Raw genomic sequence first — 45,895 nt, forward strand, 5'->3', positions numbered from 1 at the left:
GGCAGGCGCGGATCCGCTCGGGCAGGCCCAGTTCGGTGAGTTGGGTCGTCTCTGTCATGAGGTGGGGGTTCCCAGCGGGGCGGACGTCAGTGCCGGGCGGGCAAGAACCCGGTCATCGGCGGGTGATGCTGCCGCCGCCGTGCGCGCGGCCGAGGGTGTGGAGGTGTTCCAGGGCGTCCAGGACGACGGTCCGGTCGTACCAGGCGAGCCACTCGCCGGTCTCCGCGGCCGCGACGGTGAGCGCCTTGAGCTGAGCGCGCGTCAACCCCTTGAGCGGGCGTTCGAAGTGGGCGGAGACCATGCCCACGCACAGTCCGGAGGACGTGGTCAGGGGCACGCTGTGGCAGGCGCGGCTGCCCGCGCGCAGGATCGCCGCGCGGGCGTCCTCGGCGAACACCGGGTCCGTCGCCACGTCCTGGACGGTGACCTGGGCGACGTCCCGCGCGGCCTTGGCGCAGGCGGTGCCGTCCTCACCGACGTGCGCGAAGAAGTCGACGAACTCCGCCGGGTGTCCCGTGTGCCGTTCGATGCGCAGTCCGCCCTCGGTGCGGTCGGCGATCTGGACGTTGCCCATGTCGGTGCCGACGACGCTGAGGACCTGGCTGAGGACGGAGGTCAGCACCTCGCTCCGGTTGCCGCGTCCGGTGCGGCGGTCGCGTGCCTCCGCGAAGCTGAGGGCCGGTTCCGCGTGCCGGGCCCGGCCGGGAAACCACAGCGCGTCGCGGGCACCCGGACGCGGTGCGCTGACCGCCGCGTCGGCGAGGGTGCGCAGTTTGACGTTGTACTGCTGCGAGGCCCGCTGGAGCAGCGCGAACGCGGTCTCGGCGTCCGGCAGGGCATAGCGCTCCCGCAGCATGCCCTGGGCCTGGGCGATCAGCGGCCGGCCCTCCGTCCGGCTGCGCAGCTGTCGTACCTCGGCGCGCAGCCGCGCCAGTTCCTCCCGCACCGCCTCGTCGTCGCCGTCCCGCTCCGACCAGGGTCTTGCACACATGGGCACCTTCCACTTGTCCCGCTCGAACGACAGCAGGGCTCGTCTGCCCGGCCCGGGCCGGAGTACGCCGGTCGGGTCTACCGTCTTCCTCATGCCTCTGACCTTCGACGACCTGCTGCGCCGGGCCGCCGCCCTGGCCCGCCCCGACCGCCGCGCGCTCCTCGGTATCGCGGGCGGGCCCGGCGCGGGGAAGACGACCCTGGCGGAGCGGCTGACCCGGGCGCTGAACGGCGACGGCGAGCCCTGGGTCGCCCATGTCCCCATGGACGGTTTCCATCTGGCGGACGTGGAGCTCGACCGCCTCGGCCGCCGGGACCGCAAGGGCGCGCCGGACACCTTCGACGCGGCGGGCTACGCGGCTCTGCTGGAGCGGTTGCGGGGCGACGAGGACGACGTGGTGTACGCGCCGGGCTTCGAACGGACCCTGGAGCAGCCGATCGCGGGGGCGATCCCGGTCCCGCCGTCCGCGCGGCTGGTCGTCACCGAGGGGAACTATCTGTTGGTGGGCGGCGAGCCCTGGTCACGTGTCCGTTCCCGTCTCGACGAGGTGTGGTTCTGCGATCTCGACGAGGCCGAGCGTGTCCGTCGTCTGGTGGCCCGGCACGAGGAGTTCGGCAAGGGGCATGACGAGGCGGTCGCCTGGGTTCTCCGTACGGACGAGCGCAACGCGGAGCTGGTGGCGACGACCAGGCCGTACGCGGACCTGGTGGTGCCGGCGTCGGCGATGCCCGTGGTGGAGACGGGAACGGGGGAAAGAGGGGCGTAGGAACGAGGGCGGGAATGAGGCAGCCCGACGTCGTCAGGAACGTCGGGCTGCCGGCTTGTGCGGCCCGCGGTCGGGCCGGAAGGCGGTCAGGGCCGGAGGGTCAGGGTCGGTTCGCCCCGTTCGTCGCCCGCCGGGTCACCGATCACGGCGGTGAACGCCTCCGTGCGGACCCTCAGCCCCTCCGCGACGCGGTCGAACGTGGGGTCGAAGACCTCGCCGGAGCCGCCGTGGCGGACGGCGAAGACATCGAGGTCGTCCGGCGTTCCCGGCGCGGGCGTGGCCTCGATGGCCGTGGAGGCCACCAGGTGGGACCAGCCCTCGTCGGGGTTCCCGTAGCCGCGGGGGTCGGCGGCGAGGGCGAAGGCGGCGCTTTCCTGGGTGGTGTCGGCTCGGGCGTCGAAGAACTCCGGGCCCTCGGCGGCCGGGTGGGTCAGCCACAGGTCGCCGGCGGAGGCCACGTCGGCGTCCGCGATGCGGCGCAGGCCCTCGGCATCCTCCGCCACGTACGGCAGTCCGGCGAGGAGGTACGGCGATCCGGGCAGGCGTTCGACGGCGACCGTGGTCCACAGTCGGGTGCCGTCGGTGACGTACAGGGACTGCACGTGCCGCAGGACGTGGTCGCGGGTGACGACGGGCTTGGTGACCAGCTTGGCGGCGAGGCCGTCGGCCCGGACGTCCCGGACGCGGGTCTCGCCCATGGGGCGGCAGAGCAGGAAGCCGTCGACGACCGGGCCGAAGCCGTGCTGGCGGTTGACGGCGGCGGCGAGGAAGTACGTCCCGCCGGCCTCGATCAGGGCGGGTGTCATCTTCGAGTCGAAGGCGACGGAGACCCGGCCGGCGCGCAGCTGGTGCCGGACCGGCCGCGTGGACGGGGTGCGGTGCCAGGGCGTGGTGTCCTGGATCTGCCAGACCAGCATCCACGCGAAGTGGCCGTCCACCCCGCCGTCGGGCTTGACCGCGTGTCGGCCCCAGCGGAGGTCGCCCCGGTAGCGGCCGAGGTCGGCGCCGACGCGGTGACCGAAGTAGCGCAGGCCGAGCACGGACTCGAAGCCGGAGTGCTGCTCGCTGTAGCGGGGGCCGCCGAGGTCGAAGCCGCCGACCGTCAGGCGCGCGTCGAGGTAGCGGGCGACCGTCTCCCCGTCCTCGGCGAAGATCTGCTCGCCGCTGACCCGGTGGGCCTGGGCGAGGAAGGACAGGGAGATCGGGCCGTAGTTGTTGTCCCAGGCACCGCCGTGCTCGGGCGGGAGGAGGGCGCCCCGGTCGCGTACCCGGTGGGCGCGGATCTCGTCGACGTACAGGGCGATCGCCTGCTCGCGGACCTGTCGGGCGTCCTCGGGCGGGAGGTGGCGGGCCAGCATCAGGCCGCCGACGACGCAGCCGATGGCCTGGTTGCCGGCCTCCTGCGGGTTGAAGAAGGTCGCCTCGGTGAGCCAGCGCCAGTAGCCGCGGCTCATCTCCCGCAGGGCGTCGGTCTGTTCGCCGGTGAGGAGGCCGTCGGCGAGGTCGAGCAGGTTGACGGCCTGGAGCAGCGCCCAGACCGTGCTCGGCCAGTCGCCGATGGGGTGGGCGCCGGGCGCGAGGGTGTAACGGGCGTACGGGAAGCCGGAGTCGCGTACCCGCAGGTTGGGGTAGCCGGGGTTGTCGTCCGTGTAGACGCGCTCGCGGAGGTGGAAGTCCGTGCTGCGGCCGACCGCCTCCGGCAGACGCGGGTCCTTGGTGCGCTGCCAGGCGAGGGCGAGCAGGGAGGTGATGCCGAGGGAGGTGTCACCGATGTCGTCGACGCAGTCGGGGTGTTCGAGGTTGCCCTCGGGTGTGAGGCGGGCGAGGGCCTGCTCGGTGACGTCGGCGAGCACGGCGTCGTACGCCTCCGGAGTGTCCGGCAGGTCGTGCAGCGAACCGAGTTGGCGTGGGAGGTGCACGGGGATCAATCCTTCATGCCTGGGGTGGCCATGACGTGGTGCGTCGGGTCAGACGACGGGTGCGGGCCGGCGTCCGCAGGGTCTGCGCGGCCCGCAGGGCACGAAGGTGGGTCAGCGCGGCGGCCGACGGCCCGCTCGCTGCCGTGCCGTGCCGAGTCCGGGGAACGGTGGGCCGCGACCAGGGTCTTCGCCCACCACGCCGGCCCACGGTGCGGCACGCCGGTGGGTTCCGCGTCGGGGTCGGCCGCCAAGGGGACGGCCGACCGGTCGGCGGCGCGGGCCGCCGACCGGACGAACTCGTGGTCGAGCGGGGCGGGCAAGGTCAGTCCTTCAGTCCGGCGTTGATGTCGGCGTTCATGACGTACTTCTGGAACACCAGGAAGACAACGATCAGCGGGACCATGGAAATCACCGAACCGCCGAGCAGCACCGACCAGTTGATGTTCTGCGCGCCGACGAGGCTCTGGATGCCGATCTGCACCGTGAACTTCTCCGGGTCGTTCAGCATCAGCAGCGGCCAGATGTAGTCGTTCCACCTCCACTGGAACGACAGGATGGCGAGCGTCAGCATGATCGGCCGGGAGAGCGGCACCATGATCCGCAGGAAGATCGACAGCTCTTTCGCGCCGTCGATGCGGGCGGCCTCGATGAGTTCGTCGGGGACCGTCAGGAAGAACTGGCGGAACATGAAGCAGCCGGTCGCGGTGAGCAGGGCCGGGAGGATGATGCCGGAGAGCGAGTTGTAGAAGCCGAGGTCGCGGACGACCAGGAACAGCGGGGCGAGCATGACCTCGGCAGGCAGCATCGTGGTGGCCAGGATGCAGAGGAAGAACGCCTTGAGCCACTTGTTGTCGTACTTGGCCAGCGCGTACCCGGTGCAGCAGCTGACTCCCACCGTGAGGATCGTCGCGATCACACACACGAGGGTCGTGTTGATGAAGTACTCGGAGAAGTTGGCGCTCGCCCACGCCTCCTTGTAACCCGACACCGTCGGGTCGTCGGGGAACACGGTCAGCGGAAGGGAGAACAGGTCTCCCGCCGGCTTGAGGGAGCTGAGGACGAACCACAGCACCGGCACCCCGTAGAGGGCCGCGAGGACCCACAGCAGTGTCGTCGGGGCCACCGCGCGCCGAAGCCCACCGGTGGCCGAGCCGCCGGACCGCTTCTTGCGGACAGGTCGTCGGGGCTCGGCGTCGACCTTGCGAGGCATGTCTGTGGTTGTCATCGGTTCTCCACCCGCCGGTTCACCATCATCTGGATGATCGCGACGGCCATCAGGATGAGCATGAGCACGAACGACGCGGCGCTCGCGTAGCCGATCTGGCCCGACTTGAACCCCGTCTGGTAGATGTACTGGACCAGCAGGTTGTTCGACGTTCCGGGTCCGCCGTTGTTGAGCGAGGCGAACACCGCGTATTCCTTCATCGCGTGGATCGTGTTGAGCAGGATGACGATGAAGGACGTGGGGGCGATGCTCGGCAGGGTGATGCTGAAGAACTGGCGCCACGGACCGGCGCCGTCGAGCGCGGCCGCCTCGTAGTACGACGTCGGGACGTTCTTGATCGCCGCGATGAACAGCAGCATGGAGAAGCCCGTCCAGGCCCAGGCGGCCGCCACCACGACCACGAGCAGGGACAGGTCCGCGTTGGACTGCCAGGGAACGGCGCTTCCGCCGACCTTCTCGATGAAGTAGTTGACCAGTCCGAAGTTCTCACCGAACAGCCACCGCCACAGGACACCCACGATGATGGGCGACAGCAGCCACGGGATGAAGAAGAAGATGCGGGCGACCGACGCGCCCTTGGCGTGCTTGCTCACCAGCACGTTGGCGATGAGCAGCGAGAGCACGAAGTTCAGCGGGACGAAGAGCACGGTGTACAGCAGCGTGCGGGTCGTCGCGGCGTAGAAGGTCGAGTCCCCGAGCAGCTTCTCGTAGTTGTCGAGTCCGACGAACTGGAACGCCCCCACGCCCGTGTAGTTCGTGAAGGAGTAGACGAGCCCGATCACCGCCGGCCAGACGAAGAACAGCGCGAAGAGCACGACGTTGCCCGAGATGAGGACGAGTGGTGCGAGGGTGTACTTGCTTCGTCTCCTGGGCGGGCTCACGGACACGTCCGAAGCGTCCGGGGCGCGTTTGGTCATCTTCCTGACTCCGTGCTGGTGGAATGGGTTCCTGGCGGCTCAGGTCATGAGCCCGGCATCACGTGGGTGGGGTCCGCGGGCCCGGGCGGCGGGGTGGGGACACCGCCGCCCGGGACTGCCGGCCTACGCTCAGCCGCCGACCTGCTGGTTGTAGCCGTCGACGATGTTCTGCAGGGCCTTGTCGGACGACTGCTCGCCGTTGATCGCCTTGCCGAGCTCCGCCTTGGTCGGGTCGTCGGCGAGGCTCTTGCCCTTCAGCACCCAAGCCGTCTGCGCGCTGTTGAAGTAGCCGGAGATGGGGTCGTAGAGCGGGATGGACTCGTTGTAGAGCTTGAACGCCGCCTGCGCCGCCTCGGACTTGAAGGGGTACTTCGGGTTCAGGCCGCTCTCGACCGGCAGGAAGCCGGACGTCTCGCACAGCGTCTTGTAGTGGTCGGGCTCGTACAGCCAGGACAGGAACTTCTTCGCGGCGGCGGCCGCGTCGGCGTTGTTGTTGAAGCCGACCGTCATGCCACCGCTGTTGACGTCACTGGCCTGCACCGGCTGGGCGGGGGTCGGGACGCTCGCCCACTCGAACTTGGTGATGCTCTCCGAGTAGGCGGCGACCTGCCACACGCCGGACCAGTAGGCGACGACGTCACCGCTCTGGAACATGGCGGACGGGTCGGCGCCGCTGGTCCACACCGACTTCGGCATGGTCTTGTCGTCGTTCCAGCCGACGAAGGTCTTCACGGCCTTCTTGGTCGCCGCGTCCACCGAGAACTTGCCGGAGTCGTCGGCGTGGACGTACTTGCCGCCCATCTCGTACACCATGGCGCGCAGCCGGGACGGCGACTGGTCGAAGGTCAGGGAGTACTTGGCGTCGGTCTTCTCCCGGACCTCGTTCGCCGCCTTGATGAACTCGTCCCAGGACCAGGTCTTGTCGGGCGAGGTCGGGTAGTCGACGCCGGCCTTCTCGAACAGCGACTTGTTGATGAACATGCCGGACGCGGTGACGTCCGAGGGGATGGACAGCACCTTCCCGGAGGAGTCCTTGGCGACGAAGTTGGCGTTGATCTTGTTCGTCTTGTTGTTGGCGATGTCGCTGAGGTCGATCAGCTTGTTCGACCAGATCGGGTCGAGTGCCGGCACGGCCGCCACGTCGGGCAGCGAGTTCGCCTGCGCGGAGTTGCGCAGCTTCGTCGCGTAGCCGTCGTAGGGGATGTTGACCAGCTTGACCTTGACGCCGGTTTCCTTCTCGTACTGCGCCACCATCTTCTTCCAGCCCGCGTCCTGCCCCGGAACCGTGGAGATCCAGAACGTCAGCGACTTGGAGGTACCGCCGGAGTCGGATTCCCCTCCACAGGCGGAGAGCAGCAGGGCGGCCGCCGAGACACCGGCAGCGAGGGGAACCAGGCGGCGCATACCGCCGCGGCCGAGTCGGCTTGAGCGCCGCACACCCACAGTGGTCATCTTCGATCCCTTTTTTTCGGTAGGGGACAGAGCACGGCGCGCCGACCGAGGCGGCACGGGTGCATTGTGCAGGAGGCTGCTTTCCGGGGGGCACGGCCTCGCCCGGCCGCGTCGTCCACGCGGGGCGGGATCCCCAGCCGTTCTGGCCGTCACCGCACGGGCACGCCCTCGTGCGGTGGCCGTACGTCGAGTACGGGCGGGAGGCTCGCCCCAAGCCGGCGTCCCGGCCGACTTAGAAAGCGCTTGTCCGGACATTGGCAGATGCCGGTGGAGTCCGTCAATGCTTCACCGCCGCACCTCCGGTCACGGTTTGGATTCCCCGGGCCACGGCCAGCCGACTGGCCCCCACGACGGTGCCGCTGTCGCCGAGCGCGCTGCTCACGACCTCGGTGGGCCAGCTCAGCCGGGCCAGTTCGGCCCGTACGCCGGGCAGCAGCAGGGGCTTGGAGCCCACGGCGCCGCCCAGCACGATCAGACCGGGGTCCAGGACCGCGGTGGCCGCGACGGCGAGTCTGCCCACGTCGGCGGCGTGCCGGCCGACCACGGCGCGGGCCGTGGCGTGCCCCGCGTCGGCCAGCGCGAACAGCCCGTCGACGGTGTCCGGGCAGGGGTCGTCCACGCCCCGCCAGGCGTCAGCCGCCCGCCGCAGCAGGGAGCCCGCCCCTATGTGCGCCTCCAGGCCCTCGTGGCGGGGTTCGCGGTCGGCGTCCCACGGGTAGGGCAGCCGGGCCACCTCACCGGCGGCCCCGTTCGCGCCGCGCAGCACCTGGCCGCCGATGACGACACCGAGACCGATGCCGACGCCGATCCGCAGATAGCCGAAGGTGTCCCGGCCGCGGGCGGCGCCCTCGTGCAGCTCGGCCAGGGCGGCGCAGTTCACGTTGTTCTCGACGTGGACGGGCACTCCGGGCGGGAGGGCCACGGTCAGGGCGTCGAAGATGGGGCCCGCCTTGGCGGTGGCGGGCCGTACGGACCTGCCCTCCCGGCCCTGGACGGTGACGTCGCCGACGGCGACGACGATGGCGCGCAGCGGCGCCCCGGGCGACAGCCGTGCCAGGGCCTCCGCGACGACGTCGACGGTGTCCGCCCGCAGCCCGGTGCCCTCGGCGAGCAGGGTGCCGTCCAGGGCGCACACCCGCACCCGGGTGACGCTGGGGCCGAGGTCGACGGCGAGGACCGCGCCGGCGGCGAGCCCGAGATCGTATACGGCCGCCGACCTGCCGGTTCCTCCGTTGAGGGTGCCGGAGCGCGCGGCGAGACCGGCCGCCTCCAGCTCGGCCACGGCGGTGGAGACGGTCGGCTTGGACAGACGCGCCCCCGTCGCCAGTTGGGGGCGGGTGGCGGTGCTCGACGCGGCCAGTACGGCGAAGACAGCGCGGGCGCTCTCGCTCAGTTGCATGCTCTCCCCAGTCGTACCGCGATCTTCCGTCCGCACGGTCGTGCGGGATCCGGCGTCATAACCCTTGACGCACCCTTATTCGTTAGTTAATTTCCTAACGAAGTCAAGCGGTACTCGCCTACCGCACCGCAGAGGCCCGTCCCGGGGCTTCCCTAGCACCCCCACAGACCCTGTGTGTCCAGGCACGGTTTCGCCCAGCCGTCGCTGCGCCCATCGCAACGCAACGACGAAAGAAGCCTCACGTGCAGGACTCCAGGCCCGTCGCGGTCGGTATCGACGTGGGCGGCACCAAGACCCATCTCCGTGCTGTCACGGGGACGGACCCGGTCGCCGACCACATCCGTCCCAGCCGTGGCTGGCGACCGCACGACCCGGCGTCCGCCGCCGCATGGCTGGCCGCGCTGGTCGGGGAGGTCCTGCCCGCGCACACCCCTCCGTCCGCCGTGGCCGTCGGCGCCCATGCCTGTGAGACGCCCCGGCAGTGCGAGGGCATACGTCTCGCCCTCCAGGAACGGCTTCAGGTGCCGTGTCTGGTGGTGGGCGACGCCGAGCTGCTGGTGCCCGCCGCCGGTTTCGACCAGGGCGTGGGGCTGGTCGCGGGCACCGGTTCCGTGGCCGTCGGCCGGTCCGCCGACGGCACGTCGGTGCAGGTCGGAGGCTGGGGCGCGGTCCTCGGCGACGAGGGCGGCGCCGCCGGACTGGTCCGGGAGGCGTGCCGTGCCGTCTGGGCCGCGCACGACCGCGGCGAGGCGCCCGACGCCCTCGCCGACCGGCTCGTCGCCGCCTTCGGAGTGAGCGAGGTCCCGGCTCTCGGCGGGGCCCTGGAGTCCGCCACGTCCCTGTCCGCCGACTGGGGCCGGCACGCGCCCGCCGTCTTCGAGGCCGCCGAGGAGGGCTCCGCTCTCGCCCACCGGGTGATCACCGAAGGGGGCCGCGCGCTCGCCTCGCTCGTGGCGCGACTCGCCGCCCGCGAAGTCCCCGTGGACGACGTGGTGGTGGCCGGCGGAACGATCCGCTCCCGGCCCGTCCTGTACGCGGCATTCGCCGAAGCGCTCCTCGACGCTGTACCGTCCGCGCGACCGCAGGTGCTCCAAGTACCGCCGGTCGAAGGGGCGTTGGCACTCTCACGAACTCTCCTCCGACCGGTCATGCGCTGATCACCGCCCGGTCGTCCACCGGACACCGACCGGTCATTCGTCAACTCCACGCTCAGCCCGCACACGATCAACCCACCGCGAAAGGAGCGGCGCTCGATGCCGTCATCTGCCGGGCACCACAGACTCAACCGCCGTGTCTTCCTCAGGAGCTCCCTCGGCGTCTCGGCCGGCCTCATCGCCGCTCCGACCCTCGCGACCATGTGGCAGGCCTCCGCCGCCGAGGACAAGGCCGCGACCGCGTTCACCCCGTTCGTGGACGACTACACCACCAACATCACGGCGAACCGGACCCCCGAGACCAACGCCGTGGTCCGCGCGCTCGGCGGCTTCGCCGAGATCTGGAAGACCGGCGACGCCTGGAACACCGGCACCCCGCTGCTCCCGGAGATCCTGCGCGCCAACATGCGCTACTGCGCCCGCCTGACCAACCGCCGCACCGAGGCGCAGGCCCGCGAGGCGTTCGTCTACGACCGGCAGCACCAGAGCTACGCGATGATCGGCGCGCTCGGCCCGCTGGCGGAGCTGTACCGCTCGGGCGCCAAGGCGGTCACCTCGATCACCGCCGCCCCCGACGGCATACCGGCCACCAAGATCAACGACGCCGTCCCCGCCGACGCGCCCGCCGGCTCCGCGCTGGGCGCCGGCTCGTACGACTCCGACCTCGGCCAGGTCGCCAAGCTGGTGGACACCGTGCGCGGCCCGTTCGCCTCCGGCAACCCCGCCAAGTTCACGTTCCAGTACCCGCGTCCGTGGCGGATGAACGAGGACAGCGAGGTCGTCGACACCGGGCGGAAGGACGAACTCGGTTTCCCCGTCTACGAGTCCGAGGTCGTCGTCGTGAAGCAGCTGCTGCGGCAGCGCGGCGAGAACGCCGCCGAGGACGGCGGTTTCCCCAGCGGCCACACCAACGCCTTCCACCTGGCGGCGCTGGCGTTCGCGTACGCGGTCCCGGAGCGGTTCCAGGAGATCGTGACCCGCGCCTTCGAGCTGAGCCACACGCGGATCATGTCCGGCATGCACTCCACGGTCGACGTCCTCGGCGGTCGGGTCATGGCCACCGCGCTGGCCGCCGCCGCGCTCGCCGACCCGAAGAACGCGGAGCTCAAGGCCGCCGCGCGCAAGCAGGCCGCCGAGTACTTCCAGGCGAGGACGGGCACCACCGCGGACACGCTGTACGCGTACGCGCACTCCGACGGGGACGACCCGTACGCCGACCGCGGGGCGAACCTGCGCACGGTCGAGCCGAAGCTGACGTACGTGCTCACCCGGCGCGGAAAGTCCCAGGACCTGACCGTGCCGAAGGGCGCCGAGGTCCTGCTGGAGACGCGTCTGCCCTACCTCGACGCGGCGCAGCGCCGCGAGGTGCTGCGCACGACCGCGCTGCCGTCGGGCTATGTGCTGCTGGACGGCTGGGAGCAGTGGGGCCGGCTCAACCTGTTCGCGGCGGCGGACGGGTACGGCGCCCTCGACACGGAGGTCACCGTCACGCTGGACGCCTCCCTCGGCGGCTTCCACGCGGCCGACACCTGGCGCAACGACCTCGACGGCTCGGGTCGCCTGGTCAAGAAGGGCAACGGCACGCTCACGCTGTCCGGCGCCAACCGGTACACGGGCGGCACGGTCGTGGAGGCCGGTGTCCTCGCGGCGGGCTCGAAGGAGGCGTTCGGCCGCGGTGACGTCCGGGTGAAGGGCGGCACGCTGGCCACCGGCGACCACACCGTGCGGGTGCGCGGCGGCTACGCGCAGGCCGGTGTCCTCGACGTGACGCTGGACCGGGGCGACGACGCGGCCCTCGTGGTCGACGGGCGGGCGGTCCTGGAGCGGGGCAGCGAGCTGGTGGTCCGCTTCGACGCGAAGCAGGCGCCGCGGTCCGGCAGCACGGTCGCGGTGATCGGGGCGCGGTCCCTGCAGGGCCGGTTCTCGAAGGTCTCCGTGGCCGTCGACGGCTGGACGGCCGAGCAGGTCTTCACGGCGCACGGGGTGTCGGTGCGCCTGCGGAAGAAGTAACTCCCGTAGGGGGTCGTGCTGTTGGGGGTGGCGTGAGCCGCCCCCAACAGCTGTTTCCGCCGGTCTACAGGCTCGGCGGCAGGGCCTGTTCGGCCCAGATGGTCTTGCCCGCGCCACTCGGGCGGCTGCCCCAGCGGTCGGTGAGCTGGGCGACCAGGAGCAGCCCGCGGCCCCCCTCGTCGAACTGGCGGGCCCGGCGCAGATGGGGTGAGGTGCTGCTGGCGTCGGAGACCTCGCAGATGAGGGTGCGGTCGCGGATCAGGCGCAGTTGGATGGGGGCGCCGCCGTAGCGGATGGCATTGGTGACGAGTTCGCTGACCACGAGTTCGGTGACGAAGGCGGCCTCCTCCAGGCCCCAGCGGGTGAGCTGGTCCGTGGCCAGTTTGCGCGCGTTGGCGACCAGCGCCGGGTCGTCGGTGAGGTTCCAGACGGCGACCTGTTCCGCGTCGAGGGCGCGGGTGCGGGCGAGCAGCAGGGCCACGTCGTCGCCGGGGGTGTCGGGCAGCAGTGCCTTGAGCACGGTGTCGCAGGCGCGCTCCAGGCTGTCCACCGGTCCTGCCAGCGCGGCGCAGAGGGCGGCGGTGCCCGTGTCGACGTCACGGTCCCTGGCCTCGACCAGGCCGTCGGTGTAGAGGGCGAGGACCGAGCCCTCGGGCAGCTCCAGCTCCCTGGCCTCGAACGGGAGACCCCCGACGCCGAGCATCGGCCCGGCCGCCACCTCGACGACCTGCACACTGCCGTCGGGCCGCACCACCACGGGCGGCACGTGCCCGGCCGAGGCGATCGAGCAGCTGCGGTCCACCGGGTCGTAGACCGCGTACAGACAGGTCGCGCCGATCTCCCCGTCCCCCGTGCCGTCGCCGGCCGCGAGGTGCTCGACCAGGTCGTCCAGGTGGGTGAGGAGCTCGTCGGGCGGCAGGTCGACGTCGGCGAGCGCCCAGACGGCCGTGCGCAGCCGGCCCATGGTGACGGAGGCGTGGATGCCGTGGCCCACGACGTCGCCGACGACCAGCGCGACCCGCGTCCCGGACAGCGGGATCACGTCGAACCAGTCGCCGCCCACCCCGGCCTGCGACAGCGCCGGCAGATAGCGGGAGGCGAACTCGACGGCCGCCTGTCCGGCGACCGTCTTGGGCAGCAGGCTGCGTTGCAGCGCCAACGCTGTCGTGCGTTCCCTGGTGTAGCGGCGGGCGTTGTCGACGCAGACGGCCGCCCGGCTGGCGAGCTCCTCGGCGAGCGACCTGTCGTCCTGGTCGAAGGCGTCGGGGTGCTCGGGGGTCAGGTTCCGGACGAGGACGGCGACCCCGAGGGTCGTGCCGCGCGCGACCAGCGGTACGGCCATCAGGGAGAGGTCGTGGTCCGCGGCCTCCTGGAGTTTGGCGGAGCGGGCGCCGTGCCCGGCGAACCAGGAGTCGAGGGAGTCGTCGCCGGTGCGGGTGAGCACGGGCTCGCCGGTGAGCAGGGCCCGGGCGGGTGGTGAGGAGGGCGGGTAGACGTCGGCGGCACCCAGGGCGATGGCCGCCTCCGGTACACCGGGCGTACCGGAGTGGTGGGCGGCCCGGTGCAGTCGCACACCGTCGGCCACGGGGCCCATCTCGGGTTCCTCGCCCTGCAGGACGGACTCCAGGAGGTCGACGCTGGCGAAGTCGGCGAGTCGGGGGACCACGAGTTCGGCGAGTTCCCGGGCGGTCCGGACGACGTCGAGCTTGGTGCCGATGGATCCCGCGGCCTCGTTCAGCAGGGCGAGGCGCTGGCGGGCGGCGAACTGCTCGCTGCTGTCGAACGCGGCGAGCGCGGTGCCGATCAGCTCTCCCGAGGGGTCCCGCACCGGCCACATCTCGGAGGTCCAGGCGTGCATGCGGCGACCGGAGGGCGAACGGGTCCAGCTCTCGTAACGGACCGGCCGTCCGGTCTCCACCACGATCTCCAGATGGCGCAGAAAGCCGCGGCTGTGTTCCGCGTCCTCCACGGTGTCGGAGAAGTACTGGTGCCTGAACTCCTCCTCGGGCTGCCCCATGACCTGGCACGCCCAGTCGTTCATCCGCAGATAGCGCTGCCCGGTGTCGAAGACCGACATCGACATCGACGCCTGTTTGAAGGCCAGCTCGCCGAGGCCCCGCTCGGTCCGGTCGGGTGACGCCTGGACGACGAACCGCCGCCGCTCGCCGTCCCCGCCCCGCACCGGGCAGAGCCGCATCGCGACCTTCTGCCGCCGCCCGTCCCGGTAGCGCAAGCTCACCACGGAGTCGCCGTACGTCAGCAGCGTGCGCCAGACCGCCGCCGCGTTCCCGTCCAACAGGTCGGCCGCGGACCTGCCGGTCACCTCCTCGGCGGTGTACCCGGTGAGGCGCCGGGCGCCCTCGCTCCACCCCGCGACGAGGCCGCGCGCGTCGACCACCGCCATCGCCTCACCGGCCGTGGCAGCCCGCGACGCGCCGGACGCCTTCGTCACCATATGGCCAGGATGGTCCGTTCAGGGCGGGGCAACAACCCGGCTGTGCCCGTGACGCACCGGGTCCGTGGCCCCGTCGTGCGCCTACAGAGGGGTGCGGGATTCGAGGTCCTTGCGCGTGTCGTTGCCGTAGACGCCCGTTTCGTCGCCCCGGATGCCGTACCAGAGCTGGAAGCGCGCCACCGCCTCCCTCAGTACGACGTCGTACTGCCCCGAGGTGGAGCCGTTGTCGTACACGTTCGGGATGCGGAGCAGCCGTTGCTGGAGTTCGGAGACCTCGGGGCCGCTGTCGCCCTCGCGGAGGGTGCCGGGGCCGTCGGGGTCGGCGCCGTCGTCCGGGGCGGGTGCCGAGGTCGCGGGGGCGGTCGGGGTCGGGGTCGCGGTCGCGGTCGGGGTGACGACGCGTGCCTCCTTCTCCGTGCCGCCGCCGGGCAGGAGCAGGGCGGCGCCGAAGCCCAGCAGGGCCGCCGCGCCGACGCCGACGATCACGGCGGCGCGCTTGAGGCCCGATCCGTCGCCGGGGGCCGGCCGCCGCCGCTGCCGACGGCGGTGTCCCTCCTCGTGCGGGACCGTCTCCGAGCCGAAGTCCTCGCCGACCATGACCGGGGGGAGTTCCTCGGTCTCGTACTCCGTCCGGGGCAGGATCCGCTCGGGAGCGGGCTTCGGCTCCGGTGCGGGCGTGGCCGGCGGGGGCGGTGCCGAAGGCGGTGGCGGTGGTGTCGGGACCGGTGCCGGGGTGGGAGGTACGGCGACGGTCTCGTACTCGTCCTCGGGGGCGCTCGACTCGGGGCCCGCGTCCCTGTACTGCTCGAACTCCCGCAGCAGCTCGGCCAGGGCCTCGGTCCTGCGCCTACGCATGACATAGGTCGGCTCGATCGTGGGACGCTTCGCCGTCCGGCCCGGTTCGGGCGGTTTCGACACGCTGTTCTCCTTCCGTGCACGCGGTCTCCCGCCATCCCCGAGAGGAGATACGGGCGGCCGGGCCGGGAGGTTCAGCGCGGCAGGCGGCTCCGGGGGGCGGTCGGGAGCACGGCGACGACCTCCCAGCCGGGACCGTGCTCGCGCGGCCGGGCCTGGAGACGGCCGCCGAGCGCGGTGACCCGTTCCGTGAGGCCGACCAGTCCGAAGCCGCCGCCCCGGGCCGCCTCCGGCAGCCGGGCGCCGCCGCGCCCGTCGTCGCGGACCACGACCTCCAGGCCACCGCGCCCGTGGCGGAGGTCGACGGTGATCTCGGTGGCGTCGGCGGCGTGTCGGCGGACGTTCGTCAGGGCCTCCTGCACCACGCGGAAGGCGGCGGCCTGCACCTCGTGCGGCAGGTCGTCGGGGACGGAGGGGTCGTGGCGCAGCACGGCGGAGCGCCCGTCGACACCGCCCACACCGTCGAAGCCGCGCACCAGTTCGTCGACGCCCGCCAGATCGCCCACCGGCCGCCGGTCGCCGGTCCCGGCCGCCTCCTCGTGGTCGCGCAGCACGCCGACCGTGCGGCGCATCGAGGCCAGTGCCTCGGTCGCGGCCCGCTCGATGCCCGCGAGGACGGGGTCGAGCCTCCCCCTGACGTCGTCCGGCGGGACCCCCGTCTCGTCTCGCTCGGGTTCGGTGGCGGCCATCATCCGGGCGACCTGGGTCTGCACCAGGATCCCGGTGACGTGGTGGGCGACGAAGTCGTGCAGGTCGGCGGCCATCGCGAGGCGTTCGGCCCGGCGGGTCTCGGTGACGATCTGGTTCCGCCGGTTGTCCAGGGTGCGCAGATAGGCGGCGACGCCGGCCGCGATCCCGCCGAGGAGCATCAGGACCATGACGGCGCCGACGCTGCCGCCGTCGCCCGGATCGAGGGCGAGGTAGGGCAGCGGAAGCAGGACCAGTGCGAGACCGTCGAGGAGCCCGCAGGCCAGCGCCCAGCCGGGTGGGCAGGCGCGGACGGCGACGACCAGCAGACACAGCAGCACGGCCGCCTGCCCCAGGCCGAAAGCACCCATCTCCCGGGCCATGACGAGGACCACCACGTTCGCCAGGGCGGCGAGAGCCGGTACACCGGCGCGGACCTGCGGGGTCAGCCAGGCCGGCCGGCGGTGTTCGGGCCACAGGAGCGCCGCGAGGCCGACGACCAGGGAGAGCAGGTGCAGCCACACGTAGGCGGCGCCGTTCACCGCCTGGAGGGGGAAGTCGGACGCGCAGGCCAGGCAGAGCGCCACGATGCCGCCCACGCGTACGCAGCTCGTTCTGGCGGGGCGCCCGGGCCGTCCGGTGGCGCCCTCCGTGGGTTCCTTGGTGTCGAGCACGAGGTTCACGCGGATCACAGTAGGCAGCGCCGGTGCTCCCGGTATCGGCCGTACGGCCGAGGAGGCCTGTCCGGCGGGGTGGGAAGCCTGGCCGTTCGGCCGAGGCGGGCGCCCCCGCCGCCGGGTGAGGTTGGGTGTCGCCACCCCACCCCGACTCTCCGCAGGGAGCACCTCATGGAACGCACGCCCCTCCTCATCGCCGGCGCCACCGTGGCGGCCGTCGCCGTCGGCGGCGGAGCCCTCACCTACGCGCTGAGCGGTACGGAGTCCACGACCGGACTCGACCGGTTCAACACCGTCACCGTGGACGGCCGGAAGGCGCTCAGCGGGAACATCGTCGCCGGCCGCACCGAGTCGAAGTACAGCCCGCTGCCCTGGATCGGCGGCGAGACCTCCGGGCTGACGTGCCCCGACCTCAAGGCGGTGGCCGGCACCGAGGTGACGTGCACCGGCAAGGACGGCGACGGCAAGGACCTCTCCGTCCCCGTCACGGTCGTCAAGGCCGACGCCTCCAGCGTCACCTGGAAGTTCGAGCGCCCCTAGTCCGACCGAAAGGACCCGTCACCGTCATGAGCACCGTCCTGGCCGGCAACGGCCTCGTCAAGAAGTACGGCCCCACCACCGCCCTGGCCGGCGTGGACGTCGCGGTCGCCGAGCGGGAGTCCCTCGCCATCATGGGCCCGTCCGGCTCAGGCAAGTCGACCCTCCTGCACACCCTCGCCGGCATCATCCGCCCCGACGACGGCCAGGTGCTGCTGCGCGGCGAACGCATCGACCACTGGGGCGAGAACAAGCTGAGCGCGCTGCGCCGCAAGCGGTTCGGGTTCGTCTTCCAGTTCGGCCAGTTGCTGCCCGAGCTGCCCGCCGAGGAGAACGTGGCCCTCCCGCTGATGCTGGAGGGCGTACCCCGGCGCCAGGCCGTCACGCGGGCCCGCCGCTGGTTCGCCCCGCTCGGCCTCTCGGGCTTGGAGAAGCGCCGCCCCGGTCAGCTCTCCGGTGGTCAGGCCCAGCGCGTCGCCATCGCCCGCGCCCTCGCCGTGGAGCCCGATGTCGTCTTCGCCGACGAGCCCACGGGCGCCCTCGACCAGGCCACCGGGGAGGAAGTCATCCGTCTGCTCACCTCGGTCACCCGCGATCAGGGCGCCTCCCTCGTCATGGTCACCCACGACGCCGAGGTGGCCGCCCACTGCGACCGCGTCTTCCAGGTGCGGGACGGCCGGATCGCCGGCCACAGCCAGTACACGGTCGCTTAGGCCGCCGCGGGGTGGGCGCGTGAGCGCCCTGGAGGGGCGCGGGGCTGTGTCGATCTGCGGCTCCGCCGCGTGGGCGCGACGAGCCACGAACAACCCGCACTCGCCCTCGAACCGATCCGACCGAGCTCTCCGGCGACCCGAACCCTCGCCCCGTTGCCCTTTCCCTCTGAATCCCCCGACCCCCCGGCCCCCCGCCCCCTCGAAGCCTCGACCCCTCGCCCCCCCCGAGCCCCCGGAGACGAAGAATGCGCTCCCCCGTCCTGCCCCTGACCTGGCACCTGGCCCGTTCCTCCGGAAGGCGCGGCCTGCAGAGCCACCTCCTCTCCGCCGCCGCGGCGGCCGCCGGCGCCCTCGTCCTGCTGACACTCCTCGCCTCCTACCTGGGCTCCGGCGTCCGGGCCGACCGCACGGCCTGGCGCACCCCCGACGCCGTATCGGCGAAGCGGGCCACCGCCGTGCAGACGCTGGGGACGACGTACGTGGACCACCGGCCGGTCACCGTCGTCTCCCTGGCCCAGCTGCCGAACCGGGCCGCGCCCCCTGCCCCGCCCGGCCTGGACCGCTTCCCCGCACCGGGGCGCACCTATCTGTCCCCGGCCCTGGCGGAGCTGATGCGCGAGCTGCCGGCGACGCGTCTGGCCGACCGCTTCCCGACCACGGCCGGCTACGGCACGATCAGCGCGGCCGGCCTCGCCTCCCCCGAGGAACTCGTGGCCGTCGTCGGCCGCGCCCCCACCGACCCCGCGATCACCCGGGCCGCCGAGGGCAGCGGCCTGGACCTCCTCGCCGCCCGCGCCCGCGTGGACGGCTTCGGCGGCACCAGGCCGAGCCTGTTCACCTCGTTCGACCAGCAGGCCGCGGTGCTCGGCGGCGCCCTCCTCGTCGTCCCGGTGATCGTGCTGGCCTCGGCCGCCGGACGCCTCGGTGCCGCCCGCCGTGAGCAGCGGCTCGCCGCCCTGCGGCTGGCCGGAGCGACACCCCGGCAGATCCTGGCGATGACGGGTGCGGAGTCGGCGGCGGTGGGTCTGGCCGGCGGTTTCCTCGGCGCGGTCGGGTACACCCTGCTGGTGCCGGTCCTCGCGCGGGTGCCGTACGGCATCGGCCCCTGGTACGCGGGCCAGTTGTGGGTCGGGGTGCCCGTGCTGCTCGCGGTGGTGGCGGCCGTGGCCGCGCTCACCTCCGTCAGCGCGGTGACGACGCTGCGCGGAGTGGCGCGTTCCCCGCTGGGTGTGGCCCAGCAGGCCGATCCGCGCCGGACGAGGCTGATCCGGCTGGTGCTGTTCGTCGCCGTCGGACTGTACGTGGTGGGCAGCGCGGGCGGCGGGATGAGCACGGGTGAGGCGATCGCGCTGATCGTCCTGGTGTACGGGGCGTTCTGGACCCTGGGCCCCTGGGTCGTCGACATGCTGGGCAGGCTGCTGAGCCGCTTCGCGCGCCGTCCGGCGACGCTGCTGGCCGCGCGTCGGCTCAGCGACGATCCGCGCGGCGCCTGGCGCACGGTCAGCGGTCTGGTCCTCGCGGGTCTGGTCGCCGGGTTCTTCTCCGTCGGGCAGGTCGGCCTCGTGGGCTACGACTACCGGGGCCAGGTCGCCGTACGCGCGGCACACGGAGATGTGGGTGAACTCGCCGTACGGGCGAGGGAGTTGCTCACCGAAGCGGGTGTGAAGGCGCGGGTGGAGACGGTCGACGCCGACACGTACGACGGGATCCTGATCGGCGAGGACGGCATCGTGGCCCATGTGCGCGGCGGTCAGGAACAGGTGGACACCGCGTCGACCGCGCTGTCCTCCCTCTCCCCCGGGAACCTGCCGTTGACCCAGGACTACGTCAACGCCGAGGGCGAGACGACGACCCGGCTCATCGGCGAGATGGGGCTCGCGGTGCTGGCCCTGGGCTTCCTCATCGCCGCCGCCTCCGCCGGACTCACCGCGGCGGCCACGGTCCTGGACCGGCGCCGGGTGTACGCGCTGCTGCGGCTGGCCGGTACGCCGCTGAAGGTGCTGAACCGGGCGCGGATCCGGGAGACCGCGCTGCCGCTGGTGGTCCTCGCGGGCGGTACGACGGCGACCGGGATCTACGGCGGGATCAGGGTGAACGAGACGTTCCACCTGGAGCCGGACGCGTCGGGGGCCCTGCGTCTCGCCCTCTGTGTCGCCCTCGGCACGGCCACCATGTTCGCGGCGCTCGCCGGGAGCCGGCCGCTGCTGCGGAAGGTGACGGCGGAGCGGGCCCAGGAAGCCGACTGAGGCGCCCCTCGGCCGCCCGCCTCCCCCTTGTCCTGTCTCCTTCGGGCATGATGCGGCCATGAACGACCGCAGCCCGATCCGGGTCCTGATCGCCGACGACCAGGACATGGTCCGCACCGGCTTCCGCTTCTTCCTCGACGCGCAGCCCGACATCACCGTGGTGGCCGAGGCCGCCGACGGCGAGACGGCCGTGCGACTCGCCCGTGAGCTGCGGCCGGACGTGTGTCTGCTGGACATCCGGATGCCGAGGCTGGACGGTCTGGAGGCGACCCGGCTGCTCGCCGGTCCGGGGGTGTCCGATCCGCTGCGGGTGGTCGTGGTGACCACGTTCGACCTCGACGAGTACGTCTACGGGGCGTTGCGCGGCGGTGCCTGCGGTTTCCTGCTGAAGGACTCGGGGCCGACGCTGCTGGCCGAGGCCGTACGGGCGGCGGCGGTGGGCGACTCGCTGGTGTCGCCGTCGGTGACGGTCCGGCTCCTCAAGCACGTGACGGCGGAGGGCGGGAAGGAGGCCGCGCCCGGCCCCGAAGTCCCGCGCCCCCAGGAGGCGTTGACCGACCGGGAGCTCGACGTCGTCCGGCTGGTCGCGCTGGGGCACACCAACGCGGAGATCGCCGCCTCAATGTTCGTGTCCCTGTCCACGGTGAAGACCCACCTCGGCAGCATCCAGCTCAAGCTCGCCGCCCGGAACCGGGTGGAGATCGCGGCGTGGGCGTGGCGCACGGGGCACGCCGGCGACGGCGGGTGAGGCTCAGTTCGTGAGGGTGATGCGGATGCCGATCGTGCCGTCGGCGCCCCGGCGCAGTCGGCTGCCGAGCAGGGTGAGGCGGCCGAGGACGCCGTACTTGCGGGCGATGAGCCGGCGGTAGGCGGCGGAGCCGGCCGCGTCGAGGATCTCCGCGTGGGCGGGGACGGAGTCGCCGGTGGGGTTGCCGCGCACGTCGCAGGGGCCGACGAGGACATCGGCGCGATTGCGGATGCGCTTGACCTTCCAGGAGTCGGCGACGGTCCAGATGCCGAGCGCGTCCTCGTCCCGCACCACCCACACCGGGGTCGGCACGGTGGTGCCGTTCTTGCGGTAGGTGGTCACCAGCAGGTACTTGCCCGCGCTGAGGGCGTCGAGCGTGGTTTCGTCGGCCATGACCGGAGTCTAGGCGCACGGCCGCCGGCGGAGCCCGTGGCGGCCGTGCCCCAGGAACGAACGGTGGAGCGGCGTCAGTCCAGCAGGCCGTCGTAGTCGGGCAGCTTGTAGGTGCGCTCGGCGTGGCCGCCGACGAGGTCGGTGGTGTTGTTGCCGACGTTGGCGATGATCGTGTAGCCGTCGGACTCGATGTCCGCGCGCGAGGCGGTCTTGTAGGCGGCGACCTCGCCGAAGAGGTCGGGCAGGTCGCGCACGTAGAGGCCGTCGACCGGGTAGCCGACGTTCTCCAGGTTCCATTCGGTGAGGGACTCGATGATGCCGGGGCGGGCGGTGACGAAGAAGACGTCGACCCCACGGGACTTGGCGTACTTGGCCAGTGCCAGGGAGGGCTTCAGGGCCGGGGTCGGCAGCTGGTACCAGGGCGTGTAGTGCGTCTCCAGCGTCGTGTTGTCGATGTCGAAGACGATGGCGAGCTTCTGCCCCGAGGTGTTCGCGGTGCGCTGCTGTATGTAGGGCGTGGCCGTGTCGATGACGGCCTTCACGTCCTTCTGCCAGGTCGCGTAGTCCACCTCGGCGGCCGCGGCGGCGGCTGTCGCGGCCGTGCTCGGCGCCGCGGCGGCCGGACCGGCCGCGGTCAGCGAAGCGCCCAGACCCAGTACGGCCACCGTGGCGACCGCGGTGACGCGGCGTCCCACACCGCTTGCTGTCATGTTCGTCCCCTTTTTCTCATGTCAAAGCGGCGAGGCCGTCGGAACCTTCGCCGCACTGGTCATGGTCATGCCGATCGGTGGCCGGGAGACTACCTAAGAGTTACTGATTAGTAGAGAGGGCCCGACGAACGTTGTTCGGTTGGGCGGTGCCCGGGGAGCCGGAGCGCGGGGGCCGTGAAGATCGCCGAACTGTCGGCAAACACCAACCGGCGGGTCTACATTGCCCGTTGGATGGAAGCCCCTTCACAGAAGATCCAGGAGTTGATGCCGTGACCGACAACCCGGCAGCCTCGGACTTCCCCTCCTCGTCGCTCAACCGTCGCATCGTCACCACGCGGCCGAGCGCGGCGCGGATCTGGAACTACTGGCTCGGCGGCAGGGACTATTACGAGGTCGACCGCAAGGCCGGGGACGAGATACGCCGACTGCATCCGAGCATCCACGACTACGCCCGCGCGGACCGGCGGTTCCTGCGCCGGGCTGTGCGCCATCTGGCCGCCGAGGTGGGGATCCGGCAGTTCCTGGACATCGGCGCGGGGCTGCCGACCGCGGAGAACACCCACGAGGTCGCCCAGCGTGTCATCCCGGACGCGCGGATCGTGTACGTCGACAACGACCCGCTGGTCCTGGTGCACGCCCGGGCCCTGCTGACGAGCGCGCCCGAGGGCCGTACGGACCACGTCGACGAGGACGTGCGCAATGTCGACGCGGTCCTCGAACACGCCGCGCGGACCCTGGACCTGGCCCAGCCGGTCGCGCTGATGCTGCTCGACGTGCTGGCCTTCGTCACCGACGAGGAGGACCCGCACGGCATCGTGCGCCGGCTGATGGCCGCGCTCCCTTCCGGCAGCCATCTGATGCTCTCGCACACCGTCACCGACCCGCGGTGGCCCGACGTGGACATCGCGGCGGCCTGGTGGAACGCGCACGGCACCCCGCGGTTGCACCAACGCACCCCCGAGACGGTCGCCCGCTTCTTCGACGGGCTGGATCTCCTCGAGCCGGGCGTCGTCTCGTGCACGCGCTGGCGCCCGGACCCCGCCGACACCGGCGACGGCGAGCCGGCGGAAGTGGCCATGTACTGCGGAGTGGGAGGCAAGCGCTGATGACGACCGGCCCGGTCCGGCTCCAGCTGGACGTCGCCGACTTCGACCTGGCACGTTTCCAGCCGTACGTCGACAAGTGCCGGACCTCCGGCATCCGCCTGACGACGCTCTCCGAACTCGGCGACACCCCGGAGCACCGCCGGGCGTTGTACGACCTCAACAAGGAGTGCTCGGCCGACATCCCCGAGCGCGGCGCCTTCTTCACGTACGACGAGTACCACCGGCTCCGCTTCGAGGTGCCCTCCTACGATCCGCGCGGGGTCGTGCTGGCCCTGGACGGCGACCGGTGGATCGGCATGGCGGCCACCTCGGACCGGCGCGGTTCCGGGTTCGTGTTCAACGAGATGACCGGGGTGCGGGCCGGCCATCGCGGCCGGGGCATCTCGGTGGCCATGAAGACCTTCGGCATCGGGTTCGCCGGGATCTGCGGGGTGAGCACCGTCCGAACGGTCCACCACCCGGCCAACAGCCGTGCGATCGCCATGAACCGGACGTTGGGATACGTCGACGGGGACTGGTGAACATGTGCCGGTCACCGCACGTATGAAAGGAGGGCGCTCAAGGACCGGACGCCCTGGCGGTGTTGACACCGTGTCGGACGGGGTTCGGGAGCCAGGCAATGAGGCACGCACGACGACGAGTCGTGAAGCGGGTGGCGCGGCTGACGGCCGCCGGTGGAGTGATCTGCGGAGCCCTGATGGTCACGCAGGCGGCGATGGCGACCGAACCCGCCGTCACCCCGCCCGCGACCCCGAGCGCGGTGCTGGCCGCGTCCGGCACCGGGAACGGTCTGCTGACCGAACTCGGCTCCGAGCGGACTGCGGGCACGTGGATCGCCGACGACGGCAGCCCGGTCGTCGCCGTCACCGACGAGAAGGCCGCCGCCGAGGTCAAGCGGGCGGGCGCCCGCCCGAAGATGGTCGAGTACAGCGGCGAGGACCTGAAGTCCGCCACGGAAGCGCTGCGTTCGGCACCCCGGGTGCCGGGCACCTCCTGGGCGATCGACCCCGCCTCCAACGAGGTGGTGGTGCGTGCCGACAGCACGGTCTCCAAGAAGGACTGGGCGAGCCTGACCGACCTCGCCGAGGAGATCGGCGGTTCCGTCCGGATGGAGCGCACCGAGGGCGCGTACACGATGCGGCTCAACGGCGCGCAGCCGATCTTCGGTACCGGCGGGCGCTGTTCGATCGGCTTCAACGTGACCGACGGCGAGAACGACTTCATGCTGACCGCCGGGCACTGCGGCCCCTCGGGTTCCGTCTGGTTCTCGGACGACCAGGGCCGGCAGGAGATCGGCCGGACGACCGAGACCAACTTCCCCGGCGCCGACTACTCGCTCGTCCAGTACCTCCAGGACGCGCCGAGCAACAAGACCAACATCGTCTCCGTCGGCGACGGCCGCGGTGTGCGCATCACCTCCGTCGGTGACGCGGCGGTCGGCCAGCGGGTCTTCCGCAGCGGCAGCACCAGCGGCTTCCGCAACGGCGAGGTGACCGGACTCGACGCCACGGTCAACTACCCCGAGGGCACGGTCTCCGGCCTCATCGAGACCACGGTCTGCGCCGAGCCGGGCGACAGCGGGGGCCCGCTCTTCTCGGAGGGAGTGGCGCTCGGGGTGACCTCGGGCGGCAACGGCGACTGCGAGGAGGGAGGTACGACGTTCTTCCAGCCGCTGTCCGACGCCCTCGACGACCTCGGCGTCCAGCTGAACGGTCTGCCGCCGTCCGCCGCCCGGCCGACCGCCGCGGCCGACGGCTCCGAGGACGACTCCCAGGGTGCCGCCGCCCCGGGCTCCGCCGAACCGGGTGCCGTGGAATCCGTCGAGGGTATCGAGGCCGCCTCCGACCTGCTCGACCGTCTCGCCGACCCGCGCAACGTCGGCCCCGGCCTGCTGGTCATCGCCGGCAGCATGGTCGCCCTCGCGGCGACTCGCTTCATCCGCACGGAACAGGACCGCCAGGCGTACCGCCGCCAGTACTCACAGAGCTGGAGCTAGAACCCTAGGGGACGGGCGCGCCCTGGGGGCGCGCCCCTACGAAGCGGCCGCCCACTCCAGGACGAGACGCTCGTACTCGCTCCGCTGCTCCCTGTTCAACGTCCCACCGCTCCGGAACCAGAGCGCCCGGATCTCCTCGTTGACCTCGGCGGCCGTTCGCGCCGGTCCTTCCGCTCTTTCCAGGACGACATCAGGGGTAGTGGACATGGTGTAAACCATATGTCCTCGAACGTGAAGTCGATGTGAGTAAAGGTGCCACTTCCGACATTACGGACCGTGAAGCTGATCACTCTGCGTTTACGGCTCCATCGTTCCGAGCACGAGGACCTGAATGGCCAGCACGGCCGCCCCCCGCGCCCAGTCGTGGAAGTCGGACACCTTCGTCTCCAGGGGCACGGGCGCGGCCAGCGGGTGCCGATGGGCCCGGACCGCCTCGTGCACGGCCTCTCTCGCCACCGCCATCAGCCCCACCCCTTCCCCCGCGAGCAGGATCTTCTGCGGCATCACGAAGTTCGCGATCTGGGCCACCAGGATCCCCAGCGCCCGCCCCGCCTCGCCGACGACCCGCGCGCACATCGGGTCCCCCTCGGCCGCGCCGGTCAGGATCTCCTCGTACGTCACCTCGCGTCCGGTCGCCGCCCGCACCTGGTAGCGGATGCTGGGGATGCTCAGCAGTGAGACGGCGCTGCCGCGCTCGCCGTCGGGGGTGAGCGGACCGGCGGGGTCCACGATCCAGTGGCGGCCGAAGCCCCGGTCCTCCTCGGCGTAGGGCACGCGTCTGCCGCCCAGGACCAGTCCGTAGCCGATGCCCGCGCCGATGGTGAGGACGACGAACCGGTCCAGTCCGCGCCCCGCGCCGAACCAGGTCTCGGCCTCGACGAGCGCGGCGACGTCGTTCTCGACGACCACCGGCAATCCGGTGCGCTCCTCGACGAGTTCGGCCAGCGGAACGTCGCGCCACGACAGGAAGGGCGACTCCCCGACGACCGCGCGACGCCGGACGAGTCCGCCGACCCCGATGCCGATGCCGGCGAGCGAGGGGTGCGTACGGGCGAGTTCGGCGGTCATCTCGGCGAGCAGCTCGGCGACCCGCTCCGGCTCGTGCGTGGGAAGCGGGCGGTCGTGGCGGGTGACGATCTCGCTCCGCAGCGTGGTGACCACGGCGTACACCATGTCGTCGGTGATCTTGAAGCCCACGAAGGTGCGGGACTCGGCGACGATGTCCAGCGGCTGCGAGGGCCGCCCCTGCCGGACCTCGGGGAGCGCCGCTCCCTCGGCGGTCTCGACCAGCAGCCCCGACTCGATCAGCGGTTTGGTCAGCCGGGTGAGGCTTCCGGCGGAAAGGCCGAGGCGCCGGGCGAGTTCCGTGCGCGAGAGCGGGCCGTGCACGAGCACCTCGATCGCCACCGCGCGTTCTCCGGGACTGAGCGGCAGCCAACTGGCAGCGAGTGCGGTCATGAGGGTCAGACTCCCACACCTTCTTTCTTTTGTCACGGAAACAACAAGTCCACTTCGAGCCCGCCAGAGCGCGCCTCAAAAGATTTTGACCCACCTCTTGACGCCGTAATTCTTCCGCGACAAAAGTAAATGGCCGGAGTCAGAGGCACCGCCGCCGATGAGGGAGCACCGATGACCATCGCCTCCAGCAGTCCACCGATCCACAGGCGGGGCGACGGCCTCCTCGCCGCCGTCTTCATCGCCCCGGCGATGCTCGGATTCCTGGTCTTCCTGCTCTGGCCGACCCTGCGCGGCATCTACCTGAGCTTCACCCGCTTCAACCTGCTCACCCCGGCGGAGTGGGTGGGCCTGGACAACTACGTCCGGATGGTCAACGACCCCATCTTCTGGGACTCGCTGGCCGTCACGGTCGAGTACGTGACCCTCAACATCGGCGTGCAGACGGTCGCCGCGCTCGCCATCGCCGTACTGCTCCAGCGGCTGACCCGATCCCCACTGCTGCGTGGCATCGTGCTCACGCCGTATCTGATGTCGAACGTGGTGGCGGGTCTGGTCTGGCTGTGGATCCTCGACACCCAGCTGGGCATCGGCAACGAGATCATCGGCGCCCTCGGCGCGGACCGCGTGCCGTTCCTCGCCGACGAGACCTGGGCGATCCCCACCATCGCCCTGATCAACGTGTGGCGGCACGTCGGCTACACCGCCCTGCTGCTGTTCGCCGGGCTCCAGGCCATCCCGAACGACGTGTACGAGGCGGCCAGGGTGGACGGCGCCGGCGAGTGGCGGATGTTCTGGCGGGTCACCATGCCGCTGCTGCGGCCGGTGCTGGCGGTGGTGCTGATCATGACCGTGATCGGCTCGTTCCAGGTGTTCGACACCGTGGCGGTGACCACGGCGGGCGGACCCGCGAACGCCACCAACGTCCTGCAGTACTACATCTACGGCTCCGCCTTCGGCCGCTTCCAGTTCGGCTACGCCTCGGCGATGTCCGTCGCCCTGCTGGTCGTGCTCAGCGCCATCACCGTCCTGCAGTACCGGCTCACCCGGGCCGGACAGAGCGATCTCGGCTGACGGAAGGGAGACACCCGCATGGCCACCATGACCACACCGGCGACACCCGCCGCGCCCCCGACGACGCGGCCGGACGTACGGCCCACGAAAAGCCGGCCCTCCCTCGGACGGGCCGCCGCCTGGACCGTGATGGGCCTGATCGTGCTCATCACCCTGCTGCCCTTCTACTGGATCCTGCGCACGGCGCTCTCCACCAACGCGGGGCTGAACGCGGACCCCGCGAACCCGCTGCCCGTCGACCTCACCACCAGCGGCTTCGAGCGGGCCCTCGGCCTGCAGTCCGCCGAGGAGGCGATAGCCCAGGGCGGGGCCGGAGGCGGACTCGACTTCTGGCGGTACCTGCTCAACTCGGTGATCGTGTCGACGCTGATCACCGGCTGTCAGATCCTCTTCTCCGCGATGGCCGCCTACGCCTTCGCACGGCTGCGCTGGCGTGGCCGTGACCAGGTGTTCGGGCTGTTCCTGGCCGGGCTGATGGTGCCGACCATCTTCACGCTGCTGCCGAACTTCGTGCTCATCAAGCAACTCCACCTGGTGGACAGCCTGTTGGGCATCGCCCTGCCGAGCCTGTTCATGACCCCGTTCGCGGTCTTCTTCCTGCGGCAGTTCTTCCTGAACATCCCGCACGAGGTCGAGGAGGCGGCGCTGCTGGACGGGGCCGGGAAGGTCAGGGTCTTCTTCCGGGTGATCCTGCCGATGGCGTCCACGCCGATCCTCACCCTGGCCGTGCTGACCTACATCACCTCCTGGAACGACTATTTCTGGCCGCTGATGGTCAGTTACAGCGACGACTCGCGGGTGCTGACGGTGGCCCTGGCGATCTTCCGGGCGCAGACCCCGGCGACCGGCGTGGACTGGTCGGGGCTCACGGCGGCGACGCTGATCGCCGCGCTGCCGATGCTGGTGCTCTTCGCCGCCTCAGCCCGCCGCATCGTCAGCTCCATCGGCTTCACCGGGATCAAGTGAACCGGGATCAAGTGAGGGAACCGACATGCGACTTCGTACGCTGACCGCGTGGGCCGGGGCGCTGACACTGTCCCTGGTGACCGGCTGCGCCCAGGGCGACGGCACGGGGGCGTCCTCGAACACGGTGACGTACTGGCTGTGGGACGCCAACCAGCTGCCCGCCTACCGGGCCTGCGCCGAGGGGTTCGAGAAGGAGAACCCCGGACTGAAGGTGCAGATCAGCCAGCTGGGGTGGAGCGACTACTGGACCAAGCTCACCGCCGGGTTCATCGCGGGCACCCAGCCGGACGTGTTCACCGACCACATCCAGAAGTTCGGCCAGTTCGCCGATCTGGAGGTGCTGGAACCGCTCGACGACCTGGGCATCGAGGACTCCGACTACCAGCCGGGCCTGGCCGCCAACTGGATCGGCCAGGACGGCCACCGCTACGGCTCCCCGAAGGACTGGGACACCGTCGCGCTCTTCTACAACAAGGAGTTGGCGAAGGACGCGGGCCTCACCGCCGACGAGCTGAACGACCTCTCCTGGAACCCCGAGGACGGCGGCACCTTCGAGAAGGCCGTCGCCCGCCTCACCGTCGACGGCAAGGGCAGGCGGGGCGACGAACCGGGCTTCGACAGACACGACGTCAAGGTCTACGGCCTGGCGAGCAACGGCGGCGGCTACGCCGACGGACAGACCCAGTGGAGCCCCTTCACCGGGTCGGCCGGGTGGAGCTACACGGACAAGCCCCGCTGGGGCACGGAGTACCGCTACGACAGCGAGACCTTCCAGTCCGTGATCTCGTGGTACTTCGGGCTGGCGGAGAAGGGCTACATGGTGCCGTTCGCCGACTACAACGTCCAGTCCAACCAGGCCAACACCCAGGTGGCGGCGGGCAAGGCGGCGGCCACCTTCGACGGCGCCTGGATGATCTCCACGTACGCCGGGTTCAAGGGTGTGGAGATCGGCTCGGCCCTCACCCCGGCCGGCCCCACCGGCAAGCGCGCCACCATGATGAACGGCCTCGCCGACTCCATCACCAAGGCGTCCAGGAACAAGGCGGGGGCCCGCAAGTGGGTGGCGTACCTGGCCTCCGACGCCTGCCAGAGCGTGGTCGGCCGGTACGGGGTCGTCTTCCCCGCCACGCAGGCCGGCACCGAGGCCGCCGTCGCGGCGTACGAGAAGAAGGGCCTCGACGTGTCGGCGTTCACCGAACCCGTGGCGGACAAGAAGAACTTCCGGACCTTCTCCTACCCGATCACCAACTACGCGGCCGACGTCACCGCGCTCATGCAGCCCGCGATGGAGGACATCTACGGCAACGGAGCGCCGGTGAGCGGCCTCGACGAGACCAACGACCAGATCAATCTGATCCTCGACCAGTGAAGGACACTCCGCACATGACGTTCTCCCTCGGCATCGTGGGCGCCGGCCAGTTCTCCGGCCAGTTCGCCACGCTGTTCCAGGCGCACCCCGGCGTCGGCGACGTCTACGTCACCGATCTGCTGCCCGAGCGGGCCGAAGCCCTCGTGGCCGCCCAGCAACTGGCCGGCACCTTCCCCTCGTACGAGGCGATGCTGGAGTCGAAGGCGGTCGACGCCGTCGCCGTCTTCACCCAGCGCTGGACGCACGGGCCGCTGGTGCTCCAGGGCCTGAACGCCGGCAAGCACGTCTACTCCGCGGTCCCCATGGCGATCACCGCCGACGAGATCGCGGCGATCATCGACGCGGTCCGGGCGACCGGGCTGACGTACATGATGGGTGAGACGAGCCAGTACAACCCGGCGACCGTGCACGCCCGGAACCAGATAGCCGAGGGCGCCTTCGGGCGGCTCTTCTACGCCGAGGGCGACTACGTCCACGACATGGATCTGGGATTCTACGAGGCCTACCAGTACAGCGGCGGCGAGGACTGGAAGCGCACCGCCAGCTATCCGCCGCTGCTGTACCCGACCCACTCGGTGGGCGGGGTGCTGGGCGCCTGGCAGACGCACGCGGTCAGCGTCTCCGCGATCGGTGTCGTCGACGGGCGCGGTGACGGCGTGTTCGACAAGGAGGTCAGCCAGTTCGGCAACGACTTCTCCAACGCGACCGCGCTGTTCGAGGTGGCGGGCGGGGGTTCGTTCCGTACGAACGAGTTCCGGCGGGTCGGCTACCCCTCGCAGATCCGGGAGTCGCGTTTCCGGTTCTTCGGCACGGACGCCAGCATGGAGCAGCTGGCCACGGTGGCGTTCTGGCAGGACAAGAAGGGAGTCGAGGACATCAGCGAACTCCTGGAGCCCAAGCCCACCCTGTCCCCGGACGATCCCTCGCTCCAGCACATCGCACCGGATCTGCGGGCCGCCTTCACCTCGGGCTCGGCACCGGTGCACGACCGGTCACGGCTGCCGCGGGAGTTCGACCATCTGCACAACGGGCACGAGGGCAGCCACCACTTCCTGGTGGACGACTTCGTGACCGCCGTCAACACCCGGACGCTGCCGTCGGTGAACGCCTGGGTGGCGGCCCGCTACACCCTGCCGGGGATCGTCGCGCACGAGTCCGCGCGGCAGGGTGGGGTACGGCTGGAGATCCCGGACTTCGGGGACGCCCCCGAGGCGTGACGCCCCCGGCGTGACGTTTCGGCACGGTCGTCGGGCCGGGCTCCTGGCTGCCCGTCAGGTGCCCGGCTTGCGGCCGTACACGAAGACGTCGTCGCCCTTCTTCAGCAGCGACCAGTACTTCTTGGCGTCGGTCTTGGTCATGTTGGTGCAGCCGTGGGAGCCCGGCGGGTTCCACATGCTGACGCCGACCGAGTGGAAGGCCTGGCCGCCGTCGAAGAACTGGGCGTAGGGCATGGGCACGTGGTAGATCGACGAGACGTGGTCGATGTTGCGCCAGTAGATCTTCTTCAGGCCGGTGCGGGTCTCGTAGCCGTCGCGGCCGGTGCGGACCGGGACGGGGCCGTAGACGAGCTTCTTGCCGTCCTGGATCCAGCTGAGCTGGAGCGTGAGGTCGACACAGGCGATGCGGCCCTTGTTCGTGGGGCACTTGCCGGCCTTGTTGGGGTTCTTGCCCACGGCCTTCTGCTTGTTCATGAGGTCCATCACGCCCCACGTGACGGCTCCCGCGTAGCCGGCGTTCGGGGTGATGCCGTGCTTGGTCTGGAAGGCCTTGATCGCCTTGCAGTCGCCGGCGGACTGCTTGCCGTCGACCGTCCGGCCGAGGAACTTCTCGACCTGCTTCTGGTACGGCCCCGTCGACGTCGTACAACTCGCCGCCTGCGCGGGCGCGGTGCCGAGCGCGAGCGTGAGCGGTGTCAGCAGTGCGGTGATCGTGAGCGCGACGGCGCCTCTTCTGCCTATGTCCCCCATGACGGGCCTTTCCCTTTCGAGTGTTTTGTAGGTCCTGCCTGCCTAGACAGGCGACCGGCGGCGGCGGTTGTGGGAGATCCCACGTCGAGACGAAACAGTTACACAGCCGGGAATTCGCAGATACAGTTACCCCCATGAGCAACAGCGAATCCATAACTCGCGTGGCGTTGAAGAAAATCACACCCGATGTCTCCGGAGCGATGGGCTCCCTGCACGGTGCCGCCGTTTCCGCGGCCCGGGACGCGAAGGTCGAGCCCGAGATCCTCGAGCTGATCAGAATTCGCGCCTCGCAGATCAACGGCTGCGCCTTCTGCCTGGACATGCACACCAAGGACGCCCGCGCGCAGGGCGAGACCGAGCAGCGGATCTACGCGCTCAGCGCCTGGCGCGAGACCCCGTTCTTCACCGACCGCGAGCGCGCCGCCCTGGCGTTGACCGAGGCCGTGACGCTGGTCCACGACGGTCAGGTGCCGGACGACGTGTACGCCGAGGCGGCCGAGGTGTTCGACGAGCAGCAGGTCGCGGCGCTGATCTGGGCGGCGACCGTGATCAACGCCTACAACCGGATCGCCATCGCCACGCGCATGGTTCCCGGGGCCTACCAGCCCGCCCAGAAGTAGCCCCGCAATCCCCGGGAAAATATTCCCGGGGATTCTTGGCAACAATTCGGCGAACGACTTTCAGCGCCGGGCCGAATTCCCTTCGGCCCGGCGCTTCTCCGCGCCCGTATATCGCTGTGAATTCAGTGGTCCGGCAGCGGCTGCATCAGCCCGTCCAGCCATCGCCGCCATTCCGGTGCGCGGACGGCCCGGCCGGGGGTCATCGGCCGGCCCGTCCAGGCGGCCACCGGGCGGATGCCGTGCAGGGCGTTGACGAGCCACACCTCGCGGCCGTCCAACTCCCCCAGGGAGCGTTCGCGGTGGGCGACCCGGACCCCGGTGCGGGCGGCGTGCTCCAGGACGAGGGCCACGGTGACGCCGGCGAGCAGCGGCAGCCGGGGCGGCGGCAGACAGAGGGTGTCGTCCTCCCACCACAGCAGGCTGTTGCTCGCGCCCTCCAGCACCAGGCCGGACGGTGCGATCAGCACGGCCTCGTCGGCGTCCGCCCCGGCCGCCCTTCTGCGCACCCGGGCCAGCGCGTCCAGGTCCGGCCCCTTGCGGCGGGGCACGGTGCGCGGGTCGGGCTGTCCCGCCGCCCACACCCGGATCTCGGCGGTGAGGGGCGGGGCGTGCCGGAGCAGCAGCCTCAACTCCAATGATCCGGCGACGAGTTCCACGCGGGGGAACCACTCCCCGGTGCGCGGCAGGGCTCGGGTCATGTCCTGCCAGAAGTCGACGACCCGCGCCAGGGGCGGCGCGCCGCACTCGCCGCAGGATCGCGCGAACCGTTCACGGTGCCGGTCGAAGCCGCGCACCCGTCCCTCGCGCAGCAGCCACGAGTCCGCTACGAGGAGGCGTCCGCCCTCGGTCCGGCCGGGGACGAGGCCGTGTTCGGGTGACCAGGTCAACAGACCTTCCGCGACGGCGGGTTGTGTCACTCGGTGCTCCTGTCGGTCTTTCGGTTCCATGTCCGCGGCCGGTACGGGTCCCGCCGTCGGCTCAGTACTTGCGGCCCGCGACGGCCGGGGCGCCGTGCCGGGGGCCGTAGGGGGCGTGCTCCAGCCAGGCGCCGCAGCGGGGCACCATCGGGGCGAGGGCGGCCGCCGCGCGCTGCTTGACCCGGACGATACGGCGCCGGGGCCGCAGATGGTCCAGGGCGGTGCCGGCGGCGGCGCTGTTGAACAGGCCCGCCGCGCGCCGGACGTCGGCGAAGGAGCCGACCGCGTCGGGGGTGCCCTCCGCGATCGCGCGGGCCGCGGCGACCGCGTCCGCGATGCCGCTGTTCATGCCGCGCGCCCCGAACGGCGGGAAGAGGTGCGCGGCCTCGCCGGCCAGCAGCACCCGGCGGTGCGGGTCGGTGAAGTCGGCGGCGACCTTGCGCAGGAAGCGGTAGGTGGACACCCACAGGATCCGCTCGTCGTAGCCGTCGCCGACGACCTCGGGCAGCCAGCGGCGTACGGCCTCCCGAGTGCCGTAGTCCTGCGTCGCGTCGTCGTCGCGGCACTGGAGGTCGAGTTGGAAGCCGCCGGTGAACGGCACCCGCATGACGCTGCGGCCGCCGAGTGCCGGGTGTTCGTAGTGGAAGACCCGTTCCAGGGGCAGTTCGGCGCCGGGCAGGTCGGCGACGTCCACGACGACGTGGAAGCCCTCCCCGTGGGTGCCCTCCAGCGGGATGCCCAGCGCGCGGCGTACCGCCGAGCGGGCGCCGTCGGCGGCGATCGCGTGGGGGCCCGTCCAGGTCCGGCCGTCCTCACCGGTGAGGGTCACCCCGTCCGGGTCGGTCCGTACGGCGGTGATCCGGGCGTCCCACACGAACTCCACCCCGGCGTCCCGGCAGGCGGCGAGCAGGAAGCGCTCGGTGTCGACCTGGCGGAGGCTGGTGAAGGGCGGGGTGCCGTTGGGCGGCGGGAAGGTGCGGGCGTAGACCTCGCGGCCCCGGTAGAGGGTGCGTTTGGTGTGCCAGGTCTGACCGTACGCGGCGATCTCGACCGCGAGCCCCGGATGGATCTCCTCCAGCAGCTGCAGGGTCTCGCGGTGCACGAACAGGGCGCGGCTGCCGGGGCGTTCACGACCCTCGGGGTCGGCTTCGAGGAGGGTGACGGGGAGGTCGTGGGCGCGCAGCGCGAGGGCGGCGGAGAGGCCCACGGGCCCCGCGCCCACGACGAGGACGGGGGCGGTGACGGGGGGCGTCATGCGCGGGCGCTCTCGGCGAGCATGCGGGTGACCTCGACGCGCTTGACCTTCCAGGTGGAGGTCATCGGCAGTTCGTCGAACCGCCACTGCCTCGGCTCCGCCATGGCGGGCAGATCGGCCGTGGCCTCGTGCCAGCGCCGCAGATCCAGGGGCCGTTCGCCGCGTACGCAGACCACGGGGACGGGTTCGCGGTCGGCGCCGGGGACGATGACGACCTCGCGCAGCTCCTCCAGGCGGGACATCAGCGTGTCCTCGACCTCCAGGTTGCTGTGCACGGAGTCGATCTGGTCGATCTCGCGGTCGATGAGGTAGAGGGCGCCCCAGCGGCTCTGGTAGCCCATGTCGCCCATCTGCCACCAGCCGCTGTCGAGTTGGCGCAGATAGCGCTCCCGGGCGCCGAGGTAGGTGAGGATGCGGCCGCGGGTGCGGGCCTCGATGCGGCCGGCGGTGCCGGGGGCGACCCGCCGTCCGGTGTCGTCGGCGACGCGGACGCGGGTGAAGCCGGGGATGCCGATGCCGACCCGGCGGCCGTCGGCGCGGGCGGCGCTCCTGCGGGTGAACCACTGGAAGGCGACCGGGCCCGTCTCGCTCTGCCCGTACAGCTGGATGAGCCAGGGCGAGCGCCGCCGCGAGGCGTCGAGGAGCCGCTGCACGGTCCGGGGGTGGATGGCGTCGAAGGTGGAGCCGTAGGAGCGGACGCGGGACAGCGGGGCACCGGGCGCGTCGGCCAACTCCTCCCACAGGACAAAGGTGTTGGGGTGGGTCTCGACGATGCCGGGGCGGTGGCGGGCCAGCAGCGGGCCGACGTTCGACGGTTCCGGGTCGATGATCAGAACCAGGGGGCTGCCGAAGTGCAGCAGGACGCCGAGGAGATGGTAGAAGCGCGAGTGCACGAACGACATGTGCAGCGCGGCGGTCTCGCCCCGGGTGGGCCAGCCCATCGCCTTCTGCGGGACGAGCCGGTTCCACATGGTGTTCGGGCAGTGCACGGCCAGCTTGGGCAGGCCGGTGGTGCCCGAACTGTGGGTGATCAGGGAGGCGTCGCGGGGGTGCAGACGGACCGCGGCCGGGGTCGGGGCGCCCGCGTACTTCTCCAGCGGTTCGGCGCCCGGGGCGTCGTCGACGCCGAGTGTGCGGCGGACGAGGCCGGGGAGGTCGACGTCCTTCAGGGAACCTTCGAGCTTGGCCCGGTCGGTGATCAGCCAGGGCTTGTGCAGGCGTTCGAGGAGCTGTCCGACCACCGGGCCCGCGAGGCCGGGCGAGAGCAGCACGGGGACGGCGCCGATCCGGGAGACCGCGCAGGTCAGCAGCACGATGTCGACGTTGTCGGTCTTGTGGACGACCACCTCCTCGGAGGGGCGCACGCCCGCTTCCCACAGGCGCCCGGAGAGTTCGTCGACGAGGTCGGCGAGGGCGGTGTAGGAGAGGTCGGTCCCGAGGTCGGGGTTGACGTCGAGGGGCCGGTCCAGCGTGACGAAGACGGGGCCGTGGCGTTCGGCGGCCTCCCGGAACATGGAGCCCAGGTAGAAGCCGCGGCCGGCTAGGGCGGGTTGCCGGTCGGTGTGGAGCCGCTCTCGCATGGCAGCGGGCCTTTCTGCGGGGATGAGGGTGTCGGCCATGGCTCACCACGCTCCTTGGCGGACGAGGTGGCGGCGGAGCTTGCCGGTCGCGGTGCGGGGCAGCGTGGGCACGAAGCTGACGCTGCGGGGGACCTTGAAGGCGGCGAGCCGGTCGCGGGCCATGCAGATCAGTTCGGCCTCCAGGCCCACCCCGATGGGCGGGACGGGGACGACGAAGGCCCGTAGTCTGCTGGCGCCGCGTTCGTCGGTGACGGCGGCGACGGCGACGTCCCGTACGCCGGGGTGGGTGCGCAGCAGCGCCTCCACCTCCAGCGGAGAGACGGTGATGCCGCCGACCATCTCCATGTCGTCGGCGCGGCCGAGGTGGCGGTAGGTGCCGTCGGGTTCGCGGACGGCCCGGTCCCGGGTGGCCAGCCAGCCGCCGACGAGGGTGCGTTCGGTCTCCTCGGGCCGGTTGAGGTAGCCGGGCGTCACCGTCGGTCCGCGCACCCAGAGTTCGCCCGCCTCGCCGTCCGGCACCGGTTTGCCGGCGCGGTCGCGGAGTTCCACCTCGAAGCCGGGGACGGGGCGGCCGACCGTACCGGGGTGGTTGTGGTCGAAGCTGTTGGCGCAGAAGGCGTGTCCGGCCTCGGTGGAGCCGATCTGTTCGAGGACGGGGGCTCCGAGCAGTTCGGTGACCTGCTTGCCGAGTCCGGCGGGCATGCCCTCGCCGGCCGACACCGCCGCACGCACCGAGGCGAAGCAGTCCCGGTGGCCGTCCGCCCGGTCGGTGACGAGGGCGGCGTACGCGGAGGGCACCGAGTACAGGAGGGTCACGCGGTGCCGGGCGACGAGTTCGTCGACCGCCGCGGGGGTGGGACGGCGGTCGGCGAGGACTGCGGAGGAGCCGGAGAAGAGCGGGAAGACGAGGGCGTTGCCGAAGCCGTAGGCGAAGTACAGCCGGGAGACGGAGAGGGTGACGTCGTCCGGGGTGATGCGCAGCAGTCGGCGGCCGATGAGGTCGTGGTACGTCTTGGGGTCGCCGTGGACGTGGACGACGCCCTTGGGGTGGCCGGTGGTTCCGGAGGTGTACTGGATGTAGAGGGGGGTGTGGGCGTCGACCGGGTGGGCGCGGGTGGTGGGAGCCGCCGTGGCGCTCAGGGCCGTCAGTTGGTCCGAGCCCAGGCGCCTGGCTTGCTTGGCCGTCTTCACAGTGCGGCTCGGCCGTGGCTGGTCGCGCCCACGCGGCGGAGTCGCAGATGTCACAGGCCCGCGCCCCAGACGGGGCGCGGGTATGCCGGCCGGGACGAACGTGTCCAGCCCCGGGCCCGTCACCCACAGGACCGCCTTCGTGTCCTCGGCCATGAACTGGAGTTCGGGCGGGGTGAGTTCGGGGTTGACCAGGACCGCGACCGCGCCGAGGCGGGCCAGGGCGAGGAAGGTGGTGACCCAGGTGACGGAGTCCGGGAGGGCGAGCAGGACGCGGTCGCCGGGGCGGACGCCGTGGTCGGTGAGGACGGTGGCGGTGCGGGCCGCGAGGTCGTGGATCTCACCGTGGGACCAGGCCCGGTGGCCCTGGTGGAAGGCCGGGCGGCCGGCCCAGCCGCGTCGCTCGACGAGGGCGGCGAGATGGGCCGCCAGGTTGCCGGGGGCGTCCGCGTCGGCGGGCAGCCGGGTGGGCCGGGCCGTCGTGGTGAACGTCGTCGTGATCGTCATCGCGTCGGCTCCTCGGTGACGGCCGGGGCGGAGGCGTGCTCCCGGTGGGCCCGCATCAGTGCCGCCGTCTTCAGCAGCATCTCGTCGTACTCGGCGGCCGGATCGGAGTCGAGGACGATCGCGCCGCCCGCGCCCAGATGCATACGGCCGCCCTGGAACACGGCGGTACGGATGACGATGTTGAGGTCCGCGCCGCCGCTGCACCCGAGGTAGCCGAGGGCTCCCGAGTACACGCCTCTCGCCTCGGTCTCCAGCGAGTCGATGATCTCCATGGTGCGCAGTTTGGGCGCCCCGGTCATCGAGCCGCCGGGGAAGCAGGCCCGGACGCAGTCGACCGCGTCGGTGCCCTCGCGCAGTCTGCCCTCGACGGTGGAGACCAGCTGGTGCACGGTGGCGTACGTCTCGGTGGCCATCAGGCGGGTGACCTTCACGGAGCCGGTCCGGGAGACCCGGCCGAGGTCGTTGCGGAGCAGGTCGACGATCATCAGGTTCTCGGCGCGGGTCTTGGCGTCGGCGGCGAGTTCGTCGCGGAGCCGGTCGTCCTCCTCGGGACCGGCGCCCCGGGGTGCGGTGCCCTTGATGGGCTTGGCCTCGGCGATGCCGTCGCGGGTGATCCGCAGGAACCGCTCGGGGGACGAGCCCGCGATGTCGAGGTCGCCGAACCTGAGGAAGGAGGCGTACGGGGCGGGGTTGGTGCGGCGCAGCACCCGGTAGAAGTCGTACGGGTCGTAGGGAGCGGGTAACCGGGCCGCGTTGGTCAGACAGACCTCGTAGCTGGTGCCCGCGTTCAGCTCCGCCTTGCAGGCCTCGATGTCGGCGAGGTAGGTGGCGCGGTCGCGGACCAGCCAGGGTTCGGCGGCGCGCGGGTAGGGCGCGGTGGCCGCCTTCAGGGGGACCGTGGCGTCCGAGCCGACGAAGGTCAGCTGGGCCAGTACGGTGTCGAGCCAGTCGCCTGCCTCGCGGGAGGCCGCCGGGGTGTCCTCGGAGAGGCAGACCGCGTAGGTGTGGCCCTCCTGGTGGTCGACGGCGATCAGCCGGTCGGCGAACAGCCAGGCCGCGTCCGGGGTGTCGGCCTTGTGCCGGTTCTCGGAGCCGGTGTCGGCCTTGAGTTCGTAGCCGAAGTAGCCGACGTAGCCGCCGGTGAAGTCGAAGGGCAGGCCCGTCGCGTCGACCTTGCGGCTCGCCAGTTGCCGCTTGAGGTAGTCGAAGACACTCGCCTGGACCCTGCGCATGGGCCGGCCCGTCCGTTCGATCTCGCAACTGCCGCTGTCGACGTCGTAGCGGACGAGCTCGGCGAGGGGGCCGCTGCCGTCACCGAAGAAGGAGAACCGCGACAGGCCCGGCTCGACGCGGGAGCTGTCCAGCCAGAAGGCGTGCGGCGCGTCGGCGTACATGCGGGTGAAGGCGGCCTCGGCGTCGACGGCGCCGGCGATGCGGCGGGTGTGCAGCCGGTAGGTGGGGCCGGGGGCCCGGCGGGGGCGGGGGATCGTGCCCGCGAGAGGGGCCGGTGCGGTGGGGCGCGGCCCGGTGACGGGGGCGACCGCCGTGTTCTTGGTACGGGGGCTGCCCGTGCGTTCCGCCGTGAGGTTGCGGAAGTTCACCAGCAGCCGGTGGCCGTGGTCGGTGAGGATCGACTCGGGGTGGAACTGGACGCCCCACAGTGGCCGTTCGCGGTGGCGCAGGCCCATGAGGACGCCGTCCTCGGACCAGGCGGTCGCCTCCAGGGTCGGCGGCAGCGGCTCGCGTACGGACAGCGAGTGGTAGCGGACGACCGTGAAGTTCTGCGGGAGGCCGTGGAACAGGTCGCGGCCGTCGTGCCGGACCGTGGACAGGTGCCCGTGGCGGGGCCACGGGGCGGGCTCGACGTCGGCGTGCTCCCCCGCCGCGATGCCCTGGTGGCCCAGGCAGACGCCCAGGACGGGGATCTCGGCGTCGGCGATCACCCGGGCGGCGATACCGAAGTCACGCGGTTCCGCGGGGTGGCCGGGTCCCGGCGACACCACCACGTTGTCGAACTCCCCCAGCTCCGGAATGTCGTCGGTGGAGGCGTCGTTGAGCACCACCACCGGCTCCTCGCCATTGACCTCGGCGATCAGCTGGAACAGGTTGTACGTGTACGAGTCGTAATTGTCGATGAGCAGGGTCTTCACCCGCCCACCCCCCTCTTCGTTCTCGGACCTAGGCGGTCCGTCGTTTGTGCCGGCCGCGCAACGCCTGCAACGGCGGGTACAGCCATTTCTTCAGGAATCTCTGGAGTCTCGGCATGAGAATCCAGGTGACGATGGCTGCCACGGTCAGACACAGCAGAAGTGTACGGAAAAGCGGATTCAGGTCGTTGAGATAGGGAAGTATTGCCTGGTTGAATAAGAAGACGGGCGGGAATACCGCACCGGAATTCACCAACCAGAGTTTCCATTTCGGGGGTGGCCCCGGAGGGCCGGCCGGTGTCGGGGCCCGGGCGCTCTGGGAGTCGAACCAGGCCTTGGAGCCCACGATGCTCCGACGGCCGGTCTCCTGCGCCAGTCCGTCGGCGCGGGCCGACCACTGTGCCCAGACCACGGAATTCTCCCAGGTCCGGGCTGATTCCTCGCTGTCGAAGCGGTAGACCACATGCCACTCACCCTCTCCGTCGACGAGTACGCCACCCCCCAGAAAACCCGGCTGCTGCGCACTCGTACGCAGCGCGGCCCACCCCCAGGAGTGGAAGTCGGCCTCGCGCCCCGGCACCACCTGGTACGCGACGGTGACGGTAACGGGATTCCTGCTCACGGTGTCGAATACGTGAAGACCGTCGGCGCCGTTCAAGCCTCAACGAACTTTTTCGACGGGTGTCCGGATCGTGCACGTATGACGACCTTTCAGATACCTTGACGCTTTCTATCGCAGGGTAACGCCGAGGTAACTTCCGGTAATTCCTGGAAGCGCTTGCCGACACGGTCGGAATAGGAGCACCATTCGCCGAAGGCTGCGCAGAATTACGCACATTGCGAAGGAGATCCGTGCCGTCCCGGTGCCCCTCGCGCGTCCACTCGTGAACAGGGCCAGTTCTCCACGAGTGGACCGGGACCGCGGCCCGCTCCCCGCCCTACGCTGCCGATCATGGACTCCGTACTCGCCGGCGACCTCTCCCGGCTCCCCGAACTGCTGCAGGCCGCCCGTGACTTCGCCGCCGAGGAGATGGCGGGCCTCGCGGACCGTCCCGTCGCCCGGCCGGGCGGGCGGCACGGGCCCGTACCGCTCCCCGCCCGGGGCGTCGGCGCGCAAGGGGCCCTGACGGAGTTCGCCGAGCGCTGGGCCGACGGATTCTCCGGATCGGCCGGGCCCCGGTACCTCGGCTTCGTCACCGGTGGGGCCACCCCGGCGGCCGTCACCGGAGACTGGCTGACGAGTGCCTACGACCAGAACGTCTCCGGTGGCCAGGACTCGTCCGCGAGCGCCCTGGAACGGCAGACCCTGCAGTGGCTGCGGGAGTTGTTCGGGCTGGACGCGGAGTACGGCGGCGCCTTCGTGACGGGTGCGACCGTCTCCAACACCGTGGGGCTCGCCGTCGCCCGCGAGTGGCTCGGCGAACGACTGGGCGTGGACGTGTCCCGGGAGGGTGTCGCCGCCCTCGGCCCGGTCGACGTGCTGTCCGGCAGCCCGCACTCCAGCATCACCAAGGCGCTCTCCGTGCTCGGTGTCGGCCGCGACCGGCTGCGCACCGTCCCCCTGCTGCCCGGGGGCCGTGAGGCCGTGGACGTGGCGGCCCTCGACGCCGCCCTGGCGGCACTGGACGGGCGGCCGGCGATCGTCGTGGCCAACGCCGGGACCGTCAACTCGGTCGACTTCGACGATCTGCGCGCCATCGCCGCGCTCAGGGAACGCCACGACTTCTGGCTCCACGTGGACGCCGCGTTCGGTGGCTTCGCCGCGCTGTCGCCGTCGTACGCACATCTCGTCGACGGTCTCGACACCGCCGACTCGATCTGCGTGGACCTCCACAAGTGGCTGAACGTGCCCTACGACGCCGCCGTCCAGTTCACCCGCCGCCGGGACCTCCAAATACGCGTCTTCCGCAACGACTCCCCGTACCTCGGCCTGCCCACCGGCGACCCCGACTTCCTGCACCTCACACCGGAGAACTCCCGTCGGCTGCGCGCCCTGCCGGCCTGGTTCTCCCTCATGGCGTACGGCCGGGCGGGGCACCGCGAGATCGTCGAACGCAACGTCGCGCTGGCCCGCGCCCTCGGCGAACGCCTCGCACAGGCACCGGGGTTGAGCCTCGTCGCACCGGTCCGGCTGAACGTCGTCTGCTTCACCCTCGCCGAACGGCCCACCCGGGAACGGGTCCAGGCCCTGGCCCACGCGATCGCCGCCTCCGGCGAGACCTTCGTGACCCCGACCGTCCTCGCCGGCACACACGCGCTACGGGCCGCGTTCAGCAACTGGCGCACGACGACGACGGACACCGAACGGGTCCTCGACGCGATCCTCGCGGCGACGAGGACGGTGAACGCCTCCTAGGTGTCCTGACCCCGCTCCTCGTCCCGCCACGCCCGCGCCGCACGGGCGAACGCGGTGTTGACGGCGAGCAGGCCGCCGTCCACGCGCAGGGTGGTGCCGGTGATCCAGGCCGCGTCGCGGGAGGCGAGGAAGGCCACGGCCGCCGCGATGTCGGCCGGCTCGCCGACGCGGCCCAGGGGGTAGATCTCGCCGAGGTCGTCCAGGTGCGCCTCGCGGCCCGCCCAACCGGGGGTGCGGACGGTGCCGGGGGCCACCAGGTTGACGCGGACGCCACGGGGCGCGGCATCGCCGGCGAGGGTACGGGTGAGGGAGCCGAGGCCGGCCTTCGCAGCGCTGTAGGCGTGGTTGCCGAAGCCCTGGAGGCCGTTGACGGAGCCGATGTTGACGATGGCGCCGCGCCCCGAGGCCACCAGGTGCGGCAGTGCGGCGCGGGAGCACCGGAACGCGCCGGTCAGGGTGAGGTCGAGGTCGCGGGCCCAGGTCTCGTCCGGGGTGTCCTCGAAGAGCGGCGCGTCCGGGGTGCAGCCGAAGGCGTTGTTGACCAGGACGTCGAGCGAACCGAGGGCCGTCACCGCGTGCGCGACGGCCGCCTCGACGGACTCCCGGTCCCCGACATCGCACCGGAACGCCTCGGCGGCCAGCCCGCGCTCCCGAAACTCCGTCACGGTCCGCTCGGCCGCCGCCGCGTTCACGTCGGTGACGAGTACCCTCGCCCCCTCCTCGGCCAGCCGCCGGGCCGTCGCCGCTCCGATCCCGCGCGCCGCGCCCGTGATGAGAACCCCGTGCCCCTCGAAGCGTCCCGTCGCATGCATACGGCAGAACGTACTCCGCGCCACCGGTCGCCGGGACGGATGCGACGCGATCTTCGTCCCGGTTACAGTCTGATCATGTCAACGTTTATCCAGCAACTCCCGGCCCTGCTGGGCGTGGTGATCGGCGCGCTCGGCTCGTACCTGGTGGTGATGCGGGGCGAGCAGGTGCGGTTCCGGCAGGAGCGGGCGACCCGTTGGGAGGAGCGACGGCTCACGGTGTACGCCGACTGGGCGCGGGCCCTGAAGCAGTCCATCACCCTGACCTACCGGGTCGCCTCCCATCTCGGCAACGACCCGCACCCCCACCCGCTCTCGCCGGAGGAGGCCGCGCCCCTCATGGCGGAGGCGACGGTCGCCCGGGATCCCTCCGGGGAGGCCCTGCTGCTCCTCGGCAGCCCCGAGGTGGTGGACAAGGCCCGCGCCTGGGTCGTCACGGTGATGAGGATGGAGGAGTTCCTGCGCGCCGGGACCCGTGATCCCCGGGCCTGGCAGGAGTTGTTGGAGCGGCAGCGCGGCGGGAGGGATGCCTATTACGTGGCCGTGCGGGAGGATCTGGCGCTCCCGCCCGGCCACTCGGCACGCTGGCAGCTGCAGGCCCCGCCGCCCCCGCCCGGTGACGGCGGCCGCCCGGGCCCCGGTGAGGGCGGTCAGCGGTAGCCGGTCGTGTCCGCCGGCTTGCCCGCGTCCTGGACCTCGACGATGTAGCGCCAGGCGTCCGGGCGGCTGCCGTCGAGGTCGGTGAAGCCGTAGGTCCGGGCGAGGGAACCGCTGGAGTGGGACTGCCCGTTGAAGCGGGCGACCTCCGGGTCGGCGGCGAGCGCGGCGACGGCCCGCCCGACGAAGCGGGGAGTCTCGGAGATGGCGAAGTGGGGGAAGCGTTCGAGGGCGTCCCGCCAGTTCTCCTCGGTGACCCCGAAGTGGTCGAGCATCATCTCCGAACGGAGCCAACCGGGAGTGAGGGCCACGGCGGTGGCGCCGCGCGGGCCCAGCTCGTGCCCGAGCGCGAACGCCATGCGCAGGACGGAGGACTTGGCGAGGTCGTAGAAGAAGGAGACGCGGTAGTTGGCGCCGTTGTACTCGGCCGTGCCGTCCGTCATCTCCACGACCAGGCCGCCCGGCTTGCGCAGGAGCAGCGGCAGGGCGAGGTGGTTGGTGATGGCATGGGTCTCGACGGCGAGGCGCAGCAGTCGCAGCCCGTTGTCGAGATCGTGCTCCCAGACCGGGCTGTCCCATGCGAAGAGCTTCTCGCCGCCCCAGACGTCGTTGACGAGGACGTCCAGTCGGCCCTGTTCCTCGGCGATCCGGTCGACGAGGGTCCGGACCTGTGCCGGTTCGAGATGGTCGGTGGGTACGGCGATGCCGTGGCCGCCCGCCTCGGTGACCAGGTCGGCGGTGTCCTCCAGGGTCTCCGGGCGGTCGTACTCGGAGCGCCGCTCGCGCGTGGAGCGCCCTGTCACATAGACCGTCGCTCCGGCCGCCCCCAGTTCGACGGCGATCCCCCGGCCCGCTCCGCGCGTCGCTCCCGCGACCAGTGCGACCTTGCCGTCCAGCGGCTTCGACATGTCCGACCTCCGTTGCGTACGAGTGCCACCTTGGCCGACACCGGGGGTGCCGGCGTCCTCGACACGAGGGTGTCGTCGAAGCCGGACATCTTCTGTCGGGTTTTCTGGGCGATGTCCGGGAGCGGGGGTCGCCCACCCTCGAGGCGGTCATGGCGGGGCCCGGCTGCCATGCCTTCTCGGCAGCCGGGCCCCGAGAGGTCGTCAGTGACCGCGCGCGATCCACTCCTGGAGGTGCGGGGCCTCCGCGCCGATCGTCGTCGTGTCGCCGTGGCCGGTGCGGACGACGGTGTCGGGCGGGAGGGCGAGCAGGCGGTCGCGGATGGAGTCGATGATCGTCGGGAAGTGGGAGTAGGAACGGCCGGTGGCGCCGGGGCCGCCGGAGAAGAGGGTGTCGCCGGTGAAGACCGTGCCGAGCCCGGGGTCGTAGAGGCAGACGGCGCCCGGGGCGTGGCCGGGGGTGTGCAGGACGGTCAGGTCGGCGCCGGCGGCCTCGATGACCTGGCCGTCGGCCAGCCAGTGGTCGGGCAGCCGGTCGGGGTGGGTCTGCTTCCACAGCGGCAGATCGTCCGGGTGGAGCCAGATCGGCGCGCCGGTGCGCTCGGCGAGGGCGGGGGCCGCGTCGATGTGGTCGTTGTGGGCGTGGGTGCAGACGATGGCCACGAGCCTGCGCTCGCCCACGGCCTCGGCGATGGCGTCGGCGTCGTGGGCGGCGTCGACGACGACGACCTCGTGGTCGTCGCCGACGAGCCAGACGTTGTTGTCGACGTCCCAGGTGCCGCCGTCGAGACTGAACTGGCCGGAGGTGACGAGGTGTTCGATGTGGGCGGCCATCAGAGGGTCACCACCGATCGCAGGACGTCGCCGCCGTGCATCCGCTCGAAGGCCTTCTCCACGTCGTCGAGTCCGATGGTCTCGGTGACGAACGCCTCCAGGTCCAGACGGCCCTGGAGGTAGAGGTTGATCAGCATGGGGAAGTCGCGGTCGGGCAGGCAGTCGCCGTACCAGGAGGACTTCAGGGCGCCGCCGCGGCCGAAGACGTCGAGGAGGGGCAGTTCGAGCTTCATCTCCGGAGTGGGGACACCGACGAGAACGACCGTCCCGGCC

The 45,895-nt window shown here is 71.5% G+C and carries 41 protein-coding genes and 2 pseudogenes (1 of these 43 only partly in view); 17 read left to right on the plus strand and 26 right to left on the minus strand.

Translation table 11 applies throughout. From position 1 onward, the window contains the following. Window positions 1-58: the 5' portion of an HAD family hydrolase gene (locus tag PUR53_RS12670; protein ID WP_329908354.1), read on the minus strand. 701 nt of this gene lie to the left of the window's left edge; the window shows 58 of its 759 coding nt (coding positions 1-58); the start codon lies at window positions 56-58; the stop codon falls past the left edge of the window. Between the two features lie 54 nt (window positions 59-112). After that, window positions 113-1,084 (minus strand): ANTAR domain-containing protein, encoded by a 972-nt coding sequence (locus PUR53_RS12675; protein ID WP_329908355.1) that lies wholly within the window; start codon window positions 1,082-1,084, stop codon window positions 113-115. Between PUR53_RS12675 and PUR53_RS12680 the strand changes: the two genes are divergently transcribed. Beyond that, on the plus strand, window positions 1,083-1,757 hold the full coding sequence (locus tag PUR53_RS12680) for a nucleoside/nucleotide kinase family protein (protein ID WP_329898122.1): 675 nt from the start codon (window positions 1,083-1,085) through the stop codon (window positions 1,755-1,757). The genes PUR53_RS12675 and PUR53_RS12680 overlap by 2 nt on opposite strands. A gap of 86 nt (window positions 1,758-1,843) precedes the next feature. On the opposite strand, the gene PUR53_RS12685 is transcribed toward PUR53_RS12680, so the two are convergent. From PUR53_RS12685 to PUR53_RS12710, 6 genes and pseudogenes are all read right to left on the minus strand, one after another. Continuing rightward, a complete protein-coding gene (locus tag PUR53_RS12685; protein WP_329898121.1) occupies window positions 1,844-3,676 on the minus strand; it encodes a hypothetical protein in 1,833 nt (610 codons plus the stop codon). 79 nt (window positions 3,677-3,755) lie between these two features. Next, a pseudogene (locus PUR53_RS12690) lies at window positions 3,756-3,996 on the minus strand (hypothetical protein); the annotation flags it as partial. A gap of 2 nt (window positions 3,997-3,998) precedes the next feature. Beyond that, the gene (locus tag PUR53_RS12695) at window positions 3,999-4,901 is read right to left on the minus strand and encodes a carbohydrate ABC transporter permease (RefSeq protein ID WP_329898120.1); all 903 of its coding nucleotides are present in this window, start codon (window positions 4,899-4,901) and stop codon (window positions 3,999-4,001) included. Next, a complete protein-coding gene (locus PUR53_RS12700) occupies window positions 4,898-5,818 on the minus strand; it encodes a carbohydrate ABC transporter permease (RefSeq protein ID WP_329898119.1) in 921 nt (306 codons plus the stop codon). The genes PUR53_RS12695 and PUR53_RS12700 overlap by 4 nt, the downstream gene beginning before the upstream one ends. Before the next feature lie 129 nt (window positions 5,819-5,947). Further along, window positions 5,948-7,270, minus strand: a complete 1,323-nt coding sequence (locus PUR53_RS12705) for an ABC transporter substrate-binding protein (protein ID WP_329898118.1) — start codon at window positions 7,268-7,270, stop codon at window positions 5,948-5,950. Window positions 7,271-7,547: 277 nt separating this feature from the next. Continuing rightward, window positions 7,548-8,669, minus strand: a complete 1,122-nt coding sequence (locus PUR53_RS12710) for an ROK family protein (RefSeq protein ID WP_329908356.1) — start codon at window positions 8,667-8,669, stop codon at window positions 7,548-7,550. A 242-nt stretch (window positions 8,670-8,911) separates the two neighbouring features. Here PUR53_RS12710 and PUR53_RS12715 point away from each other — a divergent pair, with 242 nt between their 5' ends. Together PUR53_RS12715 and PUR53_RS12720 are read left to right on the plus strand one after the other, a co-directional pair. Then, complete coding sequence (locus PUR53_RS12715; RefSeq protein WP_329908357.1) at window positions 8,912-9,826, plus strand: N-acetylglucosamine kinase; 915 nt, start codon at window positions 8,912-8,914, stop codon at window positions 9,824-9,826. Between the two features lie 96 nt (window positions 9,827-9,922). Next, entirely contained in the window at window positions 9,923-11,833 is a 1,911-nt protein-coding gene (locus PUR53_RS12720) for a phosphatase PAP2 family protein (RefSeq protein WP_329908358.1), read from the plus strand. 64 nt (window positions 11,834-11,897) lie between these two features. Here the strand turns inward: PUR53_RS12720 and PUR53_RS12725 are convergent, their stop codons facing one another. The 3 genes from PUR53_RS12725 to PUR53_RS12735 form a co-directional block, all read right to left on the minus strand. Then, window positions 11,898-14,288: a SpoIIE family protein phosphatase gene (locus PUR53_RS12725; protein ID WP_329908359.1), complete on the minus strand. Its 2,391-nt coding sequence runs from the start codon at window positions 14,286-14,288 to the stop codon at window positions 11,898-11,900. An 81-nt stretch (window positions 14,289-14,369) separates the two neighbouring features. Further along, a complete protein-coding gene (locus PUR53_RS12730) occupies window positions 14,370-15,206 on the minus strand; it encodes a peptidoglycan-binding domain-containing protein (protein ID WP_329908360.1) in 837 nt (278 codons plus the stop codon). A 71-nt stretch (window positions 15,207-15,277) separates the two neighbouring features. Beyond that, entirely contained in the window at window positions 15,278-16,573 is a 1,296-nt protein-coding gene (locus tag PUR53_RS12735; RefSeq protein ID WP_329908361.1) for a sensor histidine kinase, read from the minus strand. A gap of 165 nt (window positions 16,574-16,738) precedes the next feature. On the opposite strand from PUR53_RS12735, the gene PUR53_RS12740 reads away from it, so the two are divergent. The 4 genes from PUR53_RS12740 to PUR53_RS12755 all read left to right on the plus strand — a co-directional run bounded on the left by PUR53_RS12740 (window position 16,739) and on the right by PUR53_RS12755 (window position 20,811). Then, entirely contained in the window at window positions 16,739-17,107 is a 369-nt protein-coding gene (locus PUR53_RS12740; protein WP_329898111.1) for a hypothetical protein, read from the plus strand. Window positions 17,108-17,133: 26 nt separating this feature from the next. After that, window positions 17,134-17,817, plus strand: coding sequence for an ABC transporter ATP-binding protein (locus PUR53_RS12745; protein ID WP_329908362.1), 684 nt, complete (start codon window positions 17,134-17,136; stop codon window positions 17,815-17,817). Window positions 17,818-18,062: 245 nt separating this feature from the next. Continuing rightward, on the plus strand, window positions 18,063-20,063 hold the full coding sequence (locus PUR53_RS12750) for an FtsX-like permease family protein (RefSeq protein ID WP_329908363.1): 2,001 nt from the start codon (window positions 18,063-18,065) through the stop codon (window positions 20,061-20,063). 58 nt (window positions 20,064-20,121) lie between these two features. Then, window positions 20,122-20,811, plus strand: a complete 690-nt coding sequence (locus tag PUR53_RS12755) for a response regulator transcription factor (RefSeq protein ID WP_329898108.1) — start codon at window positions 20,122-20,124, stop codon at window positions 20,809-20,811. Between the two features lie 3 nt (window positions 20,812-20,814). Here the strand turns inward: PUR53_RS12755 and PUR53_RS12760 are convergent, their stop codons facing one another. Then, a complete protein-coding gene (locus tag PUR53_RS12760; RefSeq protein WP_329908364.1) occupies window positions 20,815-21,204 on the minus strand; it encodes a PPOX class F420-dependent oxidoreductase in 390 nt (129 codons plus the stop codon). A gap of 74 nt (window positions 21,205-21,278) precedes the next feature. Next, the gene (locus tag PUR53_RS12765; protein WP_329898106.1) at window positions 21,279-21,914 is read right to left on the minus strand and encodes an HAD family acid phosphatase; all 636 of its coding nucleotides are present in this window, start codon (window positions 21,912-21,914) and stop codon (window positions 21,279-21,281) included. A 269-nt stretch (window positions 21,915-22,183) separates the two neighbouring features. On the opposite strand from PUR53_RS12765, the gene PUR53_RS12770 reads away from it, so the two are divergent. The 3 genes from PUR53_RS12770 (at window position 22,184) to PUR53_RS12780 (ending at window position 25,016) form a co-directional block, all read left to right on the plus strand. Beyond that, window positions 22,184-23,020, plus strand: coding sequence for an SAM-dependent methyltransferase (locus PUR53_RS12770; protein WP_329898105.1), 837 nt, complete (start codon window positions 22,184-22,186; stop codon window positions 23,018-23,020). Next, window positions 23,020-23,541 carry a GNAT family N-acetyltransferase gene (locus PUR53_RS12775; protein ID WP_329898104.1) on the plus strand — a complete coding sequence of 174 codons (522 nt, stop codon included), beginning with the start codon at window positions 23,020-23,022 and terminating at the stop codon, window positions 23,539-23,541. Before PUR53_RS12770 ends, PUR53_RS12775 begins: the two co-directional genes overlap by 1 nt. Before the next feature lie 98 nt (window positions 23,542-23,639). Beyond that, window positions 23,640-25,016, plus strand: a complete 1,377-nt coding sequence (locus PUR53_RS12780) for a S1 family peptidase (protein WP_329898103.1) — start codon at window positions 23,640-23,642, stop codon at window positions 25,014-25,016. A 36-nt stretch (window positions 25,017-25,052) separates the two neighbouring features. On the opposite strand, the gene PUR53_RS12785 is transcribed toward PUR53_RS12780, so the two are convergent. Further along, complete coding sequence (locus PUR53_RS12785; protein ID WP_192360727.1) at window positions 25,053-25,235, minus strand: hypothetical protein; 183 nt, start codon at window positions 25,233-25,235, stop codon at window positions 25,053-25,055. A gap of 78 nt (window positions 25,236-25,313) precedes the next feature. Continuing rightward, window positions 25,314-26,474 (minus strand): ROK family transcriptional regulator, encoded by a 1,161-nt coding sequence (locus PUR53_RS12790; RefSeq protein ID WP_329908365.1) that lies wholly within the window; start codon window positions 26,472-26,474, stop codon window positions 25,314-25,316. A gap of 171 nt (window positions 26,475-26,645) precedes the next feature. Here PUR53_RS12790 and PUR53_RS12795 point away from each other — a divergent pair, with 171 nt between their 5' ends. The 4 genes from PUR53_RS12795 to PUR53_RS12810 are packed head-to-tail and all read left to right on the plus strand — an operon-like array spanning window position 26,646 to window position 31,097. Beyond that, window positions 26,646-27,545: a carbohydrate ABC transporter permease gene (locus PUR53_RS12795; protein WP_329908366.1), complete on the plus strand. Its 900-nt coding sequence runs from the start codon at window positions 26,646-26,648 to the stop codon at window positions 27,543-27,545. An 18-nt stretch (window positions 27,546-27,563) separates the two neighbouring features. After that, window positions 27,564-28,511 carry a carbohydrate ABC transporter permease gene (locus PUR53_RS12800; RefSeq protein ID WP_329898100.1) on the plus strand — a complete coding sequence of 316 codons (948 nt, stop codon included), beginning with the start codon at window positions 27,564-27,566 and terminating at the stop codon, window positions 28,509-28,511. A 25-nt stretch (window positions 28,512-28,536) separates the two neighbouring features. Next, window positions 28,537-29,880 (plus strand): ABC transporter substrate-binding protein, encoded by a 1,344-nt coding sequence (locus tag PUR53_RS12805; RefSeq protein WP_329908367.1) that lies wholly within the window; start codon window positions 28,537-28,539, stop codon window positions 29,878-29,880. Between the two features lie 14 nt (window positions 29,881-29,894). Beyond that, complete coding sequence (locus PUR53_RS12810) at window positions 29,895-31,097, plus strand: Gfo/Idh/MocA family protein (protein ID WP_329898098.1); 1,203 nt, start codon at window positions 29,895-29,897, stop codon at window positions 31,095-31,097. A gap of 54 nt (window positions 31,098-31,151) precedes the next feature. Here the strand turns inward: PUR53_RS12810 and PUR53_RS12815 are convergent, their stop codons facing one another. Then, window positions 31,152-31,847, minus strand: coding sequence for a L,D-transpeptidase family protein (locus PUR53_RS12815; RefSeq protein WP_329908368.1), 696 nt, complete (start codon window positions 31,845-31,847; stop codon window positions 31,152-31,154). Between the two features lie 134 nt (window positions 31,848-31,981). On the opposite strand from PUR53_RS12815, the gene PUR53_RS12820 reads away from it, so the two are divergent. Further along, window positions 31,982-32,467, plus strand: coding sequence for a carboxymuconolactone decarboxylase family protein (locus PUR53_RS12820; protein ID WP_329908369.1), 486 nt, complete (start codon window positions 31,982-31,984; stop codon window positions 32,465-32,467). A 122-nt stretch (window positions 32,468-32,589) separates the two neighbouring features. Here PUR53_RS12820 and PUR53_RS12825 read toward each other — a convergent pair whose 3' ends face one another. From PUR53_RS12825 to PUR53_RS12850, 6 genes are all read right to left on the minus strand, one after another. Continuing rightward, window positions 32,590-33,384 carry an aminotransferase class IV gene (locus tag PUR53_RS12825; protein ID WP_329898095.1) on the minus strand — a complete coding sequence of 265 codons (795 nt, stop codon included), beginning with the start codon at window positions 33,382-33,384 and terminating at the stop codon, window positions 32,590-32,592. Window positions 33,385-33,445: 61 nt separating this feature from the next. Then, window positions 33,446-34,639, minus strand: coding sequence for an FAD-dependent monooxygenase (locus PUR53_RS12830; protein ID WP_329898094.1), 1,194 nt, complete (start codon window positions 34,637-34,639; stop codon window positions 33,446-33,448). Then, window positions 34,636-36,258 carry a class I adenylate-forming enzyme family protein gene (locus PUR53_RS12835; protein ID WP_329898093.1) on the minus strand — a complete coding sequence of 541 codons (1,623 nt, stop codon included), beginning with the start codon at window positions 36,256-36,258 and terminating at the stop codon, window positions 34,636-34,638. The genes PUR53_RS12830 and PUR53_RS12835 overlap by 4 nt, the downstream gene beginning before the upstream one ends. 3 nt (window positions 36,259-36,261) lie before the next feature. Continuing rightward, complete coding sequence (locus PUR53_RS12840; protein ID WP_329908370.1) at window positions 36,262-37,914, minus strand: benzoate-CoA ligase family protein; 1,653 nt, start codon at window positions 37,912-37,914, stop codon at window positions 36,262-36,264. Further along, the gene (pabB, locus tag PUR53_RS12845; RefSeq protein WP_329908371.1) at window positions 37,911-40,064 is read right to left on the minus strand and encodes an aminodeoxychorismate synthase component I; all 2,154 of its coding nucleotides are present in this window, start codon (window positions 40,062-40,064) and stop codon (window positions 37,911-37,913) included. Before pabB ends, PUR53_RS12840 begins: the two co-directional genes overlap by 4 nt. Window positions 40,065-40,092: 28 nt before the next feature. Further along, a complete protein-coding gene (locus PUR53_RS12850) occupies window positions 40,093-40,719 on the minus strand; it encodes an antibiotic biosynthesis monooxygenase (RefSeq protein WP_045560119.1) in 627 nt (208 codons plus the stop codon). 294 nt (window positions 40,720-41,013) lie between these two features. Between PUR53_RS12850 and PUR53_RS12855 the strand changes: the two genes are divergently transcribed. Then, complete coding sequence (locus tag PUR53_RS12855; RefSeq protein WP_329898090.1) at window positions 41,014-42,417, plus strand: pyridoxal phosphate-dependent decarboxylase family protein; 1,404 nt, start codon at window positions 41,014-41,016, stop codon at window positions 42,415-42,417. On the opposite strand, the gene PUR53_RS12860 is transcribed toward PUR53_RS12855, so the two are convergent. Next, window positions 42,414-43,229 (minus strand): SDR family NAD(P)-dependent oxidoreductase, encoded by an 816-nt coding sequence (locus PUR53_RS12860; protein WP_329908372.1) that lies wholly within the window; start codon window positions 43,227-43,229, stop codon window positions 42,414-42,416. The two genes, PUR53_RS12855 and PUR53_RS12860, sit on opposite strands and share 4 nt — an antisense overlap. A 75-nt stretch (window positions 43,230-43,304) precedes the next feature. On the opposite strand from PUR53_RS12860, the gene PUR53_RS12865 reads away from it, so the two are divergent. After that, window positions 43,305-43,886: a hypothetical protein gene (locus PUR53_RS12865; RefSeq protein WP_329908373.1), complete on the plus strand. Its 582-nt coding sequence runs from the start codon at window positions 43,305-43,307 to the stop codon at window positions 43,884-43,886. Here PUR53_RS12865 and PUR53_RS12870 read toward each other — a convergent pair. From PUR53_RS12870 to PUR53_RS12880, 3 genes and pseudogenes are all read right to left on the minus strand, one after another. Then, window positions 43,877-44,791 (minus strand): SDR family oxidoreductase, encoded by a 915-nt coding sequence (locus PUR53_RS12870; RefSeq protein WP_329898087.1) that lies wholly within the window; start codon window positions 44,789-44,791, stop codon window positions 43,877-43,879. The genes PUR53_RS12865 and PUR53_RS12870 overlap by 10 nt on opposite strands. Before the next feature lie 201 nt (window positions 44,792-44,992). Then, window positions 44,993-45,622: an MBL fold metallo-hydrolase gene (locus tag PUR53_RS12875; protein WP_329908374.1), complete on the minus strand. Its 630-nt coding sequence runs from the start codon at window positions 45,620-45,622 to the stop codon at window positions 44,993-44,995. After that, window positions 45,622-45,895 (minus strand): annotated as a pseudogene (locus PUR53_RS12880) (S-(hydroxymethyl)mycothiol dehydrogenase); the annotation flags it as partial. The pseudogene PUR53_RS12880 and the gene PUR53_RS12875, both read right to left, overlap by 1 nt.

Source organism: Streptomyces sp. SP18BB07 (assembly GCF_036322545.1).
Taxonomy (GTDB): domain Bacteria; phylum Actinomycetota; class Actinomycetes; order Streptomycetales; family Streptomycetaceae; genus Streptomyces; species Streptomyces deccanensis.

Bases quoted from the DNA above. Each gene is read 5' to 3' on its own strand.
- PUR53_RS12680 (WP_329898122.1), top strand. From the start codon at position 1,083: ATGCCTCTGACCTTCGACGACCTGCTGCGCCGGGCCGCCGCCCTGGCC.
- PUR53_RS12675 (WP_329908355.1), bottom strand. From the start codon at position 1,084: ATGAGGAAGACGGTAGACCCGACCGGCGTACTCCGGCCCGGGCCGGGC.
- PUR53_RS12695 (WP_329898120.1), bottom strand. From the start codon at position 4,901: ATGACAACCACAGACATGCCTCGCAAGGTCGACGCCGAGCCCCGACGA.
- PUR53_RS12700 (WP_329898119.1), bottom strand. From the start codon at position 5,818: ATGACCAAACGCGCCCCGGACGCTTCGGACGTGTCCGTGAGCCCGCCC.
- PUR53_RS12705 (WP_329898118.1), bottom strand. From the start codon at position 7,270: ATGACCACTGTGGGTGTGCGGCGCTCAAGCCGACTCGGCCGCGGCGGT.
- PUR53_RS12710 (WP_329908356.1), bottom strand. From the start codon at position 8,669: ATGCAACTGAGCGAGAGCGCCCGCGCTGTCTTCGCCGTACTGGCCGCG.
- PUR53_RS12720 (WP_329908358.1), top strand. From the start codon at position 9,923: ATGCCGTCATCTGCCGGGCACCACAGACTCAACCGCCGTGTCTTCCTC.
- PUR53_RS12725 (WP_329908359.1), bottom strand. From the start codon at position 14,288: ATGGTGACGAAGGCGTCCGGCGCGTCGCGGGCTGCCACGGCCGGTGAG.
- PUR53_RS12740 (WP_329898111.1), top strand. From the start codon at position 16,739: ATGGAACGCACGCCCCTCCTCATCGCCGGCGCCACCGTGGCGGCCGTC.
- PUR53_RS12745 (WP_329908362.1), top strand. From the start codon at position 17,134: ATGAGCACCGTCCTGGCCGGCAACGGCCTCGTCAAGAAGTACGGCCCC.
- PUR53_RS12750 (WP_329908363.1), top strand. From the start codon at position 18,063: ATGCGCTCCCCCGTCCTGCCCCTGACCTGGCACCTGGCCCGTTCCTCC.
- PUR53_RS12755 (WP_329898108.1), top strand. From the start codon at position 20,122: ATGAACGACCGCAGCCCGATCCGGGTCCTGATCGCCGACGACCAGGAC.
- PUR53_RS12760 (WP_329908364.1), bottom strand. From the start codon at position 21,204: ATGGCCGACGAAACCACGCTCGACGCCCTCAGCGCGGGCAAGTACCTG.
- PUR53_RS12765 (WP_329898106.1), bottom strand. From the start codon at position 21,914: ATGACAGCAAGCGGTGTGGGACGCCGCGTCACCGCGGTCGCCACGGTG.
- PUR53_RS12775 (WP_329898104.1), top strand. From the start codon at position 23,020: ATGACGACCGGCCCGGTCCGGCTCCAGCTGGACGTCGCCGACTTCGAC.
- PUR53_RS12780 (WP_329898103.1), top strand. From the start codon at position 23,640: ATGAGGCACGCACGACGACGAGTCGTGAAGCGGGTGGCGCGGCTGACG.
- PUR53_RS12785 (WP_192360727.1), bottom strand. From the start codon at position 25,235: ATGGTTTACACCATGTCCACTACCCCTGATGTCGTCCTGGAAAGAGCG.
- PUR53_RS12790 (WP_329908365.1), bottom strand. From the start codon at position 26,474: ATGACCGCACTCGCTGCCAGTTGGCTGCCGCTCAGTCCCGGAGAACGC.
- PUR53_RS12795 (WP_329908366.1), top strand. From the start codon at position 26,646: ATGACCATCGCCTCCAGCAGTCCACCGATCCACAGGCGGGGCGACGGC.
- PUR53_RS12800 (WP_329898100.1), top strand. From the start codon at position 27,564: ATGGCCACCATGACCACACCGGCGACACCCGCCGCGCCCCCGACGACG.
- PUR53_RS12805 (WP_329908367.1), top strand. From the start codon at position 28,537: ATGCGACTTCGTACGCTGACCGCGTGGGCCGGGGCGCTGACACTGTCC.
- PUR53_RS12810 (WP_329898098.1), top strand. From the start codon at position 29,895: ATGACGTTCTCCCTCGGCATCGTGGGCGCCGGCCAGTTCTCCGGCCAG.
- PUR53_RS12815 (WP_329908368.1), bottom strand. From the start codon at position 31,847: ATGGGGGACATAGGCAGAAGAGGCGCCGTCGCGCTCACGATCACCGCA.
- PUR53_RS12820 (WP_329908369.1), top strand. From the start codon at position 31,982: ATGAGCAACAGCGAATCCATAACTCGCGTGGCGTTGAAGAAAATCACA.
- PUR53_RS12830 (WP_329898094.1), bottom strand. From the start codon at position 34,639: ATGACGCCCCCCGTCACCGCCCCCGTCCTCGTCGTGGGCGCGGGGCCC.
- PUR53_RS12835 (WP_329898093.1), bottom strand. From the start codon at position 36,258: ATGGCCGACACCCTCATCCCCGCAGAAAGGCCCGCTGCCATGCGAGAG.
- PUR53_RS12840 (WP_329908370.1), bottom strand. From the start codon at position 37,914: ATGACGATCACGACGACGTTCACCACGACGGCCCGGCCCACCCGGCTG.
- PUR53_RS12855 (WP_329898090.1), top strand. From the start codon at position 41,014: ATGGACTCCGTACTCGCCGGCGACCTCTCCCGGCTCCCCGAACTGCTG.
- PUR53_RS12860 (WP_329908372.1), bottom strand. From the start codon at position 43,229: ATGCATGCGACGGGACGCTTCGAGGGGCACGGGGTTCTCATCACGGGC.
- PUR53_RS12865 (WP_329908373.1), top strand. From the start codon at position 43,305: ATGTCAACGTTTATCCAGCAACTCCCGGCCCTGCTGGGCGTGGTGATC.
- PUR53_RS12870 (WP_329898087.1), bottom strand. From the start codon at position 44,791: ATGTCGAAGCCGCTGGACGGCAAGGTCGCACTGGTCGCGGGAGCGACG.
- PUR53_RS12875 (WP_329908374.1), bottom strand. From the start codon at position 45,622: ATGGCCGCCCACATCGAACACCTCGTCACCTCCGGCCAGTTCAGTCTC.